Origin of the sequence: Paenibacillus sp. XY044, assembly GCF_002257645.1 — a bacterium.
Classification (GTDB): domain Bacteria; phylum Bacillota; class Bacilli; order Paenibacillales; family Paenibacillaceae; genus Paenibacillus_AQ.
This window is the reverse complement of sequence record NZ_NQMO01000018.1, coordinates 1-48,882: the sequence shown is the minus strand read 5'-3', so window position 1 is coordinate 48,882 and position 48,882 is coordinate 1. Positions and strand designations below refer to the sequence as shown.

Below are 48,882 nucleotides of genomic sequence, written 5' to 3'. Positions count from 1 at the left end.
GGCGCTTTCAGGCCCAGCCCCTCGATCATGTGGGTGACGATCCCTGTCGACGGCGAGAGGAACGTGATGATCATCCCCGCCATGACGACCATGGAAATAAAGTGCGGGGCGTACGTCACTGTCTGGGACAGCTTCTTGAAGAAGCCGTTTCTGACCTCGTTAAACGCCAGCGCCAGAATGATCGGGATCGGAAACCCGATGGCCAGTGAGTACAAGCTGATGCTCAGTGTGTTCCAGAGCAGATCCCAGAAGTAGTAGGAATGAAAGAAGCGGACGAAGTGGTCGAAGCCGACCCACGGGCTTCCCGTGATTCCTTTCGTCGGGATGAAGTTTTTGAACGCGATTTGGATGCCGTACATCGGCCCGTAACAGAAAATAAGAAAGTAGAAAAAGGCTGGTGCGATAAACAGGTACAGCTCCCAGTTCTGAATAATGCGCTTCCATAAACCTTTGCCTTTTCTCTTTGTCGGCATGACCGCCGCCGGGCGGCCGGCAAACGCCGTGTTGGTTTCCTGCATAGGATCACCCCTTCCTGATAAAATGGTTTTTGCTCCACCTATCGTTATCACAGCATGTCAGGTGTGCTAACGCTTACATTTTTACGATAGCCGAGGGAGCGGTGCTCGTAAATATGTCATTTTGGGGACTGCCGCTAACCCCCGGTGACAAGGTGCCTGGGGGCTGATGACAAGCGGTTTGGACAACCGGACAATGTGTCATTTTTGAGCGATCCGGCGGGATGTGGGCGGCATATCAAAATTGACCAACCGAGCGGCAAAGCCCATACGAACAGGGATCTTCCCCCTAATCCTTCCGATCTGCTGTGCTCGGATTCAAACCTCTCCACAAAGCTGCGCATGTATTAGCGGTGAAGAATGCCGAACAAAAAAGACTCCCGGCCTATTCGGCCGGCAGCCTTCCTCGTGTGATTTCTACCTCATGTCCCGTTGGCCTTTCCCAGAAATTACATCACGGGTTTGGGGCCATATGGGTTATTCGTTGCCTGACTTTCCCGAGAGGTCTGCACGACAAAAATAATGATGCCTACGATCGGGACAAGGATGATCAAGTTCCACCAACCGCTTCTTCCGGTATCATGAAGTCTCCGGCATGCAACCACTAGAGACGGCAAGAAGGTGAATACGAAATAGATTCCGGTTAATATGTAAGACAGCCCCACGATTTCCTCGACGACGGAAAGCATAAGGTAGATAATTCCTTCATACAGCATAAACATCCAATATTCTTTTTTGGTTGCCCTCCCCTGAAATCCCGTGTAATTTTTTAATGCCTTCAGATACCATTCCATCCTAAACTTCTCCCATCGTTATCATAACCGATTGAGTTTAGCATGAAATTAAACGCAGCATATACCATCAGATTTTTCCATGAGATTCAGAAATAAAAAAAGCGGCCGGCTTCTAGAAACTGAATGCTGTACAAAGGATCAGATCATCATTTGACTTCCCGTTTAAACTTGAATGCAGCAAGGATAAACAACGCTCCTCCTACCATCCAAAAGGGCTCCCAAAAATAGAGCCTCCACTTGAAAGCAAAATCGTCAATTTGCAGGAACAGCAGCCCCAGGCCAGCACAAATAAGGGAAACCACGTTTGCCAGGCCGTATATGAACAGCAAGATCCCCGCCAGTAGCGCTAGAAAATATAAAATCCGGTTCGTGATGCTGGACCAACGCCTTAGGAGCAGCAGCAAAAATAAGCCCCCGCACAATTTCACGAATCCAGTAAACCAAACCATAGCAATGAACGACGCTTCCCTTTCTATGGCTTGATGATAGATAAACCCTCCTAATGTCTTTACGCCAATCATGCCTCCGCCTGCCCAGTAAAAGCTCATGATCGCAAACAGGAGACACCAGATGAACCCCGCGCAGATATATATTCTTTTACTCTGGATCATTACCCTCCCCGCCTTTTCATTAGTAATCAATGCACTCCTACCTAAGTGCCGGGCACTCATTGAGCTAAGCAAGCATTTATTCACCCGCATTCATCTGCTGTCTCTGCTATCTATCATTCTCCATTTTTGCTGATTTGTCAGCGTTATATCGCCTTCTGAAGATATCGAATCATGGAATCAAGTCTATGATTTATTCTTATCTATTGGCAGGCAACCTGCTTGTCCCAAGGAAAATCCCCGCAGGAGCCTGTTTTCGCGAAAGATAGCCGTTAGTCTAGCAAATGATAGTTATCAGTCCATGCCAAATGTGAAGTAGACCCATATTCTGTAGTCAAATCGACAGGAGGTGCTTATCATTGGATTGTTCAAGAAAGTGTTTCAAACGTAAAGTTGTTGTTCGCCATCATAAAAATAAGAAACGCCGCGTCCGCGTCATTAAAAAAGTCGTAAAGGTAAACTGTCCTCCCCCGGAAGTTATTGTAAATGCTCCGGCCGGTCCGCAAGGTCCGCAAGGCCCGCAAGGCCCGCAAGGTCCTGCTGGTGCACAAGGTCCCGCCGGTCCGCAAGGCCCTGCCGGTGCACAAGGTCCACAAGGTCCGCAAGGTCCTGCCGGTCCTGCCGGAGGCATCGCCTCGTTTGCGTTCTTGTGCAGCACGGTCGATCAAACCGTTGCCGCAGCCCCCACTCCTGGAGGCCAAGGAGGCGCCGTCACTTTTAATGACTCCACCATTGTCGGAACGGCCACTTCCTTCACCAGCCCTTCCAGCGTCAATATCCTGGAAACCGGTTTCTATAACATCAGCTGGGAAGTATTCCCGACTGCCGGAAACAGCGCATTCGGCCTGTTCTTCGATCCGGATGCCGCCGGACCGCTGCCTGCCACGCTGGTTCATTGCAGTAACTACGGCTCCGGTGCAGGCAATAACCCTTATCAGGGTCAAGTCGTAGCGGAGTTAACGGCGGGAGGTACCTTGACTTTGAACCGGATCGATAATACGGGTACACAAACACTGCAAGGAAGCATAGGCGGGGGAACGCCTACGGTGAGCGCTTCGATTGTTATTGAAAAATTGGCGTCGGCCTAAACAACCTACTCCCACTGCAAGACTCCAAGATTATTTTAGTATATGTGCAAGAAATCGCTCTGCTACTAGCACAGCGATTTCTTGGCATTTGGCGGCATATTTTTTATTGTTATCCAGGCAGATCCAAGTCAGCTTTTCTGGGCTTCTTTTTGGGATAGCATGTGCTTCATGCCCCACTCGCTGATCTTATCCAGGAATCCAATCATGGATCGCCCCGTCGAAGTCAGTGTATATTCCACTTTGGGCCGGGGCTCCGGGTACGATTTCCGTTCGACGATGCCGTCACGCTCAAGCTCGCGGAGCTGTTCCGTCAGTACTTTTTTGGAAATGGAAGGCAGATGCCGCAGCAATGCGCTATAACGCACGGGCTGGTTGTTGTTGTACAAATACCGGTATATCGGGATTTTCCACCTCCCGCTTAAGCTGGATATTACAACCTCGACCGGACACTCATTTAGCTGTACAGGCATTGGATCACCCCGTTTTTTTCCAACATTATACACCATGCTGTAAGCAAATGTCTGGATACAAAAAAGTGCCTTATTGTTCCCGGCATTGACCCAAGCCTATAATCCTGGTGAGGGGAGAGGAATAGAATGAAAATTGGAATTTTGGGATCCAGACATGTAGGTAAAGCGTTAGGTAAAGGATTAGCGATGTCGGGATACTCCGTTGTCGTGAGCGGCCGGGAACCCGATCATCCGAAACATGCAGCCTGGAAGCAAGAGGCCGGCGATTCGGTGAAAATGGTTTCTTTTCATGAAGCCGCCCGGTTTGGCGAAACGATCATTCTGGCGCTTCCTTGGGACGGTTTGCAGGACGTGCTGGAAACCATTGGCCCTGTCCATCTAAACAACAAAACCGTCATCGACGTCAGCAATGCCGTACACTTTGACAACGGGCCGCGTTTGCTTCTTAACGGATCGTCTACAGGGGAAATCGTCCAACAGCTGCTTCCGGGCAGTTATGTAGTAAAGACGCTCAATATCATTAGCGATCAAATCATGGTTCACCCTCATTTTGACGAAGGCTCACCGGTCATGTTTATGTCCGGCAACGACCCGGAATCCAAGGAGCAAGTCAGAGCCATATTAAAAGATCTCGGATGGTCAACGGTTGTCGACTTGGGCAGTATCAGCCAAAGCCGTCTGCAGGAATCCATTATGCTTGCCTGCGTCATCAGCGAAATTCAACTGCAATCTCCAGGAGCGGCATTCGCCCTGCTGACACATTAACGGATCTTTATGTTACGCAGTCCGCTGGGCTTCCCACCTGGTTTGCGCCTCTTTCAGGAAAACAGCAGCGGTTTCGGTGCTCGGAAAAGCCCTTTTGGGAATGATATGCGCCATCGTCTGGTTCAGGAAAATGAAAATATAATCTTCATTGTTCTCAATGTCTCTGATCCCGCCCCACTTGTGTATACTTTCATTCACAGACGTACTCTCAATGATACCTTCATCCGCCAATGTGATCGTATGCTCGCCCAGCAGCATAAGAAGCTGCAGCTGATTATGCCTTAAAAAAGTCTTTGACAACAGTGTTTAGATACTATACACTTTTTCCATGATGAACAATGAGAAACTTACAAAAGAAAACATCGGGAGTCACCTTCTGGACGTATTCCAAGCGTTTGGAAAACAAGACCGTAAAATCAGGGATTATGGGGTAGAAGAACCGTTATTTCATTCCGAGATTTATACGCTTGCTGAAATCAGGGAACATGAGGGCATTCATATTACAGCGCTGGCTGAACGCTGCGGCGTAACGAAAGGGGCTATATCCCAAGTATTGAAGAAGCTCGAGCAGAAAGGGCTGGTGCGCAAAGAAAAAGATGCCCGCAATCAGTCCAGGTTAATGCTCAAGGTCACTTCTAAAGGCGAAATTGCCTATGCCCGCCACTTGGAGTATCAGAACCAATTCAAACATATGGTCGTGGAAGTATTAGGAGATGCTCCTGACGAGCAGGCGCGATGGATCAGAGAATTCTTAACGAAGCTGGAAGAGCGAATATCTCATGATTAGCCGCTAAATTTTTTTGAGCAAAGTGTTTAGTACCTATACACAATAATGAATCATCATTTGGGAGGTTATGTTATGGAGCCCTTAATTGTGTTGATTGCCGTCACGGTTGTTATTTTTATTGCCGGTGCTGCCGGGGTACAGCGACTGCGCCCATGGCCGGTTGCGCTCCGCGGTGGTCTTGCAGCGATGTTCATGCTGACCGGGACGGTTCACTTCGTTTATCTTCGCACGGAGCTCATCGGTATGGTTCCGCCAGCCCTGCCCTATCCCGGACTCATCGTGACGATCACCGGTGTGCTGGAATGGGCCGGAGCCCTAGGTTTATTGTGGCGGCCTACTGTCCTTTGGGCATCTTGCGGGCTGTCGCTTTTGCTGATCGTCATGTTCCCTGCCAATCTGTACATAGCGTTGAACGGCCTCTATACCCATCCTGAGGACGAACTGATCCCCCGTACCCTCATGCAGATCCTGTTTCTGTCCGTGAGCCTTGCAATCTGGAGGTATTACCTCCGTCATCGATCCGTACGGAAACATGGTGGAAAGTTCGGAGCATCCAGGTAAAACAAAAGCTCATTCCGCTCAGCTACTTGAGCCATTCTTCCATCTGTGGGATGGATTCTGCATATTGCTGTATGGCATCCAGGGTTCTCGAAGCTTGTTCAGTACCGGTCTTCTGTTCTTCTTCGTCCGTACATTCGATCCACAAAGACCGCTTTAGACTATATTCCAGCCATTCCAGTTTGGACAACAATCCACCAGCCAAGACCAGGCTCCAATCGGATCGAATGCGACCCTGACCTGTTTTATAGCCCTGTATAAAAGCTGCGAATTTCTCCCTCTGTATCTCACCCAACCCATTTTCGGACCAATAAACTGCGGTTTCCAGTACATCCAGCGCCGGATTTTTATAACCGGAGGATTCCCAATCAATCAGCAGGGGCTCATGATCAGACCACAGGACATTTTTCGGGTCCAAATCCCCATGGGTTATCACTTGTTCAGAAGAAAGGCTGTTCACCGATTCAATGGCGGCCGCATTCCAAATATGTAAATGTTCAATGCTTTCAAGCAGCTGATCGGTCCACTCGGCATTGCTTTCTTGTCCTTTCTCCAAATAAAATCCCCAATCTGTTGGGGCCGGCTTGGAGAGCAGTGGAACTTCGATGCCTAAAATGGAAAAGTCGATTCGATGCAGCTTGGCCAGAATGTCCCCCATTTTTTCGCAGTGTGCCATGTCTATTTCATCATGCTTGAGGCTTATCATCTCCACCCAATCGAAAACGAGATAAAAATGCTCCCCTAATCGCTGCAGCGACTTCCCGCCAAACTTCTTGGCAGGGAGAGCAGGAATGATTTTTACCGCGTAATTCGCAATTCGTTCGGATGCCATATAGTTCTCTCTTGCTGCTGACCTGGCCATAATCTGCGGATTCAACACCTTCACCGCATATTTGCCAGTCGTGGTTTGCATCGCGTACATTTTGTGAAGCAAACCTCCGGTAACGGGTACAGGGGCGGATCGTAATTCGCCTAGCTTCAGCGCATGGCACAATTTGTGAAATTCGGACATCTTCGTTCTCTCAAGCATGTATGCACAGCTCCTCTATGGGGTGATTATTCCCGGGAATTATCGTGCTATCGCCTGATCTTTTTTCAAAACCAAGGTCGAATAACTTCCTCCGGAAAGAAAACCAAGCTTTTCATATAATCTCTCCGCGGGGTTTCCTGAGGTCACGAACAACCGGATTGCAGGATAGAACGGCTCCAAATGGCTGATTGCCCTGCAGATCATATATTTTCCCAATCCCCGGCTGCGGTACGCCGGCAAGACGGCGACTTCATAAATCAATGGCAGGCCTTCCCAAAGTGAAACAAGACATACGCCGACTGGTTCATGCGAATCTGCATTCAAAATGACGGATGACGCGCCAAGAAGATGCGGTTCTTGATTATTTTCAAAAAAATATGCCGTATCCCGCACATAGGTATCGAGGTTCCTTTCGTCGGTCCCTGACCGGTAAGCTTCCTGCATGACCGAAACCACTTTTGGCAGAAATTCCGCGGTAATAGGCACAGGGTAAAATCCCACCGGAGCAGGGGACAGGACCTTTTCGGTGGGACGCATCATGCAGCTTCTCGTGACGGTTTCTTGAAATCCCATTGCTTTAAAAATCCCCAAATGTTCAGACAGGACATTGTCAGCATGAATCGATGGATGATCTGCAGCAGTCCGCAAAACCTGTTCCTGGAGAAATTCAGCCATTTCCCCCGTAAATGGATGGGGTGGAACCGTAAAAAGAGAACCTATCGTGTGATCCAGCAAGGTAACGCCTGCCAGCCGCTCCCCGTTTCGTGTAATCCAGTACACGTCGTTTGCGGTTTCCATCATATTTTGAATGGACGCCCAACTGGGGCGGAACCATATATTCGGCCTGTACGTCGCGAAATACTTCGAATAGATCCGGGGATCCGCTTGCACCAACTCATATGAAGGCAATTGTCCTCCCCCTTTTTTAAAATCAAATTATAAAACGAACTCCAACTGTACATCCCTTGGATCGTTCTCCAGTAACGTCCGGTTAACTTCGGCTGCTTCCCGGCATCCCATCGCATGATAAAAGGCAATCGTTTCTTCGGATGAACCTGCACAGATATACAATTTTTCGGCTCCCCACTCCCTCGCCTGATGGGCCGCGATCGAGAACAGCTTCTTTCCGTTACCTTTACCTCTCTGTTCTAACGTAATGAATAATTGATCCAATAATACATACCTATACCTGTCACCGAATACGTCCCGATTGATTGCGGCAAAACCCACTAGGTTATCATTCTCATCGAATGCCCCAATGGCCTCGCCACCAGACCGTATTGTTTCCCTTAGATGTTCCAAATGATAGGGATAGCCGTTCGGCCAATCCTTGTCATGGTAATTGATCTCGACCAATTGTCGCTTTCCTGCGACTTCCCGCCATGCATTTTTGATAAATTGTGACGCGTCCATGCCGTTAATGAGCTCAGCGTCCTCATAACCTAAACTCCTATAATTCCACATGGGTGTCCTCCATTGGCTTGCATTCATACTTGATAATTTTACCATACGACTAAGGTATTGAACGGCTATAACCAAACTATCCTCGTCTAAAAGACAATCGTCTTGCGGGACGGTGTGTCATCCGGAATCTCTTGTTGACTTGGAGTATATTCAAAGTTATATCATGATCCTCAGCAAATACATTGTACCTTTAGGAGCGTGAGAATCATGGGAATTCAAAAGCTGGAACATGTAGGTATTGTGATGAACAGCATCGATGAAAGTGCTGCGTTTTACGGCAAAGTTCTCGGCATGGAGCTAAAAGAAATACGTCAACCCAATTCGGACACACGACTGGGATTTTTAGGTTTTCCTGAGGATATGGCCTGCATCATCGAACTGGTTGAAAGAGCGCATTCAGGACTACCGAGCGAAGGAACCGTCAATCACATTGCATTTACGGTGGATGATATTGATAAGGAAGCCTTTCGTCTGGCGGAGCTTGGGGTAACCTTTCTTCGTGAGGAAATTATAACTGCGGGTGATGGGACAAGATTCATTTTCTTTAAGGGACCGGACGGAGAACATTTAGAACTGTATCAGCCGGCTATGAAGATTCATGAATGATATGTCTCCGTAAATGATCAGGAGGCGAGCCAAAGTGAGCTCCAAACACAAAGATAGGATTCAGAACGAGATTGACCGATTACTGGAAACGCAAAGGATGATGGATTACAAAATAAACAATTATTACGAAATCCTTGCGAATCCGGACTTAAGCAATACAGCCTGTCACCCCGAAAAATCATAACAAACGATAAGCTCCAATCGGCAAAATAAAGATCTCTCTGCCGATTGGAGCTTTGTCATTGAACCCATCCGTCGTCAGCTTAACCCCCATTTCAATCTTTACGCCGGGCCACATGGAGAACAGCGCCCCAATGGCGGCGAACCGATGGGTCCGGACGGCTGTTCAGGCGAACCCGGATCTCGCTGAAGAGCTGATCGCGCTTCCATTCTTCCATAAGAATATGGCCGGAGAAGGTTTTCAGAAGGTTAATATACTCTTCAACATGATAGATGCGCTCCCAGTCAAAATGTCGAACGTGAACGACCTCAAACAAGCCGCTCTTCTCTATCTCATCCCGCTGCTCCTGCAATTCCCCCGGCCTTGGCCAGTCGGTGTCTTTCGGTTTACCCTCGCCCAGTTCATCGTATACGTCTTGGATTTCACGGAAGAACGGGTCACCATCGTCTGGAAACACGTGGGTGGCGTTCCAAAATGCCAAGTGTCCGCCGGGCTGAAGGACCTGCCACGCCTTGGAATATCGAACCTTCGGATCAATCCAGTTCCAAGCGGTGGCGGCAAATACCAGATCGAATCTTTTTTCCGCTTCAGGCTGCCACTCTTCGAAGCTCCCCGTTATAATCTCAGCGTCCATTCCGGCAAGGTTTCGGCGGGCAGCGTCGGCAAGATCGGCACCAAGTTCCACGCACGTCATCTTGAATCCACGTTTGGCTAACGGGAGGGTTGCCTTTCCTGTCGCACAACCGATTTCCAGCAAACGATCTCCGGGATGCAAATCAGCCGCCTGAACCAGATCGTCCAGCAAGGCTTCCGGATATTCCGGTCGCGCCTGCTGATACAGGTCTGCCGCTTGCTCAAAGGATTGGCGCAATTCTTTATAATCGTGTCTAGCGTTCATGGTTGCCTCCTTATACGCTGCTTCTGTCACTTTTTACTTTGGGAATCATTTAACTCGTTCAAAGCTTTTTCTATTCGCCGCTGTCTGGTTTCCGGTGTCTTGGCATCCTCAATGCCCAAAACAAGGCGCCGTCGATTACTGTAAGACATGCTCTCAAAAGCAGACTTCGCCAACCCGTTATGCGACAATGCCGACAAGAAATCGTCCGGCACGACAAGTTCACGCGGTTCCGTATCCAGCTCCAACTGAACCTCCAGTTTGTCGCCCGCGGCAATCTTCGCTTTCTTCCGATGCTCCGTGCTGACCGGAATCATGAATCGCCCGCCCATTACTCCAATCGTAGTCCGGTACGCGTATCCCCGAATCGTAACACGAACCGCAGGTTTTTTTCCAGAGCCTAAGCTTCTGACAACTTCCTCCGGCACCTCAATACCTGTTGCGGTCTTTCCGTGCAGCTGCAGGTCGGCAGTAAATGTTACCATATCGCAACCTCCTCAAAATGAATTGAATTTTTTCATCCCTTCAAGTAGTCGACCAATGCAGGCACCAAAGCGGCCGGTTTCACGATATGAGTTTGGCCGGGAAGCACTTGATGGGTTGCATTCGACAAAACCTGTGCAAGCTCCTTCATGGAATTCCGCATCCATTCCGGGCTCTTGCCGCCAACGGCAACAAGCGTGGGAACAGAGACGCTCGACCATCGTTTCAGCGTATCCTTACGCCCTTTCTGCTGCCCGATCGTCAGCGTGGTGTCATAAGGAAGCGTATGGGCGACCGACTTAAGCTTAGACCAGGCAGGCATCATCGGCATCATGGCCACGACCGGGGCCGGCAGTCCGACTCCTTTTCTCATAAACAGCTTGACTGCTGCGCCTCGGCGATTGGCTCTAATCAGTTCATCCATTTGTGCTGCATATTCATCCGGCACAGCTTCACGACTGTCGTCCGTAACAAAAGGCGCTTCGTACAACACCAGTTTTTTTATCGACGAAAGTTTGTTTGCCGCTTCAAGGGCAAGCGCTGCGCCCGAGGATATGCCGTATACAAATACATCCCCTCCTGCTTCTTCAATCAAAGCAGAAAGGTCCTCAATCTCGCGATCAACTCCATAAATAGTATGATTTCCACTTTCGCCACGCCCTCTACGGTCATAGGTATACACGGTAAAATCCTGCTGCAATGCAGCCGCCAAGGCACTGCTCGGGCCATTTAACCGACTGCACAGCGCGCCATCGACCAGCAGGAGCGGCGGGCCGCTTCCAAGCTTGTCGTAAGCAATGCTCGTGCCGTCTTTCGAAGTCACCGTACTCATAAGGCAGACCTCCTTGCTTCATTTTGTCCTCTACCATTACAACGAACGCGGCTAACCATAATCGACAAATACACGATCTTTTTATGGATTTTTTCTATAAATTTATTAACAAACCGATTTTGACTCGTTTAACGAAACAAACTACTTTTCCGTGTATAATGCCAGATTCTCCAAGGTGGACCTTAAACCAACGTCATGATCTTCTCTCCGGATCCCTGCGGGCACGTTTTCGCAAACGATCGTTACCACGGTACCTTCCGGATCGGCTGCTAAAGTCCATGTCATGATCATCTCTCCGGCAAAATCGGGATCATCTGACTCGAATACAACGGCCTGTACAATACGCTCGTCCGGGACGAGTTCCAAAAACCTTCCTTCGACAATGTCTGTATCTTCCGAGGTCTTCCCCTGCGTTGTGCCGTTCTTCTCCAAATAGGTCAGCGACATCCGGTAAGTGCCACCGGCCCGGGGGTCGAACTCAAAGATCCGGCCTTTCATCCCCTTTGGCGGAAGCCACATCACCAGAGCCTGCGGGTCCACGAACGCCTTATAAATCGTTTGCGGCGATGCCTTGATCGTTCTCGAGGCGGAGTCAATTCTCTGGTTACTCGATCGATTGGTCATGCGTATCAAACCTCCTTTACTAACACAAGATTTAATGGATTAACCGATATCCAGGTTCATATGGGAACTGTCCATAAGGTTGTTACTATCCAAATCTTAGCACATCAATCAGGTTGTCATTTCTCGTGAATTGCTTTTAGCGGATCCAGCCAAAAAAACAATCGGAAACCCTGCAGTTGGAAGAAGCCTGCATGATTCGAAGTTATTAAAATCCCCTTCTCGGATTTATCCATATTATGCTATAGTAAAAACTAGCAATCTAGGTCTATAGAACCACGTTGTTCATTAAAGACCTAGATCTTTTTTGGGCCGGTTTACGATCATCGCGGCCGGATCGATACAAGAACGCTGGGGGGAGCAAGGTGTATTGTCATCAGTGCGGGGCAAAGTGTGCCCCGGAGCAGAAAGTATGCGGGAAGTGCGGAGCAAGATTATTGACGGAAGAAGTGCGGCGGGCCGTTCTTGAGGTAGCCGCGGGCACCGAGACAATCCGGTTGCCGGAATCTGCAGCAGGCAAGCCGGGAGAGAACTTGCGCCCGGTAGAGCAAGCGGCCGTGTCCAAGGGAGGAAGCGGGCGAGGATTCCAATGGGTCATCCCCTTTTTGCTTGCCGGAGTGGTTGGCCTGGGTCTTACGCTCTATTACAAGTATGAGCAGTCGGTGAACCGGGAGGTGACGGCGCTCCAGCAGCAAGCAAAGAAAGAGGCGCTGGCCGGACGGTATTCGGAAGCCGTCCAGCTGCTGGAACGGGCCGAAGAGAAACGGCCGCGCTTCGCTGCGCTGACTCGGGACCGGGAGCTTGCATCCAAGGCCGCTCAGCTCAAGAGCCAACTGGACGGCGCTTCGACACAACTGAAAGCAAAGAAGCTGGATGAAGGGGAAAAAGTGCTGAAGCAAGTCGCGGACATGATCGGCAAGCGGCAGGAGCCGCTGTTCGAACCGCTTCAGAAATCGCTGGCGGCAGATCAGGTGATGCTGACGGTGCTCCGAATCAAAGGCCAGCTGGACAGGCTGACCACGGTTGACGCGCTGGCCGACAAGCTGGATACGGTCAGCGACCTTAGCGGTCAGGAGGCCGCGGCCGTCAAAGCGCAGATTATTAACAAAATCGCCGGAATCAGTTATTCGTCGGCGGAAGAAAAGCTGCGAAAGAAGGATTTTACCGGAGCACTGAAGGCCGTAGACAACGGATTGTCCTACGCTGCGGACAATCCGAAGCTGACGTCGTACCGGAAGCAGATCTCGGAAGCGAAGCAGGAGTTCGAGGAGGCTGAAGCGAAGCGGATTCAGCTGGCCCAGCAGAAAGCCGCCGAAGAAGACCTGAACAACCGGACGGCTGCGGTTGACGTATCCGGCGTTACGGCTGTTCTTGACGATTACGGCGATCTGGCCATTTCAGGAATGGTCACGAACAACGCGACTCGCCCCATCTATTCGGTCAGCGTTGACCTCAACATTTACGGCAGCTCCTCCGGTGCGTACATCGGCGACGTCTATGCCAACATTTCGCCGTTCAGGCTGGAGCCGGGGGAATCCGGGAGCTTTTCGACGTCCTACTATGGGGTCTACGAACAAGCGAAAGTCTCGGTTGACAACGCATCCTGGTATTTGGAATAGGGGGCACGGAATATGAGTAAAGGAATTTGGATCAGCACGTTGGCCTCCCTGATCATCCTCGGCTTGGGAGGCGGCGGAACGTATTTCATTCACAGGACTGCCGAGAACCAGCTGGGCGGGCAGCCGCTGCTCGCGGTGCAAACTCCAGCCAAAGCAACCGCGGCAGCTGCGGTGACGAAAGAAAAAAAGACGCGCAAGGAGATTATCGAGGACAGCCAGAAACGGGTCGTCACGATCGAAAGCGGAGACGGACTCGGGTCCGGATTTCTGTATAACGTTCAAGGTGACCTGTTGACCAATGCCCATGTCGTAGCCGGGTCCGAGCAGGTAACGGTGCGGACGCTGAATCACGAAGAATATAAAGGAACCGTCATCGGGATCGGCACCGATACGGATATTGCGGTCGTTCGCGTGCCGGAGCTTAAGAAGCTCACCCCGCTTCCGGTGGCCGAAGGCTACAAGGCGGAGGTCGGGGACGAAGTCCTCGCGCTCGGCAGCCCGCTGGGACTGGAAAACACGGTAACGACGGGCATTATCAGCGGACTCGGCCGAAGCTTCGACATCGATCCGTACACATACAGCAACCTGTACCAAATTTCTGCGCCGATTACCCACGGCAACAGCGGAGGACCGCTGGTTAGCGCAGAAACGGGCGAGGTGCTGGGCATCAATTCGGCGGCTGTCAACCAGGAGTCGGGAATCGGGTTCAGCATTCCGATCTCCAGCATTCTTCAGCAAGCCGGGGAGTGGTCCAAGACGCCGATGACCGCGCTTCCGTCTGCTGAATACGGTATGGATAGCGACGGTTCGGTCACGGACGAACAGGACATGGTCGCTTACTTCTATCAGAGCCTGAATAACGGCGATTACGTCACGGCCTATTCTCTCCTCGGCAGCGAATGGCAGAGCGGAATCAGCTACGAGGATTTTCGGGCAGGATACCTGAATACCGGTTATATTACGCTCGGCCCCCTGATGCTTGAAGAGCAGGACGACGGCGCTTTGGTCAGCGTTGACATTACGGCCGAGGAGCGGCGCAAGACCGGCACCGTCTATCAGGGTTACCGGATGAGCTACTCGGTCGGGTATGAGAACGGGGAATTGAAAATTCTGCACGGCAAAGGGAAGAAGATTTAATTCCATCAGCCCTGGCACAGCCCCTGTCCCTTGTGGACGGGGGCTTTTTATTTACGGGAAGCGCCAGTCGAAAGCTCCATCTCTTCCTTTTGGCCCCTCCACTCGACGGTAACCTGAAAGGTTGAATCCTCCAACGGAAGAGCGCCGTTGCCTCCAGATCCGGTAACGATGTCTCTGTTCCCTGACAATTTTTGTTCCCCGCTTCCGTTCATCGCTGTACTGGTGTATTTATATTTGACTCTCCCCACCTTAGCGGGGTCTTTCCCTTTGTACCGTATTTGGAACCGGTCAACATGATCTCCACGATTCAGTTTGGTAATCGTATAGCTTGCAGACCAGTTTTTACTTTCGCCGGTATATTGAATCATGGAAGGATGGTTTAGACATCCGGATAACATCGCAAGAATAATGACCCATATACCAATGAGCAGCTTCTTGATTGGAATCCCTCCCCGCCATTCTAATGAAGTATATATAATAGAACGCAGCAAAATCTGACTAGTTGGCTCATCAGAGTCAAAGTCTTGTCGTTATTATCACGCATCACACACATAGCTGTTTCACCAACAAAATATCCAACATATCTCCCGGCTGGATGCCGATCACTTTCACGATGAAGCCAGTTTCCCATAGTTAGCTTCTACTGTTTCCAAATCGCCCCTGAAAGTTTCTATTTGCCAATTAATAGTCATATGCTGCAAGTTTAACGCACAATCTGCCTTTTGAGACAATGCATATAGATAAAAAATAACCTGCCATCGAATTGGCAGGTAAGGATTTTCTTTCCGTTATTACTAAGGCGCTAATTTTAATATTGTAAGGGTCGTATTTGTAAGGTTATGAAGCTGTGCAGGTGTTGCATTAGCATTTACCAATTGAATAGTTGTTGGCACTGTAGCAACACTGATAATCGCTTGAGCAGATGTTGGGCCACCACCGTTTCCTGTAAAAGGAACAGGAGTGACAGGAGTACCGTTTACGGTCAGGTTGAAATCTGCATTACTTTGATTGTGAACCGTAAAAGATATCAAATACGTTCCCGTTTCATTAATTGTAATTGTCGCTGAGGGGGCCGTGAACGTAAACGCTCCACCAGAGTTTGCGAACACCCCATTAAAAATAACAGCTGAACTAGCTGGGACCGTATCGGTTCCTGTACTAGGGGCAAAACGATAAATGCCGAAAAAGTCTGAGATCCCTGCTCCAGCTGGTCCGGGAACACCTTGAGGACCAGTTTCTCCTTGTGCACCTTGAGCACCTTGTGCACCTTGAGCACCTTGTGAACCAGTTTCACCTTGAAGACCTTGGGGACCTTGAGGGCCAGTTTCACCTTGAAGACCTTGAGGACCTTGTGAACCAGTTTCACCTTGAGGACCTTGGGGACCTTGGGGACCTTGGGGACCAGTTCCACCTTGAAGACCTTGAGGACCTTGTGAACCAGTTTCACCTTGAGGACCTTGGGGACCTTGGGGGCCTTGGGGTCCACTAGGTCCCGGAACGCCTTGAGCACCAGGAAGGCCTTGAGGACCTGGAACGCCGGGTAACCCAATCGGTCCTTGTGGTGCATTTACGTTAATCTTTGGTGGTTTGCAATTGACTTTAATGATTTTCTTTCCTTTATGAAGATGCTTAGGTCTACATCTCTTACTGTTCATAGAATGAATTTCCCACCTCCATTTATATTCATTCGAATTCAGTTTATTGTCTACTCAATATTAAAGATTGGACTCCTGTCCTTTTTATACGGAAAGCGGTTAATGCCTAATATTGCATGTAGTCGCCGGTAAGTGCACTCTTGCGCTTAATTCATCTAATGAGCGCGCCAGTGCCTTCAGGTCCCACCAGCCCGGCGATCCCCGCCGGCCGTTTACCCGATGTCCCTCACATTTTCTCCCTCAAAGGCCGGAAGAAGGCACGAATCTCTTCGGCTAGCAGCTCAGGCTCTTCGAATGCGGCAAAATGGCCGCCCCGCGGCAGCTCCGTCCATCGCTGAATGTTTGTGTAGGTGCGTTCCGCCCACTCTTTTGGCGCTTTATTTACAGGTTCTACTGACAATGTAACCCCTGCCGGAACCCCGATCGAATGCACCGCAGGATCCATCTTCGAGAAATGCTTGTGATCATAATAAAGCCGCATGGAAGAGTTAATCGTCTCCGTTCCCCAATAAATCATCAGATTCGTCAGAAGCTCGTCCTTGCTAAAGCGGCGTTCAATGTTCCCTGAACAGTCACTCCACGCCCGCATTTTTTCAATGATCCAGCCGGCGAGCCCGACAGGCGAATCGTTTAAACCGTACGCCAACGTCTGGGGCTTTGTAGACTGCTGATGGTCATACGCTCCTTCTACCTGTTCCCAGCGCTCCACTTGATTCAAGTAGGTTTGTTCCGCAGAGGTTAATGGCGCAGTACCCGGGCCCAGGTAAGGGGCAGCGACAGCCATAACGTGGATTCCGATCATCCGGTCCGGATGGTAACGGCCAAGATGCGTCGTAACGCCAGCCCCGATATCGCCCCCGTGAGCGGCAAAACGTTCGTACCCTAGCACATCAACCATGAGTTCGGTCCACAGGTTGGAAATCGTTCGCAGCGTCATTCCGGGCTCCTTGGGCCGGTCGGAAAACCCGTATCCGGGAAGCGAAGGAACGATGACGTCAAATGCGTCCGCAGCATCGCCGCCGTGTGCGCCGGGATCGGTCAACAAAGGAATGATTTTCGACATCTCATAAAATGTACTCGGCCAGCCGTGAGTCAGGACGATCGGGATCGGCTTGGGGCCATTCCCCTGCTCGTGGATAAAGTGAATATTCTGTCCTGCTACGGAAGCCTGGAAATGATTGAACTGGTTCAGTTTTTGCTCTTGTTTCCTCCAGTCAAAATCCTTTTGCCAGTAGGACATGAGCTCCTGTAAGTACGCAAGATTGGTCCCGTAATTCCAGTCCATGATTTCGACCGTATCGGGCCATCTCACATGGTCAAGACGCAACCTCAAATCATCGATAAGTGACTGGGGCAGACTTACCTGGAAGTGTTTTTTCATCGTTGTTCCCCCTTGACGATGGTGTTTAACCATCTATAATGGTTTTAGATGGTGACAATTATATCGAAATACACGTAACCTGTAAACACGCGTTTTGTCGGTGTATGCAGGATCAAGGAGTGAACTTCATTGGAAAAGGAAAATTTTGAGTTCATTGGCGGGTCACTCTGCCTTGATTTGGCCAATACGATCGGCGGCGCAAGGAACCGGGCGAGCGAAACCGATCATCTGACAAGCTACGCCGATTTGCTCCATTGGACGCATGAGGCTGGATTGATCAGTGAAATGGAGCGGCAGCATCTCGAAGCAAAGGCCCAGAGCGATTCGCCTGGCGCAAGCAGTGTCCTGGCCCGGGTCAAAGCATTGAGAGAGGCGATATACCGGATTTTTTCCAACATTTCTGCCCGGGACGGCGTTCTTGATACCGAATTGCTTCTCCTCAATGAAGAGATCGAGCGAAGCTTTCAGCGATCGCGGATCGTCCGTACGTCCGAAGGATATGCTTGGGGGTGGGCGAAGGAACTGACTCTGGATTGCATGATAGCCCCGGTCGTACGTTCAGCGGCTGATTTACTCACCACCTCTTCCGCCCTGGACCGGATCCGCGAGTGTGCCAGTGACAATTGCAGCTGGCTGTTCCTCGACGAGACCAAAAACCGCAGCCGTCGATGGTGCAACATGAAGACCTGCGGAAATGCCCACAAAGTCAACAGATACCGTGCCCGCCAAACCGGAAACCTAAATGAGCTTTGATCCGAGCGACTTGACGACCGCAGTGATTGAGGCTTCCATTGACGCGGAAGCATCACAACCCGCCAACCGCAGCGGGATGAGCATCTGAGGAGCGATGACTTCCTTGATGCGGCAAAGTTCCCGCTCAAAGGGCGGGCAACGAACTGAGAATCGAGCTGAACATCGAGGCCGTCAAACGGGACTAATGCATGAATAACCGATGCCGCGAGGCATCGGTTTATTTTTAGAATAAGCGATGTATCCACTTACGCCTCCCAATGCGAATGAAGAACCAAGTCACAGAAGTTCGGGCGTTTGTATCCTGGCAGCAACAGCTCGCATACATCCGATTTAATGTTCCCGAATGTCGTTTCAGGCTTATGCTTGAAGCCTTCCAGAAAAGCATACAGGATCTTGCTTTTAAATTGATTCCGGGGGAACGCCGTTACGATTTGTTCGCGAACGTCCGGTGTGATCGCATCAAAGTTTTCTCCCATCACATCATACCCGACGCCCGAATAGATCAGCGCAACTTCAGCCTCCTTATACTGTGCAATGCCGAGCGTCGTATGCAGGGCGACAGCATCCCACACGAGCCGGATCGACTCCTCCGGAACCTGATGCTGTTCCAAAAACCTTCTTGCCGCATTGGCCCCGTCAACCTCAAACCGCTTGTCAGGACTGCTGAAACGCTTGGTTAATCCCAAATCATGGAACAAAGCACTAATATACAGCAGCTCGGCGTCATACGTTAATCCGGCTTGTTCCCCTTGAACGGCACCAAACAGATACACCCGATGAGAATGGTTCCAGAGCAAATCATCCCCATGATCCCGAAGCAGCTCGGCAGCCTGTCTGGCTAATGCGCTGTCCGGGATTTTTACATGACCGATGGATAAGGACATTTTCATACACCTCGCAAAAAAGGATTGTGTTGTTGATGTCCTCATTGTAGAATTCAGTATACGATAGATCAATATTATGATTTCTATAATTATAATAGATAAACCACATCATTTGGACGTTCATAGCATTCATACACTCATCTTGTCATCCTACACATCGGGAGGAACGGAACCATGGAGATACGGCAACTGGAATATTTCCGAGCGATTTGCGAGGAACTTCACTTCACCCGGGCCGCAGATAAATTAAATGTGACCCAGCCTACGCTGAGCCATCAGATCAAGTCGCTTGAAGACGAAATCGGCACCCCTCTTTTTGATCGAATCGGAAAAAAAATCGCGTTGACGGAAGCGGGAAGGATCCTGAAATCGCATACGGCTGTGATTTTCAATGCTCTCCAAAGCGCGAAGGATCAAATGAACGAGCTGCTAAGCGGAGAACGCGGAACGCTCGCCATCGGCTCTCCCCCCGGGGAGTTAAATCATTTGGTATCCTCGCTTCTGGTCGATTTCAACCGAAAATATCCGAACATTACGATCAAAATCGTTGAATCCGGAAACGTTACTGAAAAGGTACTGAATAATGAGCTCGATGCGGCCGTGACCATTCTGCCCGTCGACGATGACCGGCTGGAGAAGATCCCTTTATACTTCGAGCAGTTTTACTTAACCGTCTCCTCCAACCAGGAGCTTGCCCAGCGAAAAGAGATTGATTTTGCAGAGGTGGACCGGCTGCCGCTGATCCTGCTTCCCGAGAGCCACAAGTGCCGCCAGTTAGTGGATGCAACCTGCCGCATGACCGGCAAACAGATGACCCCCTTCGTCGAAACCAATTCCATCGGTACCATCTTCAATTTGGTGAAATCGGGTGCCGGCGTCAGCATCTTATCCAAATCGCTGATCGATCTGAACCGTGACGGTGCAGTATCTGCCATCCCTATCGTCAATCCCACCTTATACCGGCAAATCGTCATCATTTATAATAAGGATAAATTTCTCAGCCACGCGTCCCGGGCGTTTATTTCCCTTCTCCAACAATTTGTGGAAAATAACGAGTTAGGCAATCCAGCCCCCCGTGCGGCGATCGAGAACTAGAACCCTCTCACTTGCGCCGCTCAATCCTTTCCCTGCCAACCATAAAACTGCCGCGTTTGAACGGTACCCCCAATGTTTAGAAGTTAATCAACCGTTGGAAGGGCATTTCAACTTCGCGGCAGTTTGTTGTAATCCTTACCCTTTGACGGATCCGATCATCATCCCTTTGACGAAGAACCGCTGCAGGAAAGGATAGAGCGCCATCACCGGAATGCTGGCAACCATAATGAGGGCATACTTGATGAGCTCTGCATACCGCTGCGCTTCCACGATTGATTCGGGGTCGACGACGGCATCGGAGCCATGGGCCGACATCTGGCTGGAAATCAGGATGCTTCGCAGGATCAATTGCAATGGATACAGATCCGCGTCGTGCAGATAAATCAGCGCGCTGAAAAAAGAGTTCCACTGGGACACCGCGGTAAACAGCGCCATGACCGCAATGATGGGCGCCGATAGCGGAATCACCATGCTGAAGAAGAAACGGAAGGTCGAGCAGCCGTCGACCTTGGCCGATTCGAGCATTTCCTCCGGCAGCGTATTTTGGAAGAACGTCCGCACCACGATGACGTAATACGCCGATGCGGCCGTGGGCACAAACAGCGCCCAGATCGTATCGACCATCCCCAAGTTTTTGACCACCATATAGGTCGGGATCATTCCCCCGCTGAAGAACATCGTAAAGACGATCAGCACCATGAACATATTTCGCCCGTCCAGCTCCTTGCGCGATAGGGCATAGCCGCCCGGGATCATGATCGCTAAGCTTAGAGCGACGTCCAGCACCGTATAAAGAATGGTATTCGTGTAACCTCTCCATACATCGTGGTTCTGCAGGATGATGCGGTAGCCTTCCAGCGTAAAGCCTTTGGGCCAAAGACTGACGCTTCCGGAATTGACGGCCGTCGGTTCGCTGAATGAGGAAATGACGATGAAATACAATGGATACAGGACAATCAGCATAATAACGGACAGCATCGTATAGTTGCACAGGTCAAACACTTTGTCGGCACGGGAACGGGCAATCCTTGCGGTATGGTCGAATGCATCCGTTTTAGCCATGAGCGCTCCCTCCTAGAACAAGCTTTGCTGCTTCAATTTTTTGGCGAGCTGGTTCATCGTCAGCAGCAGGGTAAAATTGATGAGGTTATCGAACAGCCCGATCGCCGCCGAGTAGCTGTACTGCGCGCCGACCAAGCCGGTCTTGTACACATAGGTTTGAATCACTTCCGATGAATCGATATTCAATGAGTTCTGCATAAGCAGCACTTTCGAGAAGCCCAGGGAGGCAAAGTGTCCCATCTTGAGGATGAGCATGATCATAATGACAGGCATAATCGTGGGCAAGTCGATATGCCGCACCCTTTGAAATTTACTGGCCCCGTCCATAATTGCGGCTTCATGCAGCTGCGGATCGACAGAAGTCAAAGCGGCCAAATAGATGATCGCGCTCCAGCCCGTCGTCTGCCAAATCTCCGAGATGACGTACATCGGCTTAAACCAGGCGGCTTCTCCGAAAAAATTGATCCGTTCCCCGCCGAAGAGGTCGATCCAATTGTTGATCATCCCCGTCCGCGGATTTAAGAAAATATACAGCATGCCGACCAATACCACGGTCGAGATAAAGTGGGGAGCGTAAGTAATGGTCTGCACCCATTTCTTGAAGCGGAGCCGGGCAACCTGATTCAGCATGAGCGCGAAAAGGATCGCGATCGGAAAGGCAAAAACCAGATCGTACAGATTGATCAGCAGCGTATTTTTGAGCGTATTCCAGAATTGATACGACCGAAAGAAACGCTCGAAATGCTCGAAGCCCGCCCACGGACTCCCCCAGATGCCGTCAATGGCGCGAAAATTTTTAAAGGCGATCTGAAGACCGTACATGGGCGCATACTGAAAAATCGCGAAATGCAGCAGAAGCGGCAGCAGCAATACGTAGAGCTGCCAATTGCGGACGAGCCGCTGCCACAGCGAAGCGGCCTTCGGCTTTGCGGGCGTCTCCAGCTGTGCGAGCGTCGTCCTTTCGATTTTGGTATTCATGTTATCAACCGTCCTTTACGTTACACGGAGCCGTAAACCCGCTCGCTAACGGGTGTTGGGGGCAGTTTTCTATTTGGCCAGGTTCGCTTTATTGGTATCGTAACCGTCCTGGTAGACCTTGGTATAATCGCTTAGCCCCATCTTGTTCAGCGTCTCCAGGTACGCTTTCCACCCCTCGTCGATGCCGCCTTTGGCGATCCATTGGGCTTCCATTTTATCCGTATAGGTTTTGATATCCGTCTGATATTGCTCAATGCTCTTGTACTGCGCGTCCGTGAACATAATATTCGGGTACACCCAAGGCTTCATATACGGAACCAAGGCGTCGTACCACTCATCAAAATCGGGATCCAGCTGCCCGGGCTCCGCTTTCGGCAGAATCTGCTTGTCGCGCATTTCCTGCGAGAAGCCGTAGACAAAGTCATTGTAAGGCGTCTCTTTGACTTTCCATTCGCCGGCCGTAAAGTTGTCCGGATTCGGGATGGTGTCATAAGTGCCGTCAGCCAGCTTCTTCAGACGGTTCGGACCCTCGCGAAGCTTCATGGACATCTCCGGCTCGTAGGCCCGGTCGACCCATCTCATCGTCGCCTCAGGGTACGGATTGACCTTCGTGATGACGAACATGCCCGGGGTCATCTGCAAATTGTTGCGTGGGGTAATTTGGTAACCGTCCGGCCCGGTGAGGGGAATCATAGGCGAACCGTAATCCCACCGGTATTCCGCGTTGGTGATTTGGTCCGCGCTCCAGGCAAAGAACGCTCCGACCGAAGCCTTCTTGCCGGAGGATATTTTGGCGATCAGTTGAGTGGAGTTTTGCGTCATGCTGTCCGGATCGACCAGGCCTTTTTCATACAGCGAATGAAGGTACTTGACGGTATTCTTGAATTCCTCCGTCGCTCTGACGAACACCACCTTGTCATCCTGCACGATAAAGGTTTCGTCCATCGTATTGAAGGAGCCGAACAGGTTGCCGAACCCATACTGCGAGTCGCCGAAGACGCCGGTCAGCGGAATTTCGTTATTCGGATTGCCGTCTCCGTCCATGTCCATCGTTTTGAATGCCTCGAGCGCCTTCGTGAGCTCCTCCGTCGTCTTTGGCATCTCCAAGCCGGCCTTCTTCAGCCATTCCTTGTTGATCCACAGCGTATTCCCGTCGGCATGCTTATACTCCGACATGTTGGCCATCGGCAGGGAGTATATATGTCCGTCCGGAGCCGTGATCGCCTGCCGTACTTCAGGGTATTTGTTCAGAAAGCTCGTCAAATTCGGCGCGTATTTCTCGATGAGATCCTCCAGCGGGATAAACATGCCGTCCGCGCCACCCGTCACGACCTGCGAGCTGCTGAGCTCCAGCAGCACGTCGGGAAGGTCGCCGCTGGCGATAATCAGGTTGCGTTTTGTCGCCCAATCGGTGCCCGGGCTAAGATTCCACTTCACCTGAACATTGGTTCCTTCGTTAATTTCCTTAATGGTCTCAAGCTCATTCCAATTCGTTCCCGTTCGTTCATCGTAAGTACCGGCGATGGTCAGTGAAATCGGCTTATCGACAATCGGCAGCCCCGTCTCATGGAAGCCCGCGGACGCGCCTTTCGAATCGCCGCCCCCGGAACAGCCCGCCAGCAGCAGGATGGCGCTTAACACGGCCGCCATGGAACCTGCACGTTTGTTACGCATGTTCACGATCGTATTCCTCCTCAAGGCTTGTTTTGACATGAACAACATTTAGGAAAGCTTTCACCCACATGTTAGCAATCTCCGCTCGGATGAGTCCATGCACGCTCTTTTACTGTACATGTATTTTGTTTCAGCAAGGTCAGGGGCTTGTTGGCGGAACGTCAAGTTTTGGAGAAGTTGTCTCCCCTGCGCGCGAGCCACTGAAACAAAGTGCATCCCGAATGAAGGAATACTGCATGTTCATGCACCTCCCCCCTTCGTATAATGAGAACCAATTCACGCTTTTTAACCGGTGCACGGCTAAACGGGCCGTGTCCATCCGCGGAGATCCAATATTAGAAAGTAGGGGTTATATGGAAAGCCATTTGAAACGCGAAATCATCAAAACACAGGTGCTTGTCCTTGGGGGCGGGGCCGGAGGCGTCGGAGCAGCCATTGCAGCCGCACGCGAGGGAGCACAGACCATCATCGTGGACCGGCAGGGCTTCTTGGGCGGAAATATGACGATCGGGCTGCCTTTGCTGGCCTTTCTGGATGCCCAGGGACGCCAGGTCACCCGCGGCCTGCCGCAAGAAATCGTCGACCGCCTGACCCTGCTTGGCGGTTCCTTCGGACATCGGGAATGCCCGCTGCACAATTCGACGACAGTCATCGATCCCAGCTTGATGAAAATCGTCATTTTTGAAAAAATCAAACAGTACGGAGTACAGCCCCTGCTGCACTGCGAAATCATCGGAACGAACGTGGAGGATGGTGAACTGAAATCCGTTCTCTTAAAAGGAAAAGGCCGTGAAATGGAGGTCTTCGCCGATGTCTTTATCGATGCGACCGGGGACGGTGACGTCGCTTATATGGCGGGTGCCTCGTTTGAGAAGGGGCAGTATGCCAACGGGGAAACCCAGCCGCCTACCCTGATGTTTACTGTCGGCGGCTTTGATCTTGAAAGGTTCATGGATTTCCTCGGGGAACATCCGGAGGAACTCCGGCACGGATCATCAATGAAGATCCGCCCCGGTTATACGGCGGAGTTTTTGCGGGCCAGCGAAAATCACGTATTCGTCGGCTTGAAGAATACGATTTCCAGGCTCAGGCAGGAAGGCAAGTGCCCGATCAGCCGCGATACGATCATCTATATCAATCTGCCCAGGGAGGGCTACATTGCCCTAAACTGCATCCGCATCCTGAATTTTGACGGAACAAAGGTCGAGGAGTTAAGCCGGGGCGAAATCGAATCGCATCTGCAGATCCTTCCCCTGATCGACATGCTGCGCGAGCATATCCCGGGGTTTGAGCACATTTATTTGTCCTCGATTGCACCGTTTCTGGGGATTCGAGAAACGAGACGGATCATCGGCAAGCAAATGGTCCGCGAAGAGGCGGCCGTGAACGGCGTCATTCCGGATGACACAATCGCGCTCGGCTCCTATATTATCGACATTCACAGCGGTTCGGGCGACTCCACCGTCATCCGGTCGCTGGCCGGTCCTTATGGCATCACCTACGGGGCGACGATCGCCAAAGACGTGAAACGACTGATGCTCAGCGGCCGCTGCATCAGCGTCGACCCCGTCGTCTTCGGCTCTTCCCGGGTCATGCCCACCTGCATGGCCATCGGCGAAGGCGTGGGCATCGGCGCCGCTTTGGCTGCCCAGCAGCAAATCTCTCCGGAAGATGTCGATGTCCGGATCATCCGGCACAAGCTCAGGGAGTATGGCGCCATCCTCTCACTGGAGGACGTTGGCGAGGCAAGCGGAACGACGAGTTTATGATATTGTGAGCTAATATCCTTACAGGAGGCGATCACGTTGCAGGAAGCACAATTGACTTTTTTTGGCGGAGTAGGCAAATCAGGAGGCGTACAGGTTCTGTACGGCAAAGGAAAACAGGGGCTGTTGTTCGACTTTGGCGTCGAGCACAGCAGTCTGCTGTTCCCGACCCAGGTGACGCTGTTTGAACCGGTGAATGCGACGCCCGGACGCGAGCTGCGCCAGTTTTTGCTGGGGGGCATGACCGCTCCGCTGCCGGAATTGTACGATTCTAAACAAATCGAAGGCCTGGATTGGGATGCGGTTCGGCGGGTTTGGGGAGACCGGGAGATTCCCGACTATGACCTGATCCATCTCTATATTGGACATATGCATACGGATCATATGGCGCTGCTCCCCTTCGCGCATCCGGATCTTCCCGTATATATGAGCCATGATTCGCATGCCCTGTTCCGCGGCATGGTGGCAGGCCGCCACAGCAAGGATACAAGGGCCAAGATTACAACCTGCGACGACCTGACCGTGGTCGATTTCGGGGCGTTTACGATGCAGGTTGTCGAGATGGATCATAATGCGACCGGCGCATCCGGCATCATTATCGACGACGGCACCCATAGAATTGCGTATACAGGAGATTGGCGCCGGCAGGGCAAACATCCGGATAAGATCGACCGTTTCATCCGGCTGTGCCAGAGTAAACCGATCGACGTGCTCATAACCGAAGGGACACGCCTTACATCCGATCCGTCCACTGTTCCGCTGCAGATCACGGAGGAGGCCCTGCTTGTCTCATTCGCGGAGATCGTTCACGAAGCGGAAGGGATGGTGTATCTGCAGATGTCGCCGCGGGATTTAGAGCGGATGGCCGACATGATCGCGATCGCCGCAGACGGGGGAAAAAGCATCATGATGGAGGCGTCGCTTGCCGCCATCTGGCATACGGCAAACCGGGAGGGTGTGCAGGTGCTCCATGGACATCCGGCGCTTGACGTCCCGGTTCAAGTGGTCGACGCCACCTTGACCGAAGGCATTGCCGTGCCGTATCCCTCCGTCTCTTTGGAAGAAGTGGCCGGGCGTAAGCACGAGATCGTATATTTCTTCAAATTTCCGGACCTTGCGCATATGATTGAATTGGAGACGCTGGGAAGCTTTCAAGGTAAATCGCATTTTATTCAATCGGACTACAGCGTCAAAATCGAGCATGCCGCCGTATCCAAGTTTCTGAACGCCTACGCCATTACCGGCCATTCCCTGTCCAATGGCGGACACGCCCATCCCGAGGCGCTCGCCGGCTTGATCGGCAGCATTGCACCGAAAACCGTCATTACGCTGCACAGCCGGTTCCCGGAATCGCAGGACACCCGGGGCGTAAAGCCTTATTTTCCGGTAAAAGGAGAAACGGTATCGGTCTCCTCCATCCTGGAAGCCGCAGCAAGCGGCATAAACCGGTGAGATTCTGGCTCATTCATGGTATGGTTGGATGATAATCGCAGAAAAGCTTAGGAGGACAAATCGGTGACATCAATTACGTTCGTGAGGCATGGAATAACCGATCATAATATCGAGAACAGGGCGCAGGGCCATACGCAAAATCCGCTGAACGAAACCGGAAGAATGCAGGCTGCGCTGGTGGCCAAGCGGCTGGCCACGGAGAATTGGGATCTGTTTATTTCGAGCGACCTGTGGCGCGCCCGGGAGACGGCCGACATCATTGCGGCCGAAATCAAGAAGCCGGTCGATTTCTACGATGTGCGCCTGCGCGAGATGGACCGCGGCAAAATCGCCGATACGACCGAAGCGGAAAGGGTTCAACGGTGGGGACCTCGTTGGCATGAGCTGGACATGGAGCAGGAGACGGATGAGATGATGCGTGCCCGCGGCCGAAGCTTTGTCGAAGAAATGGCTGTCAGATTTCCGGGCTCGAAAATTCTGGCCGTCACGCACGGCTATTTTCTGGGGCAAACCTTAAAAGAACTGATGTGCGATGAGTCGACAGGCGTCAAGCTGCGCAACACTTCCGTAACGAGCATCGTTCTGAACGATGCCGCCTGGACCTATTCGCTCTACGACTGCATCAAGCATTTGGAGGAAACCGAAGGCTAGTGCGCGAACTGCGGGGCGCCTGCTATGACCGGCATCTGGAATCGGCCGGACGCCGGCGCCTTGCCGTTGTTACAACCGATTCTGCTCGCGATATTTCGATGGGCTCATGCCCATATTCTTGGAGAAAACCCGGCTTAGATATAAGCCGTTCTCATATCCGCAGCAGGTGGCAATTTGGTCCAGCGTCATGTCGGTATCCAGCAGCAGCTCGGCCACCTTGCTGATGCGCAAAGACCGGACGAAGTCCGAAGGAGCGATCCGAAACGACTTTCGGAACCGGCGCGTAAACTGGACGGGACTGAGGTTCAGCGAATCCGACAGATCCCTCATGCTGAACGGGGTATACGCGTTTTGGTAGATCCATTCGGCCGCGCGGTTCATCAGCACATCGTCCGAATCCGCCAGCAGCTGCTGCTCATCATGGAGGTGCTCTCTTTCCCACACCTCACAGGCGAGCTGCCAAATGTCGTTCATAATCATGTCCTTGCGCAGCATATGCCGCGGTTCCGTCGCTAAATGAAGCTTTCTCAAATAGGCAAAATTGGAAACGAGACGTTTGTTGTCAAGCGGGCGCGACAGAAATGTCGGCAGCGGCAGTACTGAGCCCGTCCGTTCCTCTCCGGCCATTTCGAAGCCGATGTAGTGAAGCGCGAGCGGAGACACCATCTCCCGCTCAAAGGTGAATCCCGGCGGGCAGTACACCAGGTCCCCGGCTCCCGCCTCCCCACGTTCCTCACCGATCCGGTAGTAGAATTTGCCCGATTCTACGGCAAACAGCACCCAGACGGAGTAACAATCCACATCCATTTCAAACTTTTCCTTACGCTCGAAATATGCATGCGAAACAAGATGCAGCGTTTGATTCCACAAGGTTGATGTCTTCATTTATGCATCGTATCCTTTGGCCTGGAAGATAGTTTCATTGTAATTGGATTGCAGCCGGGCGTTCAATCTTTATTTTTCGCCAAAGAGCGGGTTTACACCATCACATCGGGGATTTGAGCTCCCGGCCCACTTCATCAATGATCTCCCGAACCCCCTCCTCGATCCGTTCCGGCTGCGCCCGAGCAATGCTGATTCTTAGAAACTTCTCCCGCTCCATATAGTCCGATAAATAGAACCGCTTGCTCGAAACGACAAGGATCTCCTTTGCGGCAAGCCGCTCAACGAGGCGTTCCAAGTTGATCTTTTTCGGCAGCTTGAACGGAACGTACAAACCGGAGGACACATGGGGGATATCGATCAGCCCTGAAACGTTATACCGTAGAACCGCCTCGTTCAGTTCGCGGATCCGGGCAGCATATTGGCTGCGTATTTTTCGTTTGTGCCGTTCATACATACCGCTTTGGATGTACACCTCAAGGGCCGCCTGGGACAGCTGCGATGTGTCCGCATATCTTTTGTATTCGCTGAACGTCTTCAGCAGCTTCTCCGGCAGCACGGCGGCGCCGAGCCGCAGCCCCGGAAAAATCATTTTCGAGAAACTTTTCAAATAAATGACGTGCGACATTCCGCTATAGGCATAAATGGGATCCGCACCCGTGTCTTCGCCCAAATCGGCCATGTAATCGTCCTCCACGACATAAACGTCGTATTTGCCGGCCAATCGGGCAATCGCCCTTCTTTCCTCTACGCTGAACGAGGTCCCGAGCGGGCTGTGATACCTGGTCATGGTGTAGAAAAACTTGATCTGGCCGTGTTTGAATTTCTCCTCCAATTGTCGTAAATCGATGCCCGCCGTCGTCCGTGAAATGCTGCATACCGGGAAGCCCTCTGCCTCAAGATATCGTAAATAAATGTCGTAACTGGGCTGTTCGACCAAGATCATGGACTTCCCGTTCGGGAACGGCATTTTAGCCAATATTTCGAGCGCTTGGTTCGCCCCCGCCGTGACGATGATCCTCTCCGCTGGAGCAAATACCTGGTCTTCCGCTAAATGAGAAACGAGCGTATGACGAAGCATCTCCATACCTCTGGCTTCGCCGCAGGTGAAGAGGTGGCTTTGGTACGTGTCCAAGGCTTGGTTCAAAGCGTGCCGGAAATCCAGATACGGAAACAAGGCAGGATCGGGCGAGACCGAGGCGAAATCAATCTGTTTTCCCTCCGCTGTGTCTGGCCCTTTACGTGGTTTCTCCACGACGTAGTAACCGCTTTGGGCGATCGAATATATCATGTGTCGGCTCTCCAGCTCCGTGTATGCCCGTGTAACTGTGCTGACGCTGCAGCCGAACATCTTCGCCGCATTGCGGACGGAAGGCAGCTTCTGACCCGAAACGAACTGCCCTTCGTTGATCTTTCGTTCGATATCGGCAAGGATATCCAAATATTTTTTCATTCCGCTCCCTCGCTCTTATAGCTTATGTATAGAAGACGGGCTCAACTGTTACGGTACACTTCGCAAAAAATGCGGTTGTTCCAAGCCGCCCGGTGCCATAACATGGCGAGTATAAAGGATGCAAGTTCGCGAACAAGATCCTGATACTAGACTAAGGAGTTGACCCGATCATGTCATCAACCGTTCAATCCGATTTTCTCGCCGTCATCCGTGAGCGCCATTCCGTTCGATATTTCGATCCCGCACATCGTATCAGCGACCAAGAAATCAAGCAGCTTCTGGAGCTTGCGGGCAGCGCTCCTTCGTCCTGGAATCTGCAGCATTGGAAGTTCGTCGCCTTTACCGACACGGAAGCCAAGCACAGGTTGCTCCCCGTTGCAAACGGCCAACAGCAGGTCGTCGACGCAGCCGTAACCGTCGCCGTGCTCGGTGACCTAGAGGCTAACCGGAATGCCGCAGCGGTATATGGACCTGTCATGGAAGGCGGGCCTGAGGATGCTTACGCCGGCTATGCTTCTTCCCGGATCTTGTTCGATCAAATCGAGAAGGCCTACGCGGTGGACGCGTCCTCACCCTACCGGCGCGACGAGGCGATTCGCAACGCCTCACTGGCTGCCATGCAGCTGATGCTCGCCGCCAAAGCGATGGGTCTGGACTCCGGCCCGATGGTCGGTTTCGACGCCGGCGCATTCGTCAAGGCGTTCCACGTTCCGCCGCGTTATATACCGGTCCTGCTCGTCGCTATAGGGAGAGCCGTCAAGCCGGCCCGGCCAACCACGCGCTTCCCGGTGGAGCAGACTATCGTCTGGAACGGGTTTGATCCTGACGCCGCCAAACTTTGATGCTATAAGGCAGCCCCATCATACCTTACCACATTTTGAAACAGTAATGGCTCTATACGACCAACTCAAAAAAAGAACCTCGGGATCTCCACCCAAGGTTCTTTTTTACAGAATCCTATGTTAAAAAATCGTCGGCACCATTCCCCCATCCATACGGATCGGAGCGCCTTTAAAAGCGGATGCATAAGGGCTGCATACAAAAGCAGCTAATCTGCCGATTTCCATGGGCCGGATAAACCGCTGAATTTCGGATTGAGGCAGGCCTGCCGCCATAAACCTCTTCTCTTTTTCCGAGAAGGTCAGATCTTCGTCAGCGTACATCCCTTCAATGATTTGCTGCACATTTTCAGAGAGAGTCGGTCCGGGCATGATCGTATTAACGGTAACTTCGGTGCCTTTCGTCAATTTGGACAAGCTCTTCGACAAAGATAACAGCATGGACTTGGTGACGGCATACTGAGGCATTTGTCCCGAAGGCATCAACGCTTCTTCGCTCGCAATAAAGATGACCCGGCCATAATCCTGCTTCAGCATGTGAGGCAGATAAAATTTGGTCAGCCCATTGGCGGCAAGCACATTCGTGCGGAAGTAGGTTTCCCATACTTCGTCGTCAACGTTCTCATATGGCATGATCTCATAGATCCCCATATTGTTCACCAGAATATCAACCTGGGGGAATTTTTCAAATAAAGCTTCTCTTTGCCCTATATCTACAAGATCGGCCGTCGCCTTTTGCGGAGAGGTTGCCGGGAAATTCGACTTGATTTCATTCACCGTTCGTTCTACCTCTTCATCGTTTCGACCGTTAATGAGCACGTGAACGCCTTCTTTGGCCAGCTCGATGGCAATGGCTTTTCCAATCCCTTTCGTAGATCCTGTAACTAATGCTGTTTTATTGTGTAATCCCATATCCATAAAAAAATCTCCTTTTACTCCGGATAGAGATTATATTACCTGACCAGAACGGCTCCGTAACTAGCCTGTTGCGCCAACGTTCTTGCTGTACACGCCAATAAAAAATTAGAATATCCCGTCACGCTGGAGCAGGCTGAGGTTTGGAAATCGATCGAAAAGCAGGCTCGTCGCGTTGTCCTTCTGCTCACAAGTCTGCACTTACATGTTCAGCACGCCAATGGGATGGAGTTTCTCCTTCCCAAAGACGAAAGGCCCGGTAGAACGAATTCTGGTCTTCGTATCCAACCAGGAAAGCTACCTCTTTAATATCCAGCGAGGGGTCCGCCAAATATTCCCGTGCTTGCTCATGTCTGGCTTGCGTCAGCAGATGCTTGAAACTAGTGTTCCCCTCCGTCAGCCGTCGCTGCAAGGTACGATCGCTCATCCCGAGCTCTTTGGCGACAGCCTGAATGTCGGGGCGCCCTGCGGTGAGGCTGCGCTTCAGGATCCATTTGACCGTCTCGGGAAACGAGCGGCTTTGCTGCTGCTCATCGAGCGACCGATCCAACGCGGGGGTCAGAATGTCCAGCAGCTCTTCGTTGTACGACTGAAAAGGACGATCCAGATCTCTTCGATGCAGCGTCAGCCGGTTGCCTTGCGTACCGATCCGGATCCGGCAGCCGAAGTAATCTTCCAGGGCCTGGACATCGCCCATCGGATGCGAGAATTCGACGGACCGCGCTTGCAGAGGCTGCCCTGTCCCCCGCCGTCCTAGCTCCATGAGGCATGCCAAGGTGATGCCAACCAGCACCGGCGGGCCGGACTCTTCAGGATGCAGCCAGTCCAGCTCGATCGTACAATGCTCCCCCTCCTCGGTGATGCGCAGGCTCTCGGGGGGACACATCTGCTTGTACCGGGCCATCCGGTATAGAGCGTCACGGTAATCACGGGCATGATAAGTTGCCAAGACGGTCGGCGGGTATTGCGCCGTTTCAAAGACGGTCGCCAGCTGGATGATTCCTTCGGCGACGTCGCGGGCCAGCTCGGAATACGCCTGCCAGATGGCGTAATATTGGGCCGTGGTGACCTCTGGTTCTGCAATGATGGTAAGCGGGAGTCCTGCGCTGCGGACGACATCATGCGGAGCAATCCCGAGTTGTCGGAATCCGGCCCACAGTCCCGGCGGAATTTTAATGCGTTCAGAGATATAGGAGCTCATTTCTGCGGGCCTCCTTTTGCAGATGCATTCGTTGTGATCGGATAGACGACCTGCGTCATTGATATACAGCTATTATAGTGCCTGTCCTTGTTGCTCTGAAACCAGCAAAAAGTGACAGATCCTTGTCTAGCCGGGTGGCTCTGGCATTCCATGAACACCAAAAGACCTACTCCTGTACTAGCAGCAGGTCTCCTTGACATTTAAATATCAGAACATTACTCAAACGGATAGCGAAGCCCCCATTGGTCTCGGATCCGGTCGAGCAGCTTCATAATCGCCACCGATTCTTCAAGAGGAATGATCGAACTTTCGGTCCGTCCCTCCGCCAGGCATCTTGCGACTTCATCGGCTTCAAACGCATATCCGAGCGATGTCCGGTCATCCTCAAAAATCTCTTCACTGCCGTCGACATATAACGCAGCTCTGGTCGCGTTCAAAAAGGACGGAAGCCGGATATACCCTTCCGTGCCGTAAATGCAGGCTTCATTGTCCATATTTAGGCGTATGGCCCCGTTCAGCTGCGCGGTTTTGCCAGGGCCATAGGAGAGCAGGAGAGAGAACTGCTCGTCCACGCCGGTACTGCCGATATGAGCGGTGCTCGACACTTCCTCCGGTTCAGCCCCAAAAATCATCGATGCAAAAGACACAGGGTAAATCCCGGCATCCAGCAGCGCCCCGCCCCCAAGGCTCGGATTGAACAGTCTGCCTTCCGGATTGACGCCGGCACGGAATCCAAAATCCGCTTTGACGAGCTGAACGTCACCGATCTTCCCTTCATTCAGCCATTCCCTCACCTTGCGGATGGCCGGAAGAAATCTGGTCCACATTCCTTCCATCAGAAAAACCTTGTTCTCCTTGGCATACGATACGGCCTCTTCAAGTTCGCTTGCATTGACCGTAAAAGGCTTCTCGCATAATACCGCTTTGCCGGCCTTCAAGCACAGCAGGACGTTTTCCTTATGTGCAGGATGCGGCGTCGCGACATAGATAGCGTCAATGTCCTGGTCATTTGCCAGCTCTTCGTAGCTGCCATAGGCCTTCCCAATTCCATAGTCAGCGGCAAAGCGCGAAGCGCTGTCCATCGTTCTGGAGCCTACTGCAGCAGCCTCCCCATGACTTGCAAAAGCAAGATCCTTCGTAAACTGTGACGCAATCCAGCCTGTCCCCAAAATGCCCCATTTGATCGTTTTCGTCATGTGATGTGCTCCTCCTCATAATTAAATGACGAATCATTAATGATTTCATGACTCTCTCGGATTTCCTTAAACATGCGAATCCATATGATATTAGCTGCATGAACGATGGTTGCTACTCCTCATTTCCGAGAAGCTCCCCCAGCGAAACGGGAAATAGCGGTTTGATCAGCTCGAGTACGGCCTTCGCATACTCCTGAATTTCCTTTTGCGCATCATGCTCAAGCCGTTGAGACAGGAAGTGAGCGACGGATTGGACCGATGCCGTCCAGTACCACCGTACATACATCCCGTAAGCGGGAAGGAACAACCGGGCTTGTTCCGCGCAGATGCCGTCCGCCATGGCGGCTTCGTATTTGGAAATGCCCAGCTCCACATAATCCATCAGCTCTTGGGTATGCTTCTCGCCAAGCTCCCAGTCCACCTCGCCGCCGCTGCCCTGCTTGGAGTTTTCCGGCTGGGACCTCCACTCGCCTGCCTTTGGGATATAAAATGCAGGGTCCTCAGTTATGTATCGCCGGCTTGATTCGTTCCACGCCTCCAAGCTGTCGCCGGTCCCTTCATAATGGGCGGATCCGACCACGTACTTCCACCACTGTCTTGCGACCATTAATGGGGCATAGACCTCATATTGGACGATGGCGTGGCGAAAGGGAGAGGTATGCCCTTCGCGGGCGAGGAACTTGATAAGCCGCACGTCACGGTCGTTCAATTCCAGCGATTGCTTAGCATAGGAGACCCGGGCGGCATTGACGACAGTTAAGTCCGATCCCATATGATTAACTAAACGAACATAGCCCTGATCCAGCACTTCGATGGTCGACATACAGTCCTCCTTAAGTTCTTTCTATAGCAGCGCGGCACTCTTTCAATGTTGTTTTTTCGAAAATAGGTCCGCTTTTCTAATTCGCCATTCTACACAAGAATGCCTTCCCGCCTCTAATGATGTCCTCTGCCAATCTCTACAGATGGCTCTGCCGCCGCTGGCGGTACTGCCCCGGCGAAATACCGGTGCGGTCGCGAAACAGCCTCCCGAAAAAGCTCGCGCTCGGAATTCCAACCTGCTCCGCCACCTCCTGCACCGTCAGCGACGTCTGCTCCAGCAGGACCATCGCCTGGCTGATCCGCAAATGCTGCACATATTGAAGGGGCGTCATGCCGGTATACTTTTTCAGGCAGCGGGTGATGTGGTCGAACTGAAAATGCAGCGCCTCCTCAAGCTCCTCCGAGCGAAAAGGTTCGCTCCAGCTGCGCTGCAGGTAGCTGACCGTCTCCCGGGCCAGCGCGGCCGAGCGCGAGCCCGGCCTGCGGCCCAAATCCGCCTGCAGCAGCTCCAGAAGGTCGCAGAAAAGCACTTGCAGCTTCAGCGACTGCTCTACGGCAAAGCCACGGTGCAGCTGCACCATCCGGTCCAGCAGAGGCTGGAGCAGGTGAAAAGGGACATCGCCGAATTTCGGCAGATACATCGTTTGATCTGCCGGATGCTCGTCACTGTCCTGTCCCTGAGGGAGCATCGCCGACCAGGGGATATCCTCCGCCTCCATCCGGCGCAGGGGCTCCGGATGCCGGAAGTGCACCCAATATACCGCCGTCGGCTCCGAGCAGGCCTGCGTACCGGAGTGGGTACGGCCCGGCTCGAGCAGCAGCAGCTGGCCGTCCTGAATGACATATTCGGTATCGTCTTCCCGCAAATACATGGCGCCCTTTTTGACTAGAATCATGTCATAGGCGTCAAAGCTGCGGGTCTGATGCCGGCTTCCCGGCGCCCACACGGCGCGCCCGACGGTCAGAAGCGACGGCAGCGGCGGAATCGCCAGCTCGAGGCATTTCATCGGTTTCTTCTACCTCCTGCTCAAGTCGATATCGTGGCAGACTTTCCTTATCTTTAGATTCATCCTAGCATAATCTACAGATTCGGTCATTTTTCAAAAGTCGATATCAGACAGAACAAAGTCGTTATTCCGCATGGAAGCGATACCAAATTTCCTTTACCTTAGGGGTATGTGCAAAGCCGTGTTTTCAAATCTCTGCTTATTGAATGGAGGAACATATATCATGCGTATGCGCCAGGTTCATCTCGACTTTCATACGTCCGAGGCGATTCATCCCATCGGCTCCCGCTTCAGCAAGGAACAGTTTCAGCAGGCGCTGAAGCTCGGCCACGTGGACTCGATAACCATTTTTTCCAAATGCCATCACGGATGGGCCTACCATCCCTCCGAAGCGAACGTCACCCATCCGGGACTGTCCTTCGATCTGCTCGGCGCCATGATTGAAGCCGCCCACGAGATCGGGGTACGGACTCCCGTCTACCTGTCCGCCGGCCTTGATGAGCGGCTCGCCGTGCTCCATCCCGAATGGCTGATCCGCGAACGCTTCAGCCGCGAAGGCGACCTGTTCACGCCGGGATACCATCAGCTCTGCCTGAATACGCCTTATTTGGACATCCTGCTGTCCCAGATTGAAGAGGTCGCGCAGCGTTATGATGCCGACGGCATCTTTCTGGACATCGTCGGGGTGCGGGAGTGCTACTGCGCTACTTGCGTATCGGCGGCTCGGGAGCAGGGGATCGATCCGCGGGACAAAAGCGCCATGCGCCCGCTCTGGGAGCAAACCTACGCCAATTACACAAGCCGCGTCAAAGAAACGGTGCACCGGCACAAACCGGGGCTGCCAATCTTCCATAACGGCGGCCACATCCGCCGCGGTCGCCGCGACCTTGCGCACATGAACTCCCACCTGGAGCTGGAGTCGCTGCCGACCGGGGGCTGGGGGTACGACCACTTCCCGCTGTCCGCCCGCTACGCCCAGACGCTGGGCATGCCATTCCTGGGCATGACAGGCAAGTTTCATACCACATGGGGCGAATTCGGCGGCTATAAGCACCCGAACGCCCTGCGGTACGAAGCCGCGCTCAGCCTGGCGAACGGCGCCGCCTGCTCCATCGGAGACCAGCTGCATCCGCTGGGCGCGATGGATGAAGCCACCTATCAGCTGATCGGCGCAGCCTATGCCGAAGTCGAGGCCAAGGAGTCGTGGTGCCGTGATGCCGTCAACGTGGCCGACGTGGCGCTGCTGTCGGTGGAAGCGGCCGGCACCCATCTGGCGACCGGCGGCCACGACAGCTTCACCGGCGATCCCGACGCCGGCGCGGTGCGCATGCTGCTGGAAGGGCACATCCTGTTCGACGTCGTCGACCTGGAAGCCGACTTCAGCCCGTATGCCGTCCTGATCCTGCCCGACCGGATCCGAATCAATGATGCCATCAAGGCCAAGCTGGACAGCTACTTGGCCGGCGGCGGACGCATCCTCGCTACGGGCGAGTCGGGCCTGAATCCGGACGGCAGCGGATTTGCCATCGACTTGGGCGTCCGTCATGCGGGCGTCAATCCGTTCCGTCCGGACTACTACCACCCGCAGCATCCACTGGCGAGCCTGCAGGAATCGGCGTTTATTTTCTATTCGGAGGGGCAGAAAGTAACGCTTGCCGAGGGCGGAACCGAGCTTGGCAAACGGGAAAATCCGTATTTCAACCGCGATGCCTTCACGTTCTGCTCCCACCAGCATACGCCGAACAGCGGAGAGTATGGCGGTCCCGGCATGGTGGAGCACGCAAACGGAATCTACATCGCCTGGAATGTGTTCGAGGATTATGCATCCAAGGGAAGTCTCGTTTTAAAAGAAACCGTCTTGTACGCGTTGAACCGTCTTCTGCCGGAAAAGACGCTGCGTACGAACCTTCCCGCGCAAGGCGTGACCACGGTACAGCACCAGCCGGACCAGCAGCGTTATGTGCACCATTCCTTGTACGCATCGCCGGTGAAGCGCGGCCGGAACATCGAAGTGATCGAGGACCTGCTCCCGATCCGCGGAACGACTGCGGAGCTGCGGATTTCCGAGCCGGTGACGGGCGTATACCTGGCCCCGCAGATGACCCCTGTCGATTTCCGCCAGCAGGACGGCCTCGTAACGTATGAGCTGCCGGAGTGGCAGTGCCACCAAATGGTCGTTCTGGATTACGGCCGGCCGGAAAATAAATAGCGGGGCAGCAGCATCCTGTCTCCACCCGAGACACACGTCACCTCTCACAAACACATACTTCCCGCAAGCGCATGCTTACTGGCAAACGCCTGCTTACTCGCGAACCAAAGAGCCCGGAGCGCTTCCAAGCTGCTCCGGGCTCTTTTTCCGCATTACTTCCGGCCGAAATCCGCTTTGATCTCGCCCCATTCTTCGGTCTTCCACTTCACGATTTTGTTCTCGTACTTGTTCTCATGCAGCCACTGCACGGCGCGGTCGGTCAGCTCCCAAATCTTCCGCGTCTTCTCGGTGCGGGCCAGCGTCGTCGCCGGCTTCTTGTTGCGCACCCAGGCCAGGGCCGTCTTCGAGTCGGTGTAAATGGTCTTCTTGCTGCCCCGCTGCTTCAAATACGCCAGCCCATGGACGATCGCGATAAATTCACCCAGGTTGTTTGTTCCATTTTCAACCGGCCCGACATAGAACAGAATTTCCCCGGTCTGCGTATCCACGCCTTTGTACTCGACCGGGCCGGGATTGCCGCGCGTGCCGACATCCACCGAGATGCTGTCGTAGTCGATCTCCTCCATGGAAGCAGCAGATGTGGACGGCTTGCCGGATTTGGCCGGCTTGGCCGCATACCCGCCGGATGAGCCCGATGCCTTGGCCTTGCCCCAGTTTTTCTTCCATCCGCTCGTATAGGCAGCTTCCGCCTCTCCGCGAGATTCGTAGGACTTATATTTTGCGTCCGTATACCCGTTCACCTGAGCCTGGCATTCCGGCCAAGACGTATAGATTCCCGGCTTATGCCCTTCCCAGACGACGTAAAATTTTTGCTTCGCCATAACTTGAATTTGCTCCTATCTGCTTTTGCATCTATTTCCCATCTTTCGGTTACGGTCCTTCCACGAAGACGATTATTGCGCTAGGCCTGTGCCTTCGAACGCTCGAATGGCCTCCTTGACTTCCACCGGCAGAGGTGTGCTCTTCCCGTTCTTCGTTTCGATCAGCACAACCGCGCCGCGCCCTGCTGCCTTCAGCGCACCTGAAGCGACGACGGCATACTCCACATCCAGGGAGGAGCGTCCGATCGACGCTACCCGCACATGGAGCTGCACCGGATCGCTGCGGTACATCTGGGCGAGATATTGGCATTCAAGGTCGGCGACCACCATGACCTGCTCTTGGCCGAACAAGTCGGCAAAGAGCCCAAGCTGCTCGAAATATTCGATTCTACCCTGTTCAAAATACATAAAATAGCTGACGTTATTCACATGTCCGAGCATATCCGTCTCGCAATAGCGCACCTTGATCGGGATCGAAAAATGAAACTTTTGCAGCCAGCCGGCAGCATCCGGCTGAATGAAGCTCTCCCTTTTCATCGATATGTCTCCTTTACGGACCCGCTGTTCCCCAGCCAGCAGGACAAGCACTTGAAAGTCTGTCAGCTTGACCGCTTAACCGGAGCAGGCCCCGATTTCGAGGCTGTCTGATGCCCATTATAGCAAAAAATGCTCCCCCCTTTCAGCAATTATCGCGGCGACACTCCTTTCCTCGCGTCGTATGATCTAAAGAAATACTCAGGCGTGGCCAGTGATCATAGCACCCTTGGGGCGTCATCTTCTGCCGTTTCTTCGGCTCAGGTATTGACAGGGCCGGGATTTGTTTTAACATGTGAAGAACAGCATGTATCCGACTTGCGGATCAAGAGAGAGAGGGGAACCTGATGATCATTGATATTGAGAACATTACGTGGAGAAGCGGACAGCATACTTTAATGAAAAATGTAAGCTGGCAGGTGAAGCCCGGCGAGAATTGGGCGCTGCTTGGCCTGAACGGATCGGGCAAAACGACGCTGCTGAACATCGTCAACGGCTATATTTGGCCGTCCGAGGGCTCGGTCAGCGTGTTGGGGCACTGCTTCGGGGAAGTGGACCTGCGCGAGCTGCGCAAAACGATCGGCTGGGTCAGCAACTCCTTTCAGGAGCGCCTGTACGGATCGGACCGCACCCAAAATATCGTCGTCAGCGGCAAACACGCCACGGTGGGCCTGTACGACAAAACGAGCGATGAGGATTACGACCGCGCCCGTGAGTTGATGGAAACGATGAACTGCGGCCATTTGTGGGACCGCGAATACCGCACCTGCTCGCAGGGCGAGAAGCAGAAGCTGCTCATTGCCCGCGCGCTGATGGCAAGTCCCCGGATACTGATTTTGGACGAGCCGTGCAACGGGCTGGATCTATTCTCACGGGAGAAGCTGCTGGACAGCATCCGGGAGCTGACCCTGCAGCCAAACGCACCGACGCTGATTTACGTTACGCACCACACCGAGGAGATTTTGCCGGCGTTCAGCCACGTGCTGCTGATGAGACGCGGCGAGGCGGTCTGCAGCGGACGGACTGAGGACGTGCTGACCGCGGACAGGCTCAGCGACCTGTTCGAGTCTAAGGTGACCGTCGACCGTCACGGAGACCGGGTATATGTGCGCGTAGCGGAATAAGAGCTGCTATCACAAGGCATAGCAAAGCGGATTGTACAAGAGAAGGGGCTTCGTCAAATCGAAGTTCCTTTTTTATTTGCATAAGCACGGCTTTTTCAAGGCCACCCCTAACCTTAACGCGGGACAAGTCATCTTATCCGGCTCAAGGTTCCTGCTCTGCAAGCCGATATACTGGGTAAGGAAATCATTTCCTGAACAGATTCATATTTCGAGATAAAGGGGATATTTTTGCAGCATGAAAAAATGGTTAACCGCAGTACTCATCATGTGCTTTACCTGGGTGTGCCTGGCTCCATCCGCACCTGCCTCCGCCGCGACGGCCGCCAAAAACGTCGTTATCGTCGATGCGAAAAGCGGATACTCCTTCCTGCCAGTCCGCTCCCTGAGCGAATTCGACGGCGTGACCACCCAGTGGAACGATGCCGCCAAGCAGCTCGACATTTACCTGGGGACTCACCGCCTGACGCTTCATCTCGCGCAGAAGTCCGCAGCCGTGGACGGCGTCAGCATCCCTCTTACCGCCGCTCCGTTCCGGGAGAACGGCTCGGTCTATGTACCGCTGTCGCTCATCGTCAGCAAGCTCGGCGTTGAGGCCAATTGGCAGAAAGACTATGCATCCGTCAAGCTGACCAGGGAAGGTGCGCAGCAGTACCTTCCCTATGTTACGCGAAACGCGGGACAAGCCCTGAAGAATCCGATCGTGAGCGCGCGCCAAACGTATAAGGTCGGAGGCAGATCCTTCTCCGCCCAGACGGTGACGATCGACCTGCTGCATCCGAAGATCCAACTGGATGTCGTACTCGCCGGGAACACCCCCGGCAAGGTCGAGGATCTTTCCAGCATCGCCAAGCGCAGCAGCGCGAAGGTGGCGGTCAACGGCACCTTTTTTGACGCTTACACCAGCGGCGCCTACAAGGCACCTTACGGCTATATCGTGAGCCATGGCACCGTCAAAATGCCAAGTCCCGGCGACAAGCGGTCGATATTCGCCTATGACGCCAACCACTTGGCGCGGATCATCGCCGGTCCCGACTTTGGTCAAGCTTTTGAGCAGGGATGGATCGATGGCGGCCTTCAAGCCGGACCACGGCTGCTAGTGAACGGCAAAGTTTCACTGGACGTGAAGAAGGAAGGTTTTAAAGATCCGAAAATCCTTACCGGAGGAGGCGCCCGCAGCGCGCTGGGCATTACCCGGGATCACCGGCTGATCCTGCTTACCACCGGGGGTGCCACCATTCCCCAGTTGGCGGAAATCATGAAGAAGGCCGGAGCCTACCAGGCCATGAACCTGGACGGCGGGGCTTCGAGCGGTCTGTACTATAACGGCAAGTACCTGACCACCCCCGGCCGGAAAATCAGCAATGCGCTTGTCGTAAAATATCAATAAGATGAGGGGCCCGCGCCCATCGAAAAAAAGCCTGGAGCGAATTCGCTTCAGGCCTTTTTATTTTTTAAGCCATAAAAATACCCCCAGCCCGTTATCAACGGACTGGGGGTATGGAATCCATACGGCATTATTCGGCCGTTACCGGCTTGCCCTGCTTCACGTTCGCATTCCCCGGTGCGGCGTTCGCTTCCGGCGTCTGGTTCGTGGAACGAAGCGGCAGTTCTTTCAGGAAGAATACGAGCACCAGCGCAACGACGAGCACCAACGTACCCGTAAGAAACACGGTGGAGAGCGTATCGCCCAGCGCATGCCGGATGCTTTCGATCATTTGCGCGAACAACGCTCTGGCTTGCTCCGGCAGGCCTGCTTCCGTCTTCTCAACCAGCGGCTTGTTCATGAGCGTCTGCGGATTGGCGAAGGCGAGCAGTCCTTCTGCCGTCTTCGGATCCAGGGAACTGAAATCCGGAGCGCTCGGCGACTGCAGCGCCTCTTTCAAATGTTTCGTCAGACTGTTTGACATGACCGTACCCATCACGGCGATGCCGATCGTACCGCCAAGGTTACGGAACAGCTGCGTCGATGCGGTAACGACACCAAGCTCCTTGTGCGACACCGCATTTTGCGTGGCCAGGGAGAAGACCGGCATCCCGAGACCCAAACCGATACCGAAGATGATCGTGCTCACGATCGTCATCGTGATGTTGTTCATAAAGATCATGAGGCCCATGCCAATAATCATGACTGGCATCCCGATCAAGGCAAAGCGCTTGTATTTCCCGATTCTGGCGATCAATTGACCGGTAATGGCACTTGTGATCACCATGCACAGCGACATCGGCAGCGTGACATAACCCGCATAAGTCGGCGAAATGGCCAGCACGCCCTGCACGTAGAAGGAAATATAAATCATGGCTCCCATCAAGCCGAAGTTCATAATAAAACCGATCAGGTTCGAAACCGTCACCACGCCGTTTTTAAACAAGTGCAGCGGGAGAATCGGTTCCTTCACCTTGGTTTCCACAAAAATAAAAATGAGTGCAGATACAACGGTCGCTCCCAAGAGACTAAGAATCTGCCAAGAGCCCCATTCGTACTCGGTGCCCGCCCAAGAGAAGGCGAGAAGCAGCGGAACGATCGTCGTCGTCAAGAACAACGAACCCACATAATCGACGCTCTGTCCGTGCTTGCGGTCCACTTTCGGGAACAGCATCAGAATCATAATAAAAGCGACAACACCGAGCGGCAGGAAGATCCAGAACAGCCAGTGCCAGTCAATATGGTCTACCAAATAACCGCCAAGCGTCGGCCCCAGGACACTGGAGAAACCGAACACCGCCGTCATGAGCCCCATCCATTTGCCGCGTTCACGCGGAGGGAACAAGTCCCCTACAGCCGTAAAGGCCGTCGACTGGATGATACCGGCGCCAATCCCTTGAATCCCGCGGTAAACGATAAATTGGTAAACATTATCCGACGTCCCCGTCAAGAAGGCACCCAGCATAAAAAACAGAATACCGATCAGAATGAACGGCTTGCGTCCGAACATATCCGACAATTTACCGACCAGAATCGTCGCAATCGTCGAAGTTAACAAATAAATATTAATCGTCCATGTATAGTAATCCATACCATCCAGGATCGCGATAATGCGCGGCATCGCCGTGCTTGTGATCGTCTGGTTAATGGCTGCAAAAAACATCGCTGCCATAATCGCGATCATGATGGTTACTTTACGCTTCAGCGTTAAATGCTCCATGTACTTCTTTCACCTCTATGCTTCATGATGATCTATATTCAAAAGCATTAATGAGAAGATCCTTCTCAAATGCTGTACATCCTCTTCGGACAGCATTTCAAAGAACACCGTAATGATTTCTTCCTGGTCCTCAACGATTTGCCGTATCGTGGACATCCCTTTCTCCGTGATGGAGGTATACACGACCCTTCGGTCGTTCTCAGCCCGTTCCCTGTTTACATAACCGGAAGCAAGAAGCTTATCCGTCAGGCTGGTTATGGCGGGAGACGTCAGACCCAGCATTTCCGCCAGATCGGATACCTTTTGTGGCCCCCGGAGTTTCAATGCATACAAAACCTGAAACTGGGGAAAAGTCAGATTATACTGCTTGGCGCTGTTTTTGTTCCATTCATGGGACATACTTTTTAGTAACGACCGGAACATCGCCGCCACTTCAAACAACTGTTCATTTCTGGACAAACGGTTTGACCTCCTTGGCGTGGTATGGATCTGTGACCATCCGCGTCGTATTGCCGCAGTTACATTAGGACGCTAATTAATTATATGTTAATAAATAAGTATTTAATCAATAAATATTTAATAGATAAATATTTAATCAATTAGTAACTTAATCATTAAATACTTAAGTAATATTACGCCTCCGCGGCGGGATAGTCAAGAGGCGTTTTTAGGAGGAGTTTATCCTTTTTTCAGCAGGCAAAAATACATTACACCACTCCCTCAATCAACGCTTTTTTGAAAAGAAAACGATCTTTCAACAAAAAAAGGCCACCCTTCATGGGACTGACCCCATAGCGTGAGACAAATTAAAAACACCTTCAAGAGAATGCAACCATGTCGTAAGATATGGAGACAACTTTGGAGGTGTTTTTGCGTTGGCAACAAGAGTCAGCTATCCAGTAGAAGTGAAAAAGTAAGCTATTGAAATGAGGTTGGATGGCATTCCGGTAAAAGAAGTAATGGACCAACTGAACATACGAAATAAGACACAAGTAGAGACCTGGATGAGATGGTATCGTAGTGGTCAATGGAACCGGTTGGAGCAGCCTGTCGGTAAACAGTACAGCTGCGGTAAAGGGCCTGAATATACATCAGAGCTTGAGAAGGTACAAGCGGAAAATCGGTTTCTGAAGCAACAATTAGATCTGCTAAAAAAGTTCGTGGAAATGCAAAGGAGGTGTCACCAAAGGCTGTAGTGGAGTGGGTTGAGTCCGTTCGAGGAGAAGTCAGTGTAACTCAAACATGTGCATGGATCGGGCTTTCTCGCTCCACCTACTATCACTGGAAGGACGCCTACGGGAACCCATGTAAAGATCCCATGGCAGAGAAGATTCGTGAACTCTGTAGTCAGCATAAATTTCGTTATGGATACCGAAAGGTCACGGCACTGCTTCGGATGGAGCGTAAGATTAACCATAAACGCGTGCAACGGATTATGCAGCGCGAGGGGCTCCAATGTCGTGTCAAAGTGAAGAAACGCAAACCTACAGGGCAGCCAGCTTACATCGCAGAACACTTGTTAAAGCGCCAATTTGAAGCCGATGCCCCCATGCAAAAACTCGTTACAGATATTACGTATTTGCCGTTTGGCGGAAAAACGTTATACCTCTCGAGTATCTTGGACTTGTTTAACGGAGAGATTGTGGCGTACAGTATTTCTGACAAGCAAGACACCGGGTTTGTCCTGGACACGCTGGGTCAGTTGCCTGCTCTACCAGGCACCATGCTCCATAGCGATCAGGGCAGCGTCTACACATCTCAGGCCTATCAAAAAGGGAAAAGGCATTACCATGAGCATGTCCCGCAAGGGTACGCCCGCTGATAATGCCCCCATTGAATCGTTTCATTCCACGCTAAAGTCTGAAACGTTCTATCTCGAAAGTTTAACCTGTACGACGACGGCAATCGTCGAGCAGACCGTTCGAGACTACATTACTTACTATAACTCAATTCGCATTCAAACAAAACTAAACAACCAGTCGCCGGTTCAATTTCGGCAACTGGCTGCTTAAACTTGCAAGGTGTTTTGATCCCTGTCTCACAAACGGGGGTCAGTCCCCCTGGAGGTGACCTTTTTTGTCTATATTCGTCGTGCTCTTCGGCTGTGTTGATCGACGGATATCGTTCCTATTTGACAACACGTGCCGTTTTCGTCTCTTTTATTCCGCCTTAGGATAATCATGTGTTTTCAAAAAATCAAGCGCATTGTACACCATGACCGCTGCTTCGGCCCGGGTCACTTGATCTTGAGGACGGAAGTTGCCGCTGCTGTCCAGATCGGCAATCCCCCAGGCGAGCGCCCGTTGAATGGCCCCTTGATACTCAGGGGTCATTTCGCTTTCATCCGCAATATCCTTAGGTACCAAATTGATCATCGGCAGGTTGCCCTTCTTTTCCACCGTCTCGATCAAATATTGTGTGAAAGCTTCACGAGTCACGCTTTGACTAGGCACGATATCAGCCGGCAGGGTGATGCCGTGGTTGGTAACTGTTAGAAAAGCTGGAGCAAACCAAGCACCTGCCTTCACGTTCGTCAGGGTCGCTGCTGTGCTTCCCTCGGCAGCCTTCGTGACCGGCACGTCAGCCAGCACGTTTGCCAGCAGTTGAACGCCTTCCGCGTTCGTCAGCTGAGCCTGCGGCCGGAAAGCCGATTCACTGTCGCCATTCAGCAGCTTCTGCTGCTGGAGCGCAGCGATTTTATCGGCACCGGCGACTCCCGCCAAGTCCGTAAAGCCCTCTCCTGCCGCGAATACGGACCCGCCGATCGCCAGGGATAACGCCAGGGCTGCAACACTTCCTGATACAAAATGCTTCTTCTTCATCTAGCTACACCTTCTTCGGGAAATTTTGGTCTTGTCTCCCCTACAGACGCAAAAAAAATATGGAAGGTTGCACCATGGGAAAAATTCGGACCGGTTACAACCGCTCTAAACAAAAAAACGCCTTTCGGCGTTATGTTTTTGATCATATGGAGCGGGTGATGGGAATCGAACCCACGCTATCAGCTTGGAAGGCTGAAGTTCTACCATTGAACTACACCCGCATATTCTCCGTGCAAGCCTTGAATGCAGAAAAATCAAGACCTGCACGAAGCCGTACATGCGTATCGGGATGACACGATTCGAACATGCGACCCCCTGGTCCCAAACCAGGTGCTCTACCAAGCTGAGCTACATCCCGATATCTATTGTAAAACAGTTAAATGGCGCGCCCTAAGAGATTCGAACTCCTGACCTTTTGATTCGTAGTCAAACGCTCTATCCAGCTGAGCTAAGGGCGCATATGGAGCGGACGACGGGAATCGAACCCGCGACCCTCGCCTTGGCAAGGCGATGCTCTACCGCTGAGCCACGTCCGCATAATCAGTATGGTGCGCGTGGAGGGACTTGAACCCCCACGTCAAAGACGCTAGATCCTAAGTCTAGTGCGTCTGCCAATTCCGCCACACGCGCAAAACCTGAAAATAAAACTGGTGAGCCATGAAGGACTCGAACCTTCGACACCCTGATTAAAAGTCAGGTGCTCTACCAACTGAGCTAATGGCTCTTAATGTTTATCGGGGTCCCCGAAAAGTAATCGGAATTCCCAGCGAAGTCTCACTCTGTTTTGAGTAAAACTGGCTGGGGATATAGGATTCGAACCTATGCATGACGGAGTCAAAGTCCGTTGCCTTACCGCTTGGCTAATCCCCAACAAGATGATGGGGCGATCGATGGGACTTGAACCCACGAATGCCGGAGCCACAATCCGGTGCGTTAACCCCTTCGCCACGACCGCCATAAAGATGCCGGCAAGAGGACTTGAACCCCCAACCTACTGATTACAAGTCAGTTGCTCTACCAATTGAGCTACACCGGCACATGAATATTTCCAAAGCGATACCATTTATCACGAAAGCAAAACATCATTGACGAACCCATTATTTCGGATTCTCATCCCTGAAGCATATTAAAGTGGCGGAACCGACGGGATTCGAACCCGCGATCTCCTGCGTGACAGGCAGGCATGTTAGGCCTCTACACCACGGTTCCACGGCCTTTTGAATCTCCATATTAAGGAGATAATTGCGGGGGCAGGATTTGAACCTGCGACCTTCGGGTTATGAGCCCGACGAGCTACCGGACTGCTCCACCCCGCGTCATTAAAAAATCATTTATTTTCTTTTGAAAATCATGGTGGAGGCTGAGGGGATCGAACCCCCGACCCTCTGCTTGTAAGGCAGATGCTCTCCCAGCTGAGCTAAGCCTCCATAATCATTTGTAACTTACAATGGATTCTCATCCCGATGTTAATATGAAAGTGACCCGTATGGGATTCGAACCCATGTTACCTCCGTGAAAGGGAGGTGTCTTAACCCCTTGACCAACGGGCCATATATATAAAGTCTAATTCTGTTTTCTGCAACAAAACTTCCTTAGACGTTTTTTAAAAGTGGCTCCCCGAACAGGACTCGAACCTGTGACAACTCGATTAACAGTCGAGTGCTCTACCAACTGAGCTATCAGGGAACGTTGTTACAACCAGCCAAAACTGCCATATGTAGGTGAACTTCAAGGCCAAAAAAAATACCACAAAAGTGGTTTCCGCTTGGCAACGTCCTACTCTCCCAGGACCCTTCGGTCCAAGTACCATCGGCGCTGGAGGGCTTAACGGTCGTGTTCGGGATGGGTACGCGTGGAACCCCTCCGCTATCGCCACCAAACGGAGCATTGGTTAATAACCAAATGCATAATTCAGGTTTCAGCATCGCCAAATGCTGAAAGTCATGCACGCTTCTCTCACCCGCTTGGAATGAAATCAGCACTTTTGACTCCCTGAAAACTAGATACGAAACGAATCCGCGCTTTAAGAATTATCGGGTCCCCGCCAAAGTACTCGGAATCAGCTTCAGCGCTGTTCTTCACTTTGGTGGGTATTTTTTGGATAAGCCCT

General features: G+C 52.3%; 46 protein-coding genes, 14 tRNA genes, 1 rRNA gene and 2 pseudogenes. 18 read left to right on the top strand and 45 right to left on the bottom strand.

Translation table 11 applies throughout. The features are described from left to right. The 3 genes and pseudogenes from CJP46_RS35265 to CJP46_RS35255 all read right to left on the bottom strand — a co-directional run. Positions 1-518, bottom strand: a pseudogene (locus CJP46_RS35265) (sugar ABC transporter permease); the annotation flags it as partial. Positions 519-964: 446 nt separating this feature from the next. Continuing rightward, positions 965-1,309 (bottom strand): DUF805 domain-containing protein, encoded by a 345-nt coding sequence (locus CJP46_RS35260; RefSeq protein ID WP_094600253.1) that lies wholly within the window; start codon positions 1,307-1,309, stop codon positions 965-967. A 146-nt stretch (positions 1,310-1,455) separates the two neighbouring features. Continuing rightward, positions 1,456-1,992, bottom strand: coding sequence for a DUF3995 domain-containing protein (locus tag CJP46_RS35255; RefSeq protein WP_179281454.1), 537 nt, complete (start codon positions 1,990-1,992; stop codon positions 1,456-1,458). A gap of 284 nt (positions 1,993-2,276) precedes the next feature. On the opposite strand from CJP46_RS35255, the gene CJP46_RS35250 reads away from it, so the two are divergent. Next, a complete protein-coding gene (locus CJP46_RS35250; protein WP_094600251.1) occupies positions 2,277-3,005 on the top strand; it encodes a hypothetical protein in 729 nt (242 codons plus the stop codon). Positions 3,006-3,133: 128 nt separating this feature from the next. Here CJP46_RS35250 and CJP46_RS35245 read toward each other — a convergent pair whose 3' ends face one another. After that, positions 3,134-3,475, bottom strand: a complete 342-nt coding sequence (locus CJP46_RS35245; RefSeq protein ID WP_179281453.1) for a winged helix-turn-helix transcriptional regulator — start codon at positions 3,473-3,475, stop codon at positions 3,134-3,136. Positions 3,476-3,601: 126 nt separating this feature from the next. Between CJP46_RS35245 and CJP46_RS35240 the strand changes: the two genes are divergently transcribed. Then, positions 3,602-4,240, top strand: a complete 639-nt coding sequence (locus CJP46_RS35240; protein WP_094600249.1) for an NADPH-dependent F420 reductase — start codon at positions 3,602-3,604, stop codon at positions 4,238-4,240. Positions 4,241-4,252: 12 nt separating this feature from the next. On the opposite strand, the gene CJP46_RS36770 is transcribed toward CJP46_RS35240, so the two are convergent. Then, positions 4,253-4,498: a YcxB family protein gene (locus CJP46_RS36770; protein ID WP_094600248.1), complete on the bottom strand. Its 246-nt coding sequence runs from the start codon at positions 4,496-4,498 to the stop codon at positions 4,253-4,255. Between the two features lie 70 nt (positions 4,499-4,568). Between CJP46_RS36770 and CJP46_RS35230 the strand changes: the two genes are divergently transcribed. Then, positions 4,569-5,027 carry a MarR family winged helix-turn-helix transcriptional regulator gene (locus CJP46_RS35230; RefSeq protein WP_094600247.1) on the top strand — a complete coding sequence of 153 codons (459 nt, stop codon included), beginning with the start codon at positions 4,569-4,571 and terminating at the stop codon, positions 5,025-5,027. 72 nt (positions 5,028-5,099) lie between these two features. After that, positions 5,100-5,588 carry a DoxX family protein gene (locus CJP46_RS35225; RefSeq protein WP_094600246.1) on the top strand — a complete coding sequence of 163 codons (489 nt, stop codon included), beginning with the start codon at positions 5,100-5,102 and terminating at the stop codon, positions 5,586-5,588. Between the two features lie 22 nt (positions 5,589-5,610). Here the strand turns inward: CJP46_RS35225 and CJP46_RS35220 are convergent, their stop codons facing one another. The 3 genes from CJP46_RS35220 to CJP46_RS35210 form a co-directional block, all read right to left on the bottom strand. Next, entirely contained in the window at positions 5,611-6,597 is a 987-nt protein-coding gene (locus CJP46_RS35220; RefSeq protein WP_306431116.1) for an aminoglycoside phosphotransferase family protein, read from the bottom strand. A 57-nt stretch (positions 6,598-6,654) separates the two neighbouring features. Continuing rightward, positions 6,655-7,350 carry a GNAT family N-acetyltransferase gene (locus CJP46_RS35215; RefSeq protein ID WP_179281451.1) on the bottom strand — a complete coding sequence of 232 codons (696 nt, stop codon included), beginning with the start codon at positions 7,348-7,350 and terminating at the stop codon, positions 6,655-6,657. Between the two features lie 201 nt (positions 7,351-7,551). Then, positions 7,552-8,079: a GNAT family N-acetyltransferase gene (locus tag CJP46_RS35210; protein WP_094600243.1), complete on the bottom strand. Its 528-nt coding sequence runs from the start codon at positions 8,077-8,079 to the stop codon at positions 7,552-7,554. 207 nt (positions 8,080-8,286) lie between these two features. Here CJP46_RS35210 and CJP46_RS35205 point away from each other — a divergent pair, with 207 nt between their 5' ends. Then, positions 8,287-8,685: a VOC family protein gene (locus tag CJP46_RS35205; protein ID WP_094600242.1), complete on the top strand. Its 399-nt coding sequence runs from the start codon at positions 8,287-8,289 to the stop codon at positions 8,683-8,685. Positions 8,686-8,960: 275 nt separating this feature from the next. Here the strand turns inward: CJP46_RS35205 and CJP46_RS35200 are convergent, their stop codons facing one another. The 4 genes from CJP46_RS35200 to CJP46_RS35185 form a co-directional block, all read right to left on the bottom strand. Further along, positions 8,961-9,764 (bottom strand): class I SAM-dependent methyltransferase, encoded by an 804-nt coding sequence (locus CJP46_RS35200; RefSeq protein WP_094600241.1) that lies wholly within the window; start codon positions 9,762-9,764, stop codon positions 8,961-8,963. Between the two features lie 26 nt (positions 9,765-9,790). Next, entirely contained in the window at positions 9,791-10,246 is a 456-nt protein-coding gene (locus tag CJP46_RS35195; protein ID WP_094600240.1) for a YdeI/OmpD-associated family protein, read from the bottom strand. 32 nt (positions 10,247-10,278) lie between these two features. Further along, positions 10,279-11,076: an alpha/beta fold hydrolase gene (locus CJP46_RS35190; RefSeq protein ID WP_094600239.1), complete on the bottom strand. Its 798-nt coding sequence runs from the start codon at positions 11,074-11,076 to the stop codon at positions 10,279-10,281. 141 nt (positions 11,077-11,217) lie between these two features. Then, positions 11,218-11,700, bottom strand: a complete 483-nt coding sequence (locus CJP46_RS35185) for an SRPBCC family protein (RefSeq protein ID WP_094600238.1) — start codon at positions 11,698-11,700, stop codon at positions 11,218-11,220. 434 nt (positions 11,701-12,134) lie between these two features. On the opposite strand from CJP46_RS35185, the gene CJP46_RS35180 reads away from it, so the two are divergent. Together CJP46_RS35180 and CJP46_RS35175 are read left to right on the top strand one after the other, a co-directional pair. Beyond that, positions 12,135-13,316 (top strand): FxLYD domain-containing protein, encoded by a 1,182-nt coding sequence (locus CJP46_RS35180; protein WP_094600237.1) that lies wholly within the window; start codon positions 12,135-12,137, stop codon positions 13,314-13,316. Positions 13,317-13,328: 12 nt separating this feature from the next. After that, on the top strand, positions 13,329-14,453 hold the full coding sequence (locus CJP46_RS35175) for a S1C family serine protease (RefSeq protein WP_094600236.1): 1,125 nt from the start codon (positions 13,329-13,331) through the stop codon (positions 14,451-14,453). 794 nt (positions 14,454-15,247) lie between these two features. Here CJP46_RS35175 and CJP46_RS37470 read toward each other — a convergent pair. Both CJP46_RS37470 and CJP46_RS35160 read right to left on the bottom strand, forming a co-directional pair. Then, positions 15,248-16,108, bottom strand: a complete 861-nt coding sequence (locus CJP46_RS37470; RefSeq protein ID WP_094600234.1) for a BclA C-terminal domain-containing protein — start codon at positions 16,106-16,108, stop codon at positions 15,248-15,250. Between the two features lie 226 nt (positions 16,109-16,334). Next, on the bottom strand, positions 16,335-17,489 hold the full coding sequence (locus tag CJP46_RS35160; RefSeq protein WP_094600233.1) for an epoxide hydrolase family protein: 1,155 nt from the start codon (positions 17,487-17,489) through the stop codon (positions 16,335-16,337). Positions 17,490-17,618: 129 nt separating this feature from the next. Between CJP46_RS35160 and CJP46_RS35155 the strand changes: the two genes are divergently transcribed. Then, positions 17,619-18,242: a CGNR zinc finger domain-containing protein gene (locus CJP46_RS35155; protein ID WP_094600232.1), complete on the top strand. Its 624-nt coding sequence runs from the start codon at positions 17,619-17,621 to the stop codon at positions 18,240-18,242. Between the two features lie 51 nt (positions 18,243-18,293). After that, a complete protein-coding gene (locus tag CJP46_RS37690) occupies positions 18,294-18,389 on the top strand; it encodes a YceI family protein (protein ID WP_373558075.1) in 96 nt (31 codons plus the stop codon). A 98-nt stretch (positions 18,390-18,487) separates the two neighbouring features. Here the strand turns inward: CJP46_RS37690 and CJP46_RS35145 are convergent, their stop codons facing one another. Continuing rightward, positions 18,488-19,126 carry an HD domain-containing protein gene (locus CJP46_RS35145; RefSeq protein ID WP_094600231.1) on the bottom strand — a complete coding sequence of 213 codons (639 nt, stop codon included), beginning with the start codon at positions 19,124-19,126 and terminating at the stop codon, positions 18,488-18,490. Positions 19,127-19,300: 174 nt separating this feature from the next. On the opposite strand from CJP46_RS35145, the gene CJP46_RS35140 reads away from it, so the two are divergent. Continuing rightward, positions 19,301-20,221, top strand: coding sequence for a LysR family transcriptional regulator (locus tag CJP46_RS35140; protein WP_094600230.1), 921 nt, complete (start codon positions 19,301-19,303; stop codon positions 20,219-20,221). A gap of 135 nt (positions 20,222-20,356) precedes the next feature. Here the strand turns inward: CJP46_RS35140 and CJP46_RS35135 are convergent, their stop codons facing one another. The 3 genes from CJP46_RS35135 to CJP46_RS35125 form a co-directional block, all read right to left on the bottom strand. Continuing rightward, positions 20,357-21,283: a carbohydrate ABC transporter permease gene (locus CJP46_RS35135; RefSeq protein ID WP_094600229.1), complete on the bottom strand. Its 927-nt coding sequence runs from the start codon at positions 21,281-21,283 to the stop codon at positions 20,357-20,359. A 12-nt stretch (positions 21,284-21,295) separates the two neighbouring features. Beyond that, on the bottom strand, positions 21,296-22,261 hold the full coding sequence (locus tag CJP46_RS35130; RefSeq protein WP_094600228.1) for an ABC transporter permease: 966 nt from the start codon (positions 22,259-22,261) through the stop codon (positions 21,296-21,298). Between the two features lie 69 nt (positions 22,262-22,330). Further along, the gene (locus CJP46_RS35125) at positions 22,331-23,935 is read right to left on the bottom strand and encodes an extracellular solute-binding protein (RefSeq protein ID WP_256992665.1); all 1,605 of its coding nucleotides are present in this window, start codon (positions 23,933-23,935) and stop codon (positions 22,331-22,333) included. 353 nt (positions 23,936-24,288) lie between these two features. Between CJP46_RS35125 and CJP46_RS35120 the strand changes: the two genes are divergently transcribed. The 3 genes from CJP46_RS35120 to CJP46_RS35110 all read left to right on the top strand — a co-directional run bounded on the left by CJP46_RS35120 (position 24,289) and on the right by CJP46_RS35110 (position 27,804). Next, positions 24,289-25,704: an FAD-dependent oxidoreductase gene (locus CJP46_RS35120; protein WP_094600226.1), complete on the top strand. Its 1,416-nt coding sequence runs from the start codon at positions 24,289-24,291 to the stop codon at positions 25,702-25,704. Positions 25,705-25,740: 36 nt separating this feature from the next. Continuing rightward, positions 25,741-27,153, top strand: coding sequence for an MBL fold metallo-hydrolase (locus tag CJP46_RS35115; protein WP_094600225.1), 1,413 nt, complete (start codon positions 25,741-25,743; stop codon positions 27,151-27,153). 63 nt (positions 27,154-27,216) lie between these two features. Beyond that, positions 27,217-27,804: a histidine phosphatase family protein gene (locus CJP46_RS35110; protein WP_094600224.1), complete on the top strand. Its 588-nt coding sequence runs from the start codon at positions 27,217-27,219 to the stop codon at positions 27,802-27,804. A gap of 69 nt (positions 27,805-27,873) precedes the next feature. On the opposite strand, the gene CJP46_RS35105 is transcribed toward CJP46_RS35110, so the two are convergent. Together CJP46_RS35105 and CJP46_RS35100 are read right to left on the bottom strand one after the other, a co-directional pair. Next, the gene (locus CJP46_RS35105; RefSeq protein WP_094600223.1) at positions 27,874-28,689 is read right to left on the bottom strand and encodes an AraC family transcriptional regulator; all 816 of its coding nucleotides are present in this window, start codon (positions 28,687-28,689) and stop codon (positions 27,874-27,876) included. A 100-nt stretch (positions 28,690-28,789) separates the two neighbouring features. Further along, complete coding sequence (locus tag CJP46_RS35100; RefSeq protein ID WP_094600222.1) at positions 28,790-30,139, bottom strand: aminotransferase-like domain-containing protein; 1,350 nt, start codon at positions 30,137-30,139, stop codon at positions 28,790-28,792. Between the two features lie 170 nt (positions 30,140-30,309). On the opposite strand from CJP46_RS35100, the gene CJP46_RS35095 reads away from it, so the two are divergent. Beyond that, complete coding sequence (locus CJP46_RS35095; protein ID WP_094600221.1) at positions 30,310-30,981, top strand: nitroreductase family protein; 672 nt, start codon at positions 30,310-30,312, stop codon at positions 30,979-30,981. Positions 30,982-31,101: 120 nt separating this feature from the next. Here the strand turns inward: CJP46_RS35095 and CJP46_RS35090 are convergent, their stop codons facing one another. From CJP46_RS35090 to CJP46_RS35070, 5 genes are all read right to left on the bottom strand, one after another. Beyond that, positions 31,102-31,896 carry an SDR family NAD(P)-dependent oxidoreductase gene (locus CJP46_RS35090; RefSeq protein WP_094600220.1) on the bottom strand — a complete coding sequence of 265 codons (795 nt, stop codon included), beginning with the start codon at positions 31,894-31,896 and terminating at the stop codon, positions 31,102-31,104. A gap of 184 nt (positions 31,897-32,080) precedes the next feature. Next, positions 32,081-33,094: an AraC family transcriptional regulator gene (locus CJP46_RS35085; RefSeq protein ID WP_094600219.1), complete on the bottom strand. Its 1,014-nt coding sequence runs from the start codon at positions 33,092-33,094 to the stop codon at positions 32,081-32,083. A gap of 215 nt (positions 33,095-33,309) precedes the next feature. Beyond that, complete coding sequence (locus CJP46_RS35080) at positions 33,310-34,290, bottom strand: Gfo/Idh/MocA family protein (RefSeq protein ID WP_094600218.1); 981 nt, start codon at positions 34,288-34,290, stop codon at positions 33,310-33,312. Between the two features lie 112 nt (positions 34,291-34,402). Further along, positions 34,403-35,113 (bottom strand): FAD-dependent thymidylate synthase, encoded by a 711-nt coding sequence (gene thyX / locus CJP46_RS35075; RefSeq protein ID WP_094600217.1) that lies wholly within the window; start codon positions 35,111-35,113, stop codon positions 34,403-34,405. A 136-nt stretch (positions 35,114-35,249) separates the two neighbouring features. Then, positions 35,250-36,119, bottom strand: coding sequence for a helix-turn-helix domain-containing protein (locus CJP46_RS35070; RefSeq protein WP_094600216.1), 870 nt, complete (start codon positions 36,117-36,119; stop codon positions 35,250-35,252). Between the two features lie 223 nt (positions 36,120-36,342). On the opposite strand from CJP46_RS35070, the gene CJP46_RS35065 reads away from it, so the two are divergent. Further along, the gene (locus tag CJP46_RS35065; RefSeq protein ID WP_094600215.1) at positions 36,343-38,328 is read left to right on the top strand and encodes an alpha-amylase family protein; all 1,986 of its coding nucleotides are present in this window, start codon (positions 36,343-36,345) and stop codon (positions 38,326-38,328) included. 152 nt (positions 38,329-38,480) lie between these two features. On the opposite strand, the gene rnhA is transcribed toward CJP46_RS35065, so the two are convergent. Both rnhA and CJP46_RS35055 read right to left on the bottom strand, forming a co-directional pair. After that, on the bottom strand, positions 38,481-39,149 hold the full coding sequence (gene rnhA / locus CJP46_RS35060) for a ribonuclease H (RefSeq protein ID WP_094600214.1): 669 nt from the start codon (positions 39,147-39,149) through the stop codon (positions 38,481-38,483). A 72-nt stretch (positions 39,150-39,221) separates the two neighbouring features. Then, positions 39,222-39,686, bottom strand: a complete 465-nt coding sequence (locus CJP46_RS35055) for an acyl-CoA thioesterase (protein WP_094600213.1) — start codon at positions 39,684-39,686, stop codon at positions 39,222-39,224. A gap of 344 nt (positions 39,687-40,030) precedes the next feature. Between CJP46_RS35055 and CJP46_RS35050 the strand changes: the two genes are divergently transcribed. Continuing rightward, positions 40,031-40,807: an ABC transporter ATP-binding protein gene (locus CJP46_RS35050; protein ID WP_094600212.1), complete on the top strand. Its 777-nt coding sequence runs from the start codon at positions 40,031-40,033 to the stop codon at positions 40,805-40,807. Between the two features lie 235 nt (positions 40,808-41,042). Next, positions 41,043-42,194 (top strand): phosphodiester glycosidase family protein, encoded by a 1,152-nt coding sequence (locus tag CJP46_RS35045; protein WP_094600211.1) that lies wholly within the window; start codon positions 41,043-41,045, stop codon positions 42,192-42,194. Between the two features lie 127 nt (positions 42,195-42,321). Here the strand turns inward: CJP46_RS35045 and CJP46_RS35040 are convergent, their stop codons facing one another. Then, positions 42,322-43,950, bottom strand: coding sequence for an MDR family MFS transporter (locus tag CJP46_RS35040; RefSeq protein ID WP_094600210.1), 1,629 nt, complete (start codon positions 43,948-43,950; stop codon positions 42,322-42,324). A 15-nt stretch (positions 43,951-43,965) separates the two neighbouring features. Further along, positions 43,966-44,409, bottom strand: a complete 444-nt coding sequence (locus CJP46_RS35035) for a MarR family winged helix-turn-helix transcriptional regulator (RefSeq protein ID WP_094600209.1) — start codon at positions 44,407-44,409, stop codon at positions 43,966-43,968. Positions 44,410-44,876: 467 nt separating this feature from the next. Here CJP46_RS35035 and CJP46_RS35030 point away from each other — a divergent pair. After that, a pseudogene (locus tag CJP46_RS35030) lies at positions 44,877-45,962 on the top strand (IS3 family transposase). A gap of 147 nt (positions 45,963-46,109) precedes the next feature. On the opposite strand, the gene CJP46_RS35025 reads toward CJP46_RS35030, so the two are convergent. The 16 genes from CJP46_RS35025 to rrf all read right to left on the bottom strand — a co-directional run bounded on the left by CJP46_RS35025 (position 46,110) and on the right by rrf (position 48,652). Further along, positions 46,110-46,772 (bottom strand): S-layer homology domain-containing protein, encoded by a 663-nt coding sequence (locus CJP46_RS35025; RefSeq protein ID WP_094600208.1) that lies wholly within the window; start codon positions 46,770-46,772, stop codon positions 46,110-46,112. A 147-nt stretch (positions 46,773-46,919) separates the two neighbouring features. Beyond that, positions 46,920-46,993 (bottom strand) — tRNA-Gly (locus CJP46_RS35020). 63 nt (positions 46,994-47,056) lie between these two features. Next, positions 47,057-47,130 (bottom strand) — tRNA-Pro (locus CJP46_RS35015). A gap of 23 nt (positions 47,131-47,153) precedes the next feature. Continuing rightward, positions 47,154-47,230: transfer RNA gene (locus CJP46_RS35010), tRNA-Arg, on the bottom strand. 3 nt (positions 47,231-47,233) lie between these two features. Then, positions 47,234-47,308: transfer RNA gene (locus CJP46_RS35005), tRNA-Gly, on the bottom strand. A 10-nt stretch (positions 47,309-47,318) separates the two neighbouring features. Then, positions 47,319-47,402 (bottom strand) — tRNA-Leu (locus CJP46_RS35000). A gap of 18 nt (positions 47,403-47,420) precedes the next feature. Continuing rightward, positions 47,421-47,496, bottom strand: a tRNA-Lys gene (locus tag CJP46_RS34995). Between the two features lie 71 nt (positions 47,497-47,567). Continuing rightward, positions 47,568-47,642 (bottom strand) — tRNA-Gln (locus tag CJP46_RS34990). Between the two features lie 9 nt (positions 47,643-47,651). Then, a tRNA-His gene (locus tag CJP46_RS34985) sits at positions 47,652-47,727 on the bottom strand. Between the two features lie 8 nt (positions 47,728-47,735). After that, positions 47,736-47,808 (bottom strand) — tRNA-Thr (locus CJP46_RS34980). Between the two features lie 96 nt (positions 47,809-47,904). Beyond that, a tRNA-Asp gene (locus CJP46_RS34975) sits at positions 47,905-47,981 on the bottom strand. A 33-nt stretch (positions 47,982-48,014) separates the two neighbouring features. After that, positions 48,015-48,088, bottom strand: a tRNA-Met gene (locus CJP46_RS34970). Between the two features lie 35 nt (positions 48,089-48,123). Continuing rightward, positions 48,124-48,199, bottom strand: a tRNA-Val gene (locus CJP46_RS34965). Between the two features lie 51 nt (positions 48,200-48,250). Next, positions 48,251-48,322, bottom strand: a tRNA-Glu gene (locus tag CJP46_RS34960). 60 nt (positions 48,323-48,382) lie between these two features. Next, a tRNA-Asn gene (locus CJP46_RS34955) sits at positions 48,383-48,458 on the bottom strand. Between the two features lie 77 nt (positions 48,459-48,535). Next, a 5S ribosomal RNA gene (gene rrf, locus CJP46_RS34950) occupies positions 48,536-48,652 on the bottom strand. Positions 48,653-48,882: the final 230 nt, after the last annotated feature.

Bases quoted from the DNA above. Each gene is read 5' to 3' on its own strand.
- CJP46_RS35260 (WP_094600253.1), bottom strand. From the start codon at position 1,309: ATGGAATGGTATCTGAAGGCATTAAAAAATTACACGGGATTTCAGGGG.
- CJP46_RS35245 (WP_179281453.1), bottom strand. From the start codon at position 3,475: ATGCCTGTACAGCTAAATGAGTGTCCGGTCGAGGTTGTAATATCCAGC.
- CJP46_RS35240 (WP_094600249.1), top strand. From the start codon at position 3,602: ATGAAAATTGGAATTTTGGGATCCAGACATGTAGGTAAAGCGTTAGGT.
- CJP46_RS36770 (WP_094600248.1), bottom strand. From the start codon at position 4,498: ATGCTGCTGGGCGAGCATACGATCACATTGGCGGATGAAGGTATCATT.
- CJP46_RS35230 (WP_094600247.1), top strand. From the start codon at position 4,569: ATGATGAACAATGAGAAACTTACAAAAGAAAACATCGGGAGTCACCTT.
- CJP46_RS35225 (WP_094600246.1), top strand. From the start codon at position 5,100: ATGGAGCCCTTAATTGTGTTGATTGCCGTCACGGTTGTTATTTTTATT.
- CJP46_RS35220 (WP_306431116.1), bottom strand. From the start codon at position 6,597: ATGTCCGAATTTCACAAATTGTGCCATGCGCTGAAGCTAGGCGAATTA.
- CJP46_RS35210 (WP_094600243.1), bottom strand. From the start codon at position 8,079: ATGTGGAATTATAGGAGTTTAGGTTATGAGGACGCTGAGCTCATTAAC.
- CJP46_RS35205 (WP_094600242.1), top strand. From the start codon at position 8,287: ATGGGAATTCAAAAGCTGGAACATGTAGGTATTGTGATGAACAGCATC.
- CJP46_RS35200 (WP_094600241.1), bottom strand. From the start codon at position 9,764: ATGAACGCTAGACACGATTATAAAGAATTGCGCCAATCCTTTGAGCAA.
- CJP46_RS35195 (WP_094600240.1), bottom strand. From the start codon at position 10,246: ATGGTAACATTTACTGCCGACCTGCAGCTGCACGGAAAGACCGCAACA.
- CJP46_RS35190 (WP_094600239.1), bottom strand. From the start codon at position 11,076: ATGAGTACGGTGACTTCGAAAGACGGCACGAGCATTGCTTACGACAAG.
- CJP46_RS35185 (WP_094600238.1), bottom strand. From the start codon at position 11,700: ATGACCAATCGATCGAGTAACCAGAGAATTGACTCCGCCTCGAGAACG.
- CJP46_RS35175 (WP_094600236.1), top strand. From the start codon at position 13,329: ATGAGTAAAGGAATTTGGATCAGCACGTTGGCCTCCCTGATCATCCTC.
- CJP46_RS37470 (WP_094600234.1), bottom strand. From the start codon at position 16,108: ATGAACAGTAAGAGATGTAGACCTAAGCATCTTCATAAAGGAAAGAAA.
- CJP46_RS35160 (WP_094600233.1), bottom strand. From the start codon at position 17,489: ATGAAAAAACACTTCCAGGTAAGTCTGCCCCAGTCACTTATCGATGAT.
- CJP46_RS35145 (WP_094600231.1), bottom strand. From the start codon at position 19,126: ATGTCCTTATCCATCGGTCATGTAAAAATCCCGGACAGCGCATTAGCC.
- CJP46_RS35140 (WP_094600230.1), top strand. From the start codon at position 19,301: ATGGAGATACGGCAACTGGAATATTTCCGAGCGATTTGCGAGGAACTT.
- CJP46_RS35135 (WP_094600229.1), bottom strand. From the start codon at position 21,283: ATGGCTAAAACGGATGCATTCGACCATACCGCAAGGATTGCCCGTTCC.
- CJP46_RS35130 (WP_094600228.1), bottom strand. From the start codon at position 22,261: ATGAATACCAAAATCGAAAGGACGACGCTCGCACAGCTGGAGACGCCC.
- CJP46_RS35125 (WP_256992665.1), bottom strand. From the start codon at position 23,935: ATGCGTAACAAACGTGCAGGTTCCATGGCGGCCGTGTTAAGCGCCATC.
- CJP46_RS35120 (WP_094600226.1), top strand. From the start codon at position 24,289: ATGGAAAGCCATTTGAAACGCGAAATCATCAAAACACAGGTGCTTGTC.
- CJP46_RS35105 (WP_094600223.1), bottom strand. From the start codon at position 28,689: ATGAAGACATCAACCTTGTGGAATCAAACGCTGCATCTTGTTTCGCAT.
- CJP46_RS35100 (WP_094600222.1), bottom strand. From the start codon at position 30,139: ATGAAAAAATATTTGGATATCCTTGCCGATATCGAACGAAAGATCAAC.
- CJP46_RS35095 (WP_094600221.1), top strand. From the start codon at position 30,310: ATGTCATCAACCGTTCAATCCGATTTTCTCGCCGTCATCCGTGAGCGC.
- CJP46_RS35090 (WP_094600220.1), bottom strand. From the start codon at position 31,896: ATGGATATGGGATTACACAATAAAACAGCATTAGTTACAGGATCTACG.
- CJP46_RS35085 (WP_094600219.1), bottom strand. From the start codon at position 33,094: ATGAGCTCCTATATCTCTGAACGCATTAAAATTCCGCCGGGACTGTGG.
- CJP46_RS35080 (WP_094600218.1), bottom strand. From the start codon at position 34,290: ATGACGAAAACGATCAAATGGGGCATTTTGGGGACAGGCTGGATTGCG.
- thyX (WP_094600217.1), bottom strand. From the start codon at position 35,113: ATGTCGACCATCGAAGTGCTGGATCAGGGCTATGTTCGTTTAGTTAAT.
- CJP46_RS35070 (WP_094600216.1), bottom strand. From the start codon at position 36,119: ATGAAATGCCTCGAGCTGGCGATTCCGCCGCTGCCGTCGCTTCTGACC.
- CJP46_RS35065 (WP_094600215.1), top strand. From the start codon at position 36,343: ATGCGTATGCGCCAGGTTCATCTCGACTTTCATACGTCCGAGGCGATT.
- rnhA (WP_094600214.1), bottom strand. From the start codon at position 39,149: ATGGCGAAGCAAAAATTTTACGTCGTCTGGGAAGGGCATAAGCCGGGA.
- CJP46_RS35055 (WP_094600213.1), bottom strand. From the start codon at position 39,686: ATGAAAAGGGAGAGCTTCATTCAGCCGGATGCTGCCGGCTGGCTGCAA.
- CJP46_RS35050 (WP_094600212.1), top strand. From the start codon at position 40,031: ATGATCATTGATATTGAGAACATTACGTGGAGAAGCGGACAGCATACT.
- CJP46_RS35045 (WP_094600211.1), top strand. From the start codon at position 41,043: ATGAAAAAATGGTTAACCGCAGTACTCATCATGTGCTTTACCTGGGTG.
- CJP46_RS35040 (WP_094600210.1), bottom strand. From the start codon at position 43,950: ATGGAGCATTTAACGCTGAAGCGTAAAGTAACCATCATGATCGCGATT.
- CJP46_RS35025 (WP_094600208.1), bottom strand. From the start codon at position 46,772: ATGAAGAAGAAGCATTTTGTATCAGGAAGTGTTGCAGCCCTGGCGTTA.